This is a genomic window from uncultured Jannaschia sp. (genome assembly GCF_947494055.1).
GTDB lineage: Bacteria > Pseudomonadota > Alphaproteobacteria > Rhodobacterales > Rhodobacteraceae > Jannaschia.
Genome location: NZ_CANLTR010000004.1, coordinates 221,687 through 277,188 on the forward strand (window position 1 = coordinate 221,687; position 55,502 = coordinate 277,188).

49 protein-coding genes and 1 tRNA gene (2 of these 50 running past the window's edge) are annotated in these 55,502 nt (G+C 68.8%); 17 read left to right on the plus strand and 33 right to left on the minus strand.

The window, feature by feature from the left end; translation table 11 throughout:
- The 4 genes in view from glgX to Q1A87_RS06140 are tightly spaced (at most 29 nt apart) and all read right to left on the minus strand, a layout consistent with a single transcriptional unit that may run on beyond the window.
- Positions 1 to 2,191 carry the 5' portion of a glycogen debranching protein GlgX gene (gene glgX / locus Q1A87_RS06125; protein WP_299648275.1) on the minus strand. Its footprint begins 35 nt before the window's first position, so 2,191 of the gene's 2,226 nt are visible here — the first part of the coding sequence; the start codon lies at positions 2,189 to 2,191; its stop codon lies beyond the left edge, outside the window.
- 29 nt (positions 2,192 to 2,220) lie between these two features.
- Positions 2,221 to 4,386 carry a 1,4-alpha-glucan branching protein GlgB gene (gene glgB, locus Q1A87_RS06130; protein WP_299648277.1) on the minus strand — a complete coding sequence of 722 codons (2,166 nt, stop codon included), beginning with the start codon at positions 4,384 to 4,386 and terminating at the stop codon, positions 2,221 to 2,223.
- Positions 4,383 to 7,655: a maltose alpha-D-glucosyltransferase gene (gene treS, locus Q1A87_RS06135; protein WP_299648280.1), complete on the minus strand. Its 3,273-nt coding sequence runs from the start codon at positions 7,653 to 7,655 to the stop codon at positions 4,383 to 4,385. Before treS ends, glgB begins: the two co-directional genes overlap by 4 nt.
- The gene (locus tag Q1A87_RS06140) at positions 7,652 to 9,631 is read right to left on the minus strand and encodes an alpha-1,4-glucan--maltose-1-phosphate maltosyltransferase (protein WP_299648283.1); all 1,980 of its coding nucleotides are present in this window, start codon (positions 9,629 to 9,631) and stop codon (positions 7,652 to 7,654) included. The genes treS and Q1A87_RS06140 overlap by 4 nt, the downstream gene beginning before the upstream one ends.
- A 285-nt stretch (positions 9,632 to 9,916) precedes the next feature.
- Here Q1A87_RS06140 and Q1A87_RS06145 point away from each other — a divergent pair, with 285 nt between their 5' ends.
- Positions 9,917 to 10,183, plus strand: coding sequence for a GlsB/YeaQ/YmgE family stress response membrane protein (locus tag Q1A87_RS06145; protein ID WP_299648286.1), 267 nt, complete (start codon positions 9,917 to 9,919; stop codon positions 10,181 to 10,183).
- A gap of 13 nt (positions 10,184 to 10,196) precedes the next feature.
- On the opposite strand, the gene Q1A87_RS06150 is transcribed toward Q1A87_RS06145, so the two are convergent.
- The 3 genes from Q1A87_RS06150 to uvrB all read right to left on the minus strand — a co-directional run bounded on the left by Q1A87_RS06150 (position 10,197) and on the right by uvrB (position 13,434).
- Positions 10,197 to 10,892 (minus strand): hypothetical protein, encoded by a 696-nt coding sequence (locus Q1A87_RS06150; protein WP_299648289.1) that lies wholly within the window; start codon positions 10,890 to 10,892, stop codon positions 10,197 to 10,199.
- Between the two features lie 53 nt (positions 10,893 to 10,945).
- Positions 10,946 to 11,191 (minus strand): hypothetical protein, encoded by a 246-nt coding sequence (locus Q1A87_RS06155; RefSeq protein ID WP_299648292.1) that lies wholly within the window; start codon positions 11,189 to 11,191, stop codon positions 10,946 to 10,948.
- Positions 11,192 to 11,274: 83 nt separating this feature from the next.
- Positions 11,275 to 13,434, minus strand: a complete 2,160-nt coding sequence (uvrB, locus tag Q1A87_RS06160; protein ID WP_299648473.1) for an excinuclease ABC subunit UvrB — start codon at positions 13,432 to 13,434, stop codon at positions 11,275 to 11,277.
- A 219-nt stretch (positions 13,435 to 13,653) separates the two neighbouring features.
- Between uvrB and Q1A87_RS06165 the strand changes: the two genes are divergently transcribed.
- Positions 13,654 to 13,965: an ETC complex I subunit gene (locus tag Q1A87_RS06165; RefSeq protein WP_299648295.1), complete on the plus strand. Its 312-nt coding sequence runs from the start codon at positions 13,654 to 13,656 to the stop codon at positions 13,963 to 13,965.
- 126 nt (positions 13,966 to 14,091) lie between these two features.
- On the opposite strand, the gene Q1A87_RS06170 is transcribed toward Q1A87_RS06165, so the two are convergent.
- The 10 genes from Q1A87_RS06170 to Q1A87_RS06215 all read right to left on the minus strand — a co-directional run bounded on the left by Q1A87_RS06170 (position 14,092) and on the right by Q1A87_RS06215 (position 21,556).
- Complete coding sequence (locus Q1A87_RS06170; protein WP_299648298.1) at positions 14,092 to 15,144, minus strand: YihY/virulence factor BrkB family protein; 1,053 nt, start codon at positions 15,142 to 15,144, stop codon at positions 14,092 to 14,094.
- A gap of 152 nt (positions 15,145 to 15,296) precedes the next feature.
- Entirely contained in the window at positions 15,297 to 16,418 is a 1,122-nt protein-coding gene (gene pqqE, locus Q1A87_RS06175) for a pyrroloquinoline quinone biosynthesis protein PqqE (protein WP_299648301.1), read from the minus strand.
- Entirely contained in the window at positions 16,415 to 16,690 is a 276-nt protein-coding gene (pqqD, locus tag Q1A87_RS06180; RefSeq protein WP_299648304.1) for a pyrroloquinoline quinone biosynthesis peptide chaperone PqqD, read from the minus strand. Before pqqD ends, pqqE begins: the two co-directional genes overlap by 4 nt.
- A complete protein-coding gene (pqqC, locus tag Q1A87_RS06185) occupies positions 16,690 to 17,439 on the minus strand; it encodes a pyrroloquinoline-quinone synthase PqqC (protein WP_299648307.1) in 750 nt (249 codons plus the stop codon). Before pqqC ends, pqqD begins: the two co-directional genes overlap by 1 nt.
- Complete coding sequence (gene pqqB, locus Q1A87_RS06190; protein WP_299648310.1) at positions 17,436 to 18,332, minus strand: pyrroloquinoline quinone biosynthesis protein PqqB; 897 nt, start codon at positions 18,330 to 18,332, stop codon at positions 17,436 to 17,438. Before pqqB ends, pqqC begins: the two co-directional genes overlap by 4 nt.
- Positions 18,333 to 18,353: 21 nt before the next feature.
- Positions 18,354 to 18,449: a pyrroloquinoline quinone precursor peptide PqqA gene (gene pqqA, locus Q1A87_RS06195; protein ID WP_299648313.1), complete on the minus strand. Its 96-nt coding sequence runs from the start codon at positions 18,447 to 18,449 to the stop codon at positions 18,354 to 18,356.
- 254 nt (positions 18,450 to 18,703) lie between these two features.
- Positions 18,704 to 19,762, minus strand: coding sequence for an endonuclease/exonuclease/phosphatase family protein (locus tag Q1A87_RS06200; RefSeq protein ID WP_299648317.1), 1,059 nt, complete (start codon positions 19,760 to 19,762; stop codon positions 18,704 to 18,706).
- Between the two features lie 32 nt (positions 19,763 to 19,794).
- On the minus strand, positions 19,795 to 20,691 hold the full coding sequence (locus Q1A87_RS06205; RefSeq protein ID WP_299648320.1) for an MBL fold metallo-hydrolase: 897 nt from the start codon (positions 20,689 to 20,691) through the stop codon (positions 19,795 to 19,797).
- A 2-nt stretch (positions 20,692 to 20,693) separates the two neighbouring features.
- Positions 20,694 to 21,122 carry a DUF6691 family protein gene (locus Q1A87_RS06210; RefSeq protein ID WP_299648323.1) on the minus strand — a complete coding sequence of 143 codons (429 nt, stop codon included), beginning with the start codon at positions 21,120 to 21,122 and terminating at the stop codon, positions 20,694 to 20,696.
- Entirely contained in the window at positions 21,122 to 21,556 is a 435-nt protein-coding gene (locus Q1A87_RS06215) for a YeeE/YedE family protein (RefSeq protein WP_299648326.1), read from the minus strand. Before Q1A87_RS06215 ends, Q1A87_RS06210 begins: the two co-directional genes overlap by 1 nt.
- A 101-nt stretch (positions 21,557 to 21,657) precedes the next feature.
- Between Q1A87_RS06215 and Q1A87_RS06220 the strand changes: the two genes are divergently transcribed.
- Positions 21,658 to 21,731 (plus strand) — tRNA-Arg (locus tag Q1A87_RS06220).
- Positions 21,732 to 21,735: 4 nt separating this feature from the next.
- Here the strand turns inward: Q1A87_RS06220 and Q1A87_RS06225 are convergent.
- The 4 genes from Q1A87_RS06225 to Q1A87_RS06240 form a co-directional block, all read right to left on the minus strand.
- On the minus strand, positions 21,736 to 22,683 hold the full coding sequence (locus Q1A87_RS06225; RefSeq protein WP_299648329.1) for a carbohydrate ABC transporter permease: 948 nt from the start codon (positions 22,681 to 22,683) through the stop codon (positions 21,736 to 21,738).
- Positions 22,680 to 23,573, minus strand: coding sequence for a sugar ABC transporter permease (locus Q1A87_RS06230; RefSeq protein ID WP_299648332.1), 894 nt, complete (start codon positions 23,571 to 23,573; stop codon positions 22,680 to 22,682). The genes Q1A87_RS06225 and Q1A87_RS06230 overlap by 4 nt, the downstream gene beginning before the upstream one ends.
- A 4-nt stretch (positions 23,574 to 23,577) precedes the next feature.
- Positions 23,578 to 24,831: an extracellular solute-binding protein gene (locus Q1A87_RS06235; RefSeq protein ID WP_299648335.1), complete on the minus strand. Its 1,254-nt coding sequence runs from the start codon at positions 24,829 to 24,831 to the stop codon at positions 23,578 to 23,580.
- 148 nt (positions 24,832 to 24,979) lie between these two features.
- A complete protein-coding gene (locus tag Q1A87_RS06240) occupies positions 24,980 to 25,495 on the minus strand; it encodes a TetR/AcrR family transcriptional regulator (RefSeq protein WP_299648338.1) in 516 nt (171 codons plus the stop codon).
- 205 nt (positions 25,496 to 25,700) lie between these two features.
- On the opposite strand from Q1A87_RS06240, the gene Q1A87_RS06245 reads away from it, so the two are divergent.
- From Q1A87_RS06245 to Q1A87_RS06255, 3 genes are read left to right on the plus strand one after another with little or no spacing between them, the layout of a single operon-like run.
- Positions 25,701 to 26,198, plus strand: a complete 498-nt coding sequence (locus Q1A87_RS06245; RefSeq protein ID WP_299648341.1) for a (2Fe-2S)-binding protein — start codon at positions 25,701 to 25,703, stop codon at positions 26,196 to 26,198.
- Positions 26,195 to 27,250, plus strand: coding sequence for a xanthine dehydrogenase family protein subunit M (locus Q1A87_RS06250; protein ID WP_299648344.1), 1,056 nt, complete (start codon positions 26,195 to 26,197; stop codon positions 27,248 to 27,250). The genes Q1A87_RS06245 and Q1A87_RS06250 overlap by 4 nt, the downstream gene beginning before the upstream one ends.
- Positions 27,243 to 29,504, plus strand: a complete 2,262-nt coding sequence (locus Q1A87_RS06255) for a xanthine dehydrogenase family protein molybdopterin-binding subunit (protein WP_299648347.1) — start codon at positions 27,243 to 27,245, stop codon at positions 29,502 to 29,504. Before Q1A87_RS06250 ends, Q1A87_RS06255 begins: the two co-directional genes overlap by 8 nt.
- Before the next feature lie 146 nt (positions 29,505 to 29,650).
- Here Q1A87_RS06255 and Q1A87_RS06260 read toward each other — a convergent pair whose 3' ends face one another.
- The 5 genes from Q1A87_RS06260 to typA all read right to left on the minus strand — a co-directional run bounded on the left by Q1A87_RS06260 (position 29,651) and on the right by typA (position 35,375).
- Positions 29,651 to 30,490: an ABC transporter permease gene (locus Q1A87_RS06260; protein ID WP_299648350.1), complete on the minus strand. Its 840-nt coding sequence runs from the start codon at positions 30,488 to 30,490 to the stop codon at positions 29,651 to 29,653.
- Positions 30,491 to 30,704: 214 nt separating this feature from the next.
- Positions 30,705 to 31,451 carry an ABC transporter ATP-binding protein gene (locus Q1A87_RS06265; protein WP_299648353.1) on the minus strand — a complete coding sequence of 249 codons (747 nt, stop codon included), beginning with the start codon at positions 31,449 to 31,451 and terminating at the stop codon, positions 30,705 to 30,707.
- Positions 31,451 to 32,464, minus strand: coding sequence for an ABC transporter substrate-binding protein (locus Q1A87_RS06270; RefSeq protein WP_299648356.1), 1,014 nt, complete (start codon positions 32,462 to 32,464; stop codon positions 31,451 to 31,453). The genes Q1A87_RS06265 and Q1A87_RS06270 overlap by 1 nt, the downstream gene beginning before the upstream one ends.
- A 161-nt stretch (positions 32,465 to 32,625) precedes the next feature.
- Positions 32,626 to 33,312 carry a VPLPA-CTERM sorting domain-containing protein gene (locus Q1A87_RS06275; protein WP_299648359.1) on the minus strand — a complete coding sequence of 229 codons (687 nt, stop codon included), beginning with the start codon at positions 33,310 to 33,312 and terminating at the stop codon, positions 32,626 to 32,628.
- A 242-nt stretch (positions 33,313 to 33,554) separates the two neighbouring features.
- Positions 33,555 to 35,375 carry a translational GTPase TypA gene (gene typA / locus Q1A87_RS06280; protein WP_299648362.1) on the minus strand — a complete coding sequence of 607 codons (1,821 nt, stop codon included), beginning with the start codon at positions 35,373 to 35,375 and terminating at the stop codon, positions 33,555 to 33,557.
- A 117-nt stretch (positions 35,376 to 35,492) separates the two neighbouring features.
- Here typA and Q1A87_RS06285 point away from each other — a divergent pair, with 117 nt between their 5' ends.
- A complete protein-coding gene (locus Q1A87_RS06285; RefSeq protein WP_299648365.1) occupies positions 35,493 to 36,785 on the plus strand; it encodes a cytochrome c peroxidase in 1,293 nt (430 codons plus the stop codon).
- A gap of 118 nt (positions 36,786 to 36,903) precedes the next feature.
- Here Q1A87_RS06285 and Q1A87_RS06290 read toward each other — a convergent pair whose 3' ends face one another.
- Positions 36,904 to 37,485: a transglycosylase SLT domain-containing protein gene (locus Q1A87_RS06290; RefSeq protein WP_299648368.1), complete on the minus strand. Its 582-nt coding sequence runs from the start codon at positions 37,483 to 37,485 to the stop codon at positions 36,904 to 36,906.
- 286 nt (positions 37,486 to 37,771) lie between these two features.
- Between Q1A87_RS06290 and hspQ the strand changes: the two genes are divergently transcribed.
- Positions 37,772 to 38,098: a heat shock protein HspQ gene (gene hspQ, locus Q1A87_RS06295; RefSeq protein WP_299648371.1), complete on the plus strand. Its 327-nt coding sequence runs from the start codon at positions 37,772 to 37,774 to the stop codon at positions 38,096 to 38,098.
- Between the two features lie 133 nt (positions 38,099 to 38,231).
- Entirely contained in the window at positions 38,232 to 40,289 is a 2,058-nt protein-coding gene (locus tag Q1A87_RS06300) for an ATP-binding protein (protein ID WP_299648374.1), read from the plus strand.
- On the opposite strand, the gene Q1A87_RS06305 is transcribed toward Q1A87_RS06300, so the two are convergent.
- Positions 40,268 to 41,263: an asparaginase gene (locus Q1A87_RS06305; protein WP_299648377.1), complete on the minus strand. Its 996-nt coding sequence runs from the start codon at positions 41,261 to 41,263 to the stop codon at positions 40,268 to 40,270. The genes Q1A87_RS06300 and Q1A87_RS06305 overlap by 22 nt on opposite strands.
- Before the next feature lie 160 nt (positions 41,264 to 41,423).
- On the opposite strand from Q1A87_RS06305, the gene Q1A87_RS06310 reads away from it, so the two are divergent.
- Together Q1A87_RS06310 and rlmN are read left to right on the plus strand one after the other, a co-directional pair.
- Positions 41,424 to 41,963, plus strand: coding sequence for an invasion associated locus B family protein (locus Q1A87_RS06310; protein WP_299648476.1), 540 nt, complete (start codon positions 41,424 to 41,426; stop codon positions 41,961 to 41,963).
- Between the two features lie 83 nt (positions 41,964 to 42,046).
- A complete protein-coding gene (gene rlmN / locus Q1A87_RS06315) occupies positions 42,047 to 43,222 on the plus strand; it encodes a 23S rRNA (adenine(2503)-C(2))-methyltransferase RlmN (protein ID WP_299648380.1) in 1,176 nt (391 codons plus the stop codon).
- Positions 43,223 to 43,391: 169 nt separating this feature from the next.
- Here rlmN and serB read toward each other — a convergent pair whose 3' ends face one another.
- On the minus strand, positions 43,392 to 44,267 hold the full coding sequence (serB, locus tag Q1A87_RS06320) for a phosphoserine phosphatase SerB (protein WP_299648383.1): 876 nt from the start codon (positions 44,265 to 44,267) through the stop codon (positions 43,392 to 43,394).
- 127 nt (positions 44,268 to 44,394) lie between these two features.
- Here serB and Q1A87_RS06325 point away from each other — a divergent pair, with 127 nt between their 5' ends.
- Both Q1A87_RS06325 and serA read left to right on the plus strand, forming a co-directional pair.
- Entirely contained in the window at positions 44,395 to 45,546 is a 1,152-nt protein-coding gene (locus tag Q1A87_RS06325; protein WP_299648386.1) for a phosphoserine transaminase, read from the plus strand.
- Between the two features lie 58 nt (positions 45,547 to 45,604).
- Positions 45,605 to 47,197 (plus strand): phosphoglycerate dehydrogenase, encoded by a 1,593-nt coding sequence (gene serA, locus Q1A87_RS06330; protein WP_299648389.1) that lies wholly within the window; start codon positions 45,605 to 45,607, stop codon positions 47,195 to 47,197.
- 139 nt (positions 47,198 to 47,336) lie between these two features.
- On the opposite strand, the gene Q1A87_RS06335 is transcribed toward serA, so the two are convergent.
- The 3 genes from Q1A87_RS06335 to Q1A87_RS06345 all read right to left on the minus strand — a co-directional run bounded on the left by Q1A87_RS06335 (position 47,337) and on the right by Q1A87_RS06345 (position 49,789).
- A complete protein-coding gene (locus tag Q1A87_RS06335; RefSeq protein ID WP_299648392.1) occupies positions 47,337 to 48,914 on the minus strand; it encodes a gamma-glutamyltransferase family protein in 1,578 nt (525 codons plus the stop codon).
- A gap of 75 nt (positions 48,915 to 48,989) precedes the next feature.
- A complete protein-coding gene (locus tag Q1A87_RS06340; RefSeq protein ID WP_299648395.1) occupies positions 48,990 to 49,448 on the minus strand; it encodes an ATP-binding protein in 459 nt (152 codons plus the stop codon).
- A complete protein-coding gene (locus Q1A87_RS06345; RefSeq protein WP_299648397.1) occupies positions 49,448 to 49,789 on the minus strand; it encodes an STAS domain-containing protein in 342 nt (113 codons plus the stop codon). The genes Q1A87_RS06340 and Q1A87_RS06345 overlap by 1 nt, the downstream gene beginning before the upstream one ends.
- Before the next feature lie 95 nt (positions 49,790 to 49,884).
- On the opposite strand from Q1A87_RS06345, the gene Q1A87_RS06350 reads away from it, so the two are divergent.
- From Q1A87_RS06350 to pheT, 4 genes are all read left to right on the plus strand, one after another.
- Positions 49,885 to 50,376 carry a GAF domain-containing protein gene (locus Q1A87_RS06350; RefSeq protein WP_299648400.1) on the plus strand — a complete coding sequence of 164 codons (492 nt, stop codon included), beginning with the start codon at positions 49,885 to 49,887 and terminating at the stop codon, positions 50,374 to 50,376.
- Positions 50,377 to 50,393: 17 nt separating this feature from the next.
- Entirely contained in the window at positions 50,394 to 50,837 is a 444-nt protein-coding gene (locus tag Q1A87_RS06355) for an MOSC domain-containing protein (protein WP_299648403.1), read from the plus strand.
- Positions 50,834 to 51,316 carry a GNAT family N-acetyltransferase gene (locus Q1A87_RS06360; RefSeq protein ID WP_299648406.1) on the plus strand — a complete coding sequence of 161 codons (483 nt, stop codon included), beginning with the start codon at positions 50,834 to 50,836 and terminating at the stop codon, positions 51,314 to 51,316. Before Q1A87_RS06355 ends, Q1A87_RS06360 begins: the two co-directional genes overlap by 4 nt.
- Positions 51,317 to 51,380: 64 nt before the next feature.
- Positions 51,381 to 53,774 carry a phenylalanine--tRNA ligase subunit beta gene (gene pheT / locus Q1A87_RS06365; protein ID WP_299648410.1) on the plus strand — a complete coding sequence of 798 codons (2,394 nt, stop codon included), beginning with the start codon at positions 51,381 to 51,383 and terminating at the stop codon, positions 53,772 to 53,774.
- Between the two features lie 798 nt (positions 53,775 to 54,572).
- Here pheT and Q1A87_RS06370 read toward each other — a convergent pair.
- Positions 54,573 to 55,502 carry the 3' portion of a phosphatase domain-containing protein gene (locus tag Q1A87_RS06370; RefSeq protein ID WP_299648413.1) on the minus strand. The gene runs 84 nt beyond the window's last position, so 930 of the gene's 1,014 nt are visible here — the last part of the coding sequence; the start codon falls outside the window, past its right edge; its stop codon occupies positions 54,573 to 54,575.

The following is a 55,502-nucleotide window of genomic DNA, read 5'->3' on the forward strand; positions in this document are numbered from 1 at the left end:
TGTCCCCCTGCTCTTCGGTCTGCGGAATGTCGTATTGCGCGTCGGAGAGGCCGCTGCCACGTTCGTCGCTGGCGTTCTCCGTCATTTCGGGCTCGGTTTCCTGACCCTCGGGTTCGATCGGTCCGGTTCCGACGGCCTCGAGCAGCATGAGCGCGCGTTCCTTCAGCGTGATCTCCCCCGACACGGTCGGGCCGCCATCCTGCGTGACGAGGCCCGTGTCGGTGTCGATCCGTGTCTCCCATTCCCCCGGCGGCAACCGGTAGGTGATCGCGTCCGGGTTTGCGTTCATCGCGAGCAGAAGGGACCGATCCTCGCCCCCCGCGATCACCAGCGACAGGACGCGCCGTTCCGGATCGTGCCAGTCGTCCGGCTGCATCGCCGCGCCGGTCCTGCGGTGCCAGGTGACGAAACGCCCTTCGGGGTTGCCGTCGGTTCCGTGCAGGAACCGCTGGGAGGTCAGCAGGTCGCGCGACTTGCGCAGCTGGATGAGGTCGGCGGTGAACTTGGCGAAGGGATCGTCGGCCTTCGACCAGTCGAACCAGTTCATCTCGCCCGGCTGGCAATAGGTGTTGTTGTTGCCGTCCTGGGAGCGGCCGTGCTCGTCGCCCATCAGGATCATCGGCGTGCCCTGACTGAGCAGCAGCGTCGCCATCATGTTGCGGCGCTGACGGTCGCGGAGGGCGAGGATGTCGGGATCGTCGGTCGGACCCTCGACACCGTGGTTCCAGCTCACGTTGTGCGAATGGCCGTCGTTGTTGTCCTCGCCGTTCGCCTCGTTGTGCTTGTCGTTGTAGGAGACGAGGTCGGCCAGCGTGAAGCCGTCATGCGCGGTGATGAAGTTGATCGATGTCCAGGGCCGACGGCCGCGATGCTCGAACTTCGAGGCCGAACCCAGAAGGCGGTCGGCCATGTCGGGAGCCTTGCCGCCGTCACCCTTCCAGAAGGCCCGGACGGTGTCGCGATAGGTGTCGTTCCATTCGGCCCATCCCGGAGGGAAGTTGCCGACCTGATAGCCGTTGTTGCCGGTGTCCCAAGGCTCGGCGATCATCTTGACGCCGGACAGGACGGGGTCCTGCAGCACCGCGTCGAAGAACGGGGCATGCGGGTCGAAATTGTCGCGCCGCCGTCCGAGCGTGGAGGCGAGGTCGAAGCGGAACCCGTCGATATGACATTTCTCGACCCAGTATCGAAGCGAATCCATGACCATCTGCAACACCCGCCGGTTGTCGAGGTCGAGCGAGTTCCCGGTGCCGGTCGTGTCGTAGTAGTACCGCCGGTCGTCGCCCAGAATGTAGTAGCTGGCGTTGTCGATCCCGCGGAAGGACAGGGTCGGGCCCATCTGGTTGCCTTCGGCGGTGTGGTTGTAGACCACGTCGAGGATCACCTCGATACCGGCGTCGTGCAGGCGGCGGACCATCACGCGGAACTCGTCGAGCGCGCCATGCTGCATCAGGTAGCGCATCGTCGGCGCGAAGAACCCGATCGTGTTGTAGCCCCACCAGTTCACCAGCCCGCGCTCGAGCAGGTGGCGGTCGTTCGGGAAGGCATGGACCGGCAGCAATTCGATCGCGGTCACGCCGAGTTTCTGGAGGTGGCGGATCGTGTCCGGGTGGGCCAACCCCTCGAACGTGCCGCGCAGCGGCTCATCCACGTGGCCGGCGCCCTTGGTCATGCCGCCGACATGCGCCTCGTAGATTACCGTCTTGGACCATTCGGTGTTGGGACGACGATCGTTGCCCCAGGCCGAGGCATCCGCGGTGACGACGCATTTCGGCATGACGAAAGCGCTGTCGCGACGATCGAAGCTCAGATCACCCCGTCGCGAGCCGAGCCGGTAGCCGAACAGGCTGTCGTGCCAGCGCAGGTCGCCCTTGTGGGCGCGGGCGTAGGGATCGGCGAGGAGCTTGTTCGGGTTGAAGCGGTGACCGACCTCGGGGGCGTAGGGCCCGTGGACCCGGTAGCCGTAGAGCTGCCCGGGACGGACCTCCGGCAGATAGCCGTGGAACACCTGATGGGTGTATTCCGGCAGCGGGATGCGGGCGATCTCGCGGCGGCCGCTTTCGTTGAACAGGCAAAGCTCGACCTTTTCGGCATGGGCGGAGAACAGGGCGAAATTGGTGCCTGCCCCGTCCCAGGTCGCGCCGAGGCGCGACCCGGTGCCGGCTTCGAGGGCGTAGGGTGTGGAGGACATCTCGGTCGAACCTTCCGGAGTGCGTGTAATCAGGTCTCCGGCGTCAGGACCAACGTGGAGAGGGGTGGCAGCGTCAGACTTGTCGATACGGGGCGACCATGCCAACCCTCCCCGTCGGCAGTGACGAACCCGCCATTGCCGGATCCGGTTCCGCCATACTGGCTTGCGTCGGAATTGAACACTTCGCGCCACCGCCCGCCCTGCGGCATCCCGACACGGAAGCCCTCGCGGAGCACGGGGGCCATGTTGCAGATGACGACGACCGGCAGGTCGCCCTCCGCGCCGAGGCGCAGGAAGCTGAAGACGTTATTCTCCGCATCGCCGCCGTCGATCCACTGGAAACCGGCCGGGTCGCAGTCGCGGGCATGCAGCGCGGGATGGGACTTGTAGACGCCGTTCAGGTCGCGGACCAGCGATTGCAAACCCTTGTGGTTCGGATCGTCGAGCAGGTGCCAGTCGAGCGAGCGGTCGTGCGACCATTCGCGCTCCTGTCCGAACTCGCCGCCCATGAACAGCAGCTTCTTGCCCGGATGCGTCCACATCCAGCCGAAATAGGCGCGTAGGTTGGCGAAGCGCTGCCAGTGATCCCCCGGCATCTTGCCGATCAGGCTGCCCTTGCCGTGCACGACCTCGTCGTGGCTCAGCGGCAGGACGAAGTTCTCGGAATAGGCGTAGTGCAACCCGAAGGTCATCTTGTCGTGGTGGTATTTCCGGTTGATCGGGTCCTGCGCCATGTAGGTCAGGGTGTCGTGCATCCACCCCATGTTCCACTTGAAGTCGAAGCCCAGCCCGTCCTGATCGACCGGGCGGGAGACGTTCGGGAAAGCGGTGGATTCCTCGGCGATGGTCATGCCGCGCGTCCGGTCCGCCACGCGCGCATTCACTCCGTGCAGGAAGTCGATCGCGTCGAGGTTCTCGCGCCCGCCGAAGCGGTTCGGAATCCACTCGCCGTCGTTCCGCGAATAGTCGAGGTAGAGCATCGAGGCGACGGCATCGACGCGCAATGCATCGACGTGGAACTCGTTGAGCCAGTAGAGCGCCGAGGCGCGCAGGAAGTTCGCCACCTCGTTGCGGCCGAAATTGTAGATCAGCGTGTTCCAGTCCTTGTGGAACCCCAGCCGCGGATCCTCGTGCTCGTAGAGCGCGGTGCCGTCGAACCGCGCGAGCCCGTGCTCGTCGGACGGGAAGTGCGCCGGGACCCAGTCGATGATGACGCCGATGCCGCGCCCGTGGAGGTAATCCACCAGCATCGCGAACTCCTCGGGCGTGCCGAAGCGGTAGGTCGGCGCGAAGAGGCCGATCGGCTGGTAGCCCCAGGAGGGGGTGTAGGGGTGTTCGGACAGCGGCAGGAACTCGACATGGGTGAAGCCCATCTCGGCCACGTAGTCGGCGAGCAACGGGCCGACCTCGGCGTAGCTCAGGATGGTATCCCCGTCGCCGCGCCGCCAGGATCCCAGATGCACCTCGTAGATCGAGATCGGCTCTTCGGTTGCGGTCTGTCGCGGACGGTCGGTCCAGGCGTCGTCCTGCCAGTCATGCTTCACGGGCCCCTCGACGATGGAGCCGGTCGCGGGCGCCGATTCCTGCCGGAAGGATAGGGGGTCGGCCTTGAGCGGCAGCACCTCGCCGTGGACACCGACGATCTCGTACTTGTAGAGTTCGCCGCGCGCGATGCCGGGGATGAACAACTCCCACAGGCCACCGCCCAGACGACGGCGCATCGGGTGACGGCGACCGTCCCAGGCGTTGAAATGCCCGACGACGCTGACGCGACGCGCGTTCGGCGCCCAGACGGCGAAGGCCGTGCCCTCGACGCCCTCGTGCGTCGTCGGATGCGCCCCGAGGCGGGTCCAGAGCTCCTCGTGGCGTCCTTCTGCCAGAAGATACTCGTCCATTTCGCCCAGGAGCGCTCCGAAACGGTAGGGGTCTTCCCGCGTCCATTCGTGTTCGCCCGCGCGACACAGCAGGCGGTAGTCGGCGGGCGCCTTCTTGCGCCCGAACTCGCCGTGGAAGACGCCCTCGGGATGAATCCGCTCGAGTTCGAGCAGGGGTTTGCCCTTGGCGTTCACCGCCGTGACCTCGCCCGCATCGGGAGCGAAGACGGTCAGGGCGCCGTCGTGGATTCCGAGCGCCCGGAAGGGATCGCTGAGGCGCCCGCGGACGATGGCCTCACAGGTCTGATCGTCGGGTTTCATTCGCTATCTTCCATGACTTGGAGAAGGCCGCGGAGCGGCACGTCGATCCAGGTGGGCCGGAAATCGCGCTCGTAGTCGATCTCGTAGGCGCTCTTGCGGATCAGGTAGAGGTCGAGCAGCGCATCCTCGAACGCGCCGTCGGCGGGGCGGACGGGAGAGTTCCCCATCGTTTCCCGCCATGCGTCGAGGAACGCGCCGGAGGTGGCGCTGCGCCAGTCGCGGACCTGCGCCATCGTCCGTTCGGGGTCGGCGCCGGCCTCGATCCGGCGGCCGAGCGCGGACCAGAGCGCGTAGTCGAAGCTGCGCAGCATGCCGGCCACGTCGCGCAGGGGCGAGGACTTCTCCTGCCGCTCCGCGAGGCTGCGCGACGGCTCGCCCTCGAAGTCGATGATGGCGAGGTCGCCCTGCGCCACCAGCACCTGACCGAGGTGGTAATCGCCGTGGACCCGACAGGCGGCGCCCGAGGGCGTCATCGTGCCCACGCGGTCGATCCGCTCGAGGATGGCGTCGCGCCGTGCTGTCACCTGTTCGGCAAGCTCGGCGGCCTCGCCCTCGAGCCGGGCCTTCGCCAAGCGGTCGAGAGTGTCGGCGACCTCGGAACGCGTCTCCGCAACGAGCGCCTGCAAGCCGTCCGCGTCGAGCGGCTCGGTCCCGAAGGCCCCTTCGCCGGAAGCCAGCGCAAGGTGCAACTCCGCCGTGCGTTGGCCGAGGAGGGTGCCCAGGTCGAGGGCGCCGATCATCAGCGGGCGTTCGTCCCCGTCATGGCCGTGCTCGCGCGCTTCCATCTCACGGTCCAGCCCCTCGGTCACGAAGGACCACGCGTCGCCCTGGTTGGCCACGTAGGCGGAGGCGGCAGCGAGGATCGTCTCGGTCCCCGCATCGTCGACCCAGCGGATCGTGCCCAGCAGCGCGGGCGTGGCCGCGTAGTCGGTCTCCCGCGTCAGGAACCGGGCCACCTCGATGTCCGGCTGCACGCCCTCGCGGACGCGCCGGTAGAGCTTGAGGACCAGCTTGTCACCGAAGGCGACCGAGGCATTCGACTGCTCGGCTCCGAGAAGCCGCGGCTCCGCGTCGCCGGTCTCGAGGTCGATCCCCTCGAACACGAGTTTGCCGCCGTCGCCCTCGACCTCCGCCCCCGCGCGCATCGCGTCGAGCAGGGCACGGGCCATCTCCTCGTCCGAGGCGCCGTCCATCAGCGCGCCGACGCGGTTCTGTCGGCGCAGCTTGCCGAGCGTCGCGGGCAGGCGGGGAGACAGCGAAAGCGCGTTCTCGTCCCAGACGGCGGAAAGCGGCAGGAAGTAGCTCTGCGTCTCGCCGCCGGTCTCCACCTCGGCGATGGACAGGAGGTGGCGGCCCTGGGCCAGTTCGCCGAGCTGGCGCAGCGAGGCGCGCGACACGCCCTGCGTCTTGCCGGCGAACCAGCGCTGGAGCGCGACGTAGCGGGGCAGGGTCTCGGCCTCGAACTGGCGGCCCTCACGACCCTTCAGCGCAGTGGAAAGATACCCGTCGCGCGTGGTCAGCGTCAGGAAGTCCGGCAGGACCGGGTTCACCGGCGTGTGCCAAGACGGCGCGTCCTCCTCGTCGGCGAGCAGGAACCAGAAGAACCCGTAGGCCGGCAACGTCAGCATGTAGGGCAGCTCGCCCACCGGCGGGAAGGGCGACTGGCCGACAAGCTCGACCGGCACCCGACCCTTGAAGCGGCTCAGGTCGATCTCCACCGCCTGCGGCGCGCGACTCAGGTTGGCGACGCACAGGATCGCCTCGTTGCCGGTCGTGGCGCCATCGACGCCCTTTGTGCGGCGGATATAGGCGAGGACCTTGCGGTTGTTCGGATAGAGCAGGTCGATCTCGCCGCGTCCGAACACGTCGTGCTTCTTGCGCACGGCCACCATGCGCCGCATCCAGTTCAGGTAGCTGGACGGCGAGGAGGATTGCGCCTCCACGTTGAGCCCGTCGTAGCCGTAGACCGCGTCCTGGATCGTCGGCAGGTAGAGCCGCTGCGGATCGGCCCGGCTGAAGCCCGCGTTGCGGTCAGCGGACCATTGCATCGGAGTGCGGACGCCGTCGCGGTCGCCGAGATAGATGTTGTCGCCCATCCCGATCTCGTCGCCGTAATACATGATTGGCGTACCGGGCATCGACAGCAGCATGGAGTTCAGAAGCTCCATCTTGCGCCGGTCGTTCTGCATCAGCGGCGCCAGACGGCGGCGGATGCCCATGTTGATCCGTGCGCGCTTGTCGGAGGCGTAGGTCTCCCACAGGTAGTCCCGCTCCCGGTCGGTCACCATCTCGAGCGTCAGTTCGTCATGGTTCCGCAGGAAGATGCCCCATTGGCAATCCTCGGGGATCTCGGGCGTCTGGCGGATGATGTCGGTGATCGCGTGGCGGTCCTCCTGCGCGACGGCCATGTACATCCGCGGCATCAGCGGGAAGTGGAAGCCCATGTGGCACTCGTCGCCCTCGCCGAAATAGGGGCGGGTGTCCTCGGGCCACTGGTTCGCCTCGGCGAGCAGCATCCGGCCGTCGTAATGTGCGTCAAGGTCGCGGCGCATCGCCTTCAGGATCTCGTGCGTCTCGGGCAGGTTCTCGTTGTTCGTCCCATCCCGCTCCACGAGGTAGGGGATCGCGTCGAGCCGGAGCCCGTCCACCCCCTTGTCGAGCCAGAAGTGCATGACGTCGAGCACCGCCTCCATGACCTTCGGGTTGTCGAAGTTCAGGTCGGGCTGGTGGTCGAAGAAGCGGTGCCAGTAGAACTGCTCGGCGACCGGGTCCCAGGACCAGTTGCTGTCATGCGTGTCGTTGAAGATCACGCGGGTCGTGTCCATCCAGCGGCTCGGGTCATCGCTCCAGACGTAGAAGTCGCGCTCCGGGCTGCCCTTCGGGGCACGGCGGGCGGTCTGGAACCACTCGTGCTGGTCGGAGGTGTGGTTGATGACGAGCTCAGTGATGACTTTCAGGCCGCGGCGGTGCGCCTCGTCCACGAAGTTCTGGAAGTCGTCCATGTCGCCGTATTGCGGGTTCACTTCCTTGAACTCGGCGATGTCGTAGCCGTCGTCGCGGAGCGGCGAGGGATAGAACGGCAGCAGCCACACGGCGGTCGCGCCGAGCGACTGGATATGGTCCAGACGCTGCATCAGGCCCTTGAAGTCGCCGATCCCGTCGCCGTTCGAATCCTGGTAGGCCTTCACGTGACACTGGTAGATGACCGCGTCCTTGAACCAGTCCTCCCGGTCGGTGTCGGCGACGATCGTCGGGGAAGGGGCGTTCATCGCGCGACTCCGGGCGGTGTGAGTTTCCAGATGGCATAGGGACGCTCGTGCGGGTCGAGCGTCAGGCGGTGGTCGCGCCCGTGCCAGGTGAAGGAATTGCCTTGAATGAGGTCGGTGACCTCGACCGACGCCTCGGAGGGCAGGTCGAACTCCCAGAGCGGGACCTCGAACCCGAACTCGGCGCCGGCGTAGGGGTCGAGGAGAACGTGGAACAGCACAGCGTCGTTCGTTGCCGGGTCGTGGCGCAGCCAGCTCAGCACGCGATCGTCGTGGGCCGGCACGAAGCGCAGGTTGCGCATGTCGCGCATCGCGGGATGCTCGCGCCGGATGCGGTTGATCAGGCGCACGTCGTCCTTGATGTTGCCCGGCGCGTCGAAGTCGCGGGGGCGAAGCTCGTACTTTTCGGAATCGAGATACTCCTCCTTCCCGGGCATCGGCGCGCCCTCGCAGAACTCGAACCCGGAATAGAGCCCCCAATTGCCGGCGAGCCCGGCGGCGAGGATGGCGCGTGTGCGGAAGCCCGGTCGGCCGCTCGTCTGCAGCGGGACCGGGTTGATGTCGGGCGTGTTGACGAAGAAGTTGACGCGCATGTAGTTCGCGCAGTTCTCCGTGGTCAGCTCGGTCAGGTACTCGGTCAGCTCGGCCTTCGTGTTGCGCCAGGTGAAGTAGCTGTAGCTCTGGTTGTAGCCGAGCTTGGCGAGCCGCTTCATCACCTTGGGCCTGGTGAACGCCTCCGACAGGAAGATCGTCTCGGGGTATTCCGCGCGCACTTCCGCGATCAGCCATTCCCAGAACGGAAAGGGCTTGGTGTGCGGGTTATCGACGCGGAAGCAGGTGACGCCGCGCGCCGCCCAGAACAGGAACATGTCCACGACCGCATGCCAGAACGGCAGGTTCGGGCTGCCGTCGTCGAGGTAGTAGCGGAAGTTGACGATGTCCTCGTACTTCTTCGGCGGGTTCTCGGCGTATTTGATCGTCCCGTCCGGGCGCCACTCGAACCAGTCGGGATGTTCCTTCAGCCACGGATGGTCCGGCGAGGAATTGAGCGCGATGTCGAGCGCGATGTCGAGCCCGTGCTCCCGGGCGGTAGCGACGAGATGGTCGAAATCGTCTAGCGTACCGAGCTCGGGGTGGACGTCCATGTTGCCGCCCTCGGGCGAACCGATCGCGTAGGGCGAGCCGACATCGTCCGGCTCGGCGCGCAGCGTGTTGTTCTTGCCCTTGCGGTTGGCCGTGCCGATCGGGTGGATCGGCGGGAAGTAGAGCGTGTCGAAGCCGAGGTCGGTGACGTAGGGCAGGTGCGCCTCGACGTCCCGGAACGTGCCGTGGACGGGCTTGCCCGCGTCGTCGCGTCCGCCGAGCGAGCGCGGGAAAAGCTCGTACCACGCCGAGAACGCCGCCGCCTCGCGGTCGACCCAGAGCGGATAGTCCGGCGATTGCGTCAGGTTCGCACGCGGCCCGATCCGGGCCATGAGCGCGCGGGTCTCCTCGGAGGTGAGGACGTGCTGCGCGTCCGGGCCCTCGGCCGCGCGCCGCAACTCCTTCAGGGCCTTCGCGTCGTCACCCCGGGCCTTGGTCCGCCCGAGGATGTCGCGGGCCTCCATCATCTCGACCTCAACCGACTGGCCGGCGGCGACCTTCTTGCCGGTGTCGCGGGCCCATGTGCCGTAGAGATCGCGCCAGGCGATGACGCGGAAGCGGGCAGGCCCGACGGTGTCGAGGACGTGCTCGCCAAGCCAGATGTCGTTGACCTCGTGGGTGAGCGGCACCTCGGTCACGTCCTTCGAGCCGGACACGGTCACGAGAACCGCGGCGCCGAGAACCTCGTGCCCGTCTGCGAACAGGTCGGCGGAGAAGCGCGTCGGCCATCCGGCGACGGTCTTTGCGGCGAAGCGCCCCTGCTCGACGGTCGGGGAGACGGATTCGATGGCGAGGCGCGCGCGCGCGAGCGCCTTGGGCGGGTCTGCACGGTTCATGAGCGGCGGCCCCGTTCGATCTCGATATGGGTCATTCTGCCCCTTCCTGACGGACGGCATGGGCACCGTCCCGTTCTGTCGTGTTCTGCGATCTCGCCTAGTCCCGGAACACGTCGAACGAAAGAGGGGTTCCAAGAAAGTCCCGATCCGCAGGTCCGTACGGGGCCGGAACGGGTACTCGGCGAGCCCGATCGTACAATAAACGCGCGCTTGCACGTCGCGGGCCTTCGTCTCCTGCATCGACCGTGCTAGCCGGGTCGGGACACGCGCATTGGAGGCCGCATTATGGAAGGTTTGTTCGAGGGGCTGGGCGCTGCCGCCCTGATCATTCTCGCGATCGTGGGACTGGCGGTCGGCTGGGTCGCCGGCGCGATGACCGGGCGCAGCAAGGCGCTCTACGCGGTGATCGGCGCGGTTGCGGCGATGGCGACGCCGTTCCTCCTAGCGGCGCTCGGCGTCACGGCGCTCGCAGCAGGCGGGCTGCTCCTGATCCTCGTCGTCGGGGCGATCGGCGCGGCGATCGTGGTCGCGTTGATCCGGGCGATCAAGTGACCGCCCGTCCGGTCTAGAATTCCAGCGACCAGCCGACGCTGCCCTGCAGGTCGCCTTCGGAGCGGTAGGCGAGTCCGACGCGTGCCGCGCCGATCTGGCCGAACCCGTATTGTAGGGTCGGGCCGATCTGGTAGTCGAACTCGTCCGTTTGCTCGCCGAACGCGCCGAGCTCGACAGCCAGGCGGTCGATGGGCTTCACGCCGATCACGGCGGCATAGGTCGTCCGCCTGTCGTCCTCGGCGAAGGACATGCCGAGATCGAACGTCGTCCAGCCGTCGCCGAAGCGGCTGGAGAAACCGCGGCCGACCGTCCCGCCAACACCCACGCGGTCGATCTGCGTCCCGTCACTCTCGATGTCCTGCCCGACGCTGAACTCGACCGCGGCGAGCCAGGGATCGAGCCAGTCAGGCACGGTGTCGCCCGTCGGGAGGGGCAGGGGAAGGCGCACGAAGGACCGGATGCGGCCGTCCACATCCTGATCCGCGATGCCCGTCTGCATGAGTTGCGGCAAGCCGACGACATGGCCGCCGAGATCGAGGCCGTAAGTCCAGCCGAACGGCCCGCCATATTCGGCGTAGAACCCGGTCCAGCCGTCCGAGCCCCCGTAATGCGATACAAGCGCGTAGACGCTGCCCTGTTCACGCATCCACGGGCCGGCCGTCGTCATGGACGGCAGGAGCGTCAGCAGGAAAGCGAGCCGGGCCAGCATCGCCCGGTTCTGCGTCGTCGATGGTTAACTCATCGTAAAGGACGAACGATGTGTCACTCGCGCGTGACGGCGTTCGCCTTGCCGATGCCGCTGTCGCCGGCACTGGTGAAGTCGATCGTCACCCGCTCGCCGGCTTCGAGATCGTCGGGCACCTCGAGATCGCCCAGCTCCCAGACGGACCGGTCGTTGAACACGATCACGTTCGCCTCGCGGTCGTAGGCGAGGATCGTCCCGGTGGTCTGGTCGGCGAGCACCGGGGTGGCGGCGAGGAGGGCGGTAAAAGCGAGCGGCAAGCGCATGAGCGTGATCCGAACAGGTGCCGGTCGGCGGGCATGCCGCCGGTCGCCGCAAAGGATAGCGGAGCCGGCGGATGCCGCAAGCCTCAGCGCTTCTTGCGCCGCTTCACGTTCCCGCCCCGCTGACCCGGCCGCCCGGCGGTCGAGCGTCCCTCGGCCTTCCGCGCGTCCTCGACTGCTTGCGCGACCGCCGATTGCCGCGCGAGCGGATCGTCGGAGACGACCAGATCGACCTGTTCCAGCCGCTTGACCTCGTCGCGCAGCCGCGCCGCCTCCTCGAATTCGAGGTTCTCGGCCGCCTTGCGCATCTGCTCGCGCAACCCGTCGAGATGCGCCTGCAGGTTCGCCCCGGCCATCGGCTTGTCGATCTTCGCGGTGACGCGGTTCATGTCCACGTCGCCCTGATACAGACCCGCGAGCACGTCCTCGACGTTCTTGCGCACCGTCGCGGGCGTGATGCCGTGCTCGACGTTGTAGGCATGCTGCTTGGCGCGGCGCCGCTCCGTCTCGCCCATCGCCCGCTCCATCGAGCCGGTGATGCGGTCGGCATACATGATGACGCGCCCGTCGGCGTTCCGTGCCGCGCGCCCGATCGTCTGCACCAGCGACGTCTCCGAACGCAGGAACCCCTCCTTGTCGGCGTCAAGGATCGCGACCAGGCCGCATTCGGGGATGTCGAGCCCCTCGCGCAGCAGGTTGATGCCCACCAGCACGTCGAAGGCGCCGAGCCGCAGGTCGCGCAGGATCTCGATCCGTTCGATCGTGTCGATGTCGGAATGCATGTAGCGGACCTTGATCCCCTGCTCGTGCAGGTACTCGGTCAGGTCCTCCGCCATGCGCTTGGTCAGGACGGTCGCCAGCGTGCGGTAGCCCGCCTTCGACACGCGCCGGATCTCGTCGAGCAGGTCGTCGACCTGCATCTCCACCGGCCGGATTTCCACCGGCGGGTCCAGAAGCCCGGTCGGACGGATCACCTGCTCGGTGAACACGCCGCCCGTCTGCTCCAGTTCCCACGCGGCCGGGGTGGCCGAGACGAAGACCGATTGCGGCCGCATCGCGTCCCATTCCTCGAACTTGAGCGGCCTGTTGTCCATGCACGACGGCAGGCGGAACCCGTGTTCGGCCAGCGTCATCTTGCGCCGGAAGTCGCCCTTGTACATGCCGCCGATCTGCGGGACTGAGACGTGGCTCTCGTCGGCGAAGACGATGGCGTTGTCGGGGATGTACTCAAACAGCGTCGGCGGCGGCTCGCCGGGCGCGCGGCCCGTCAGGTAGCGCGAATAGTTCTCGATCCCGTTGCAGACGCCCGTGGCCTCCAGCATCTCGAGATCGAAGTTCGTCCGTTGCTCCAGTCGCTGCGCCTCCAGCAGCTTGCCTTCGCCGACGAGCTGGTCCAGCCGGGTCTTCAGTTCCGACTTGATGCCGAGGATCGCCTGCCGCATCGTCGGGCGCGGCGTGACGTAGTGGCTGTTCGCGTAGATGCGGATCTTGTCGTAGGTATCCGTCTTCGATCCGGTCAGAGGGTCGAACTCGGTGATCGCCTCCAGCTCCTCGCCGAAGAAGGACAGCCGCCACGCCCGGTCGTCGAGGTGGGCGGGCCAGACTTCCAGCGAGTCGCCCCTGACCCGGAAGGAGCCGCGCGAGAAGGCCGCGTCGTTGCGCCGGTATTGCTGAGCCACGAGGTCGGCCATGACCTTACGCTGGTCGTACTCGTTCCCCGCGATCAGGTCCTGCGTCATCGCTCCGTAGGTCTCGACCGACCCGATGCCGTAGATGCAGGAGACGGAGGCCACGATGATCACATCGTCGCGTTCGAGCAGCGCCCGGGTCGCGGAGTGCCGCATCCGGTCGATCTGCTCGTTGATCTGGGATTCCTTCTCGATGAAGGTGTCGGACCGCGGGACGTAGGCTTCGGGCTGGTAATAGTCGTAGTAGCTGACGAAGTACTCGACGGCGTTGTCGGGAAAGAAGCCCTTGAACTCGCCATAGAGCTGCGCGGCCAGTGTCTTGTTCGGCGCGAGGATGATCGCGGGGCGCTGCGTCTCCTCGATGACCTTGGCCATCGTGTAGGTCTTGCCGGTACCGGTCGCGCCGAGAAGGACCTGATCGCGCTCGCCCTCGTTCACGCCCGCCGACAATTCGCGGATCGCATAGGGCTGATCGCCCGCCGGCTTGAACGTCGTGTCCATGCGGAACCGGATGCCGCCCTCCAGCTTGTCGCGGGCCGCCGCCGGGCGCTGCATCATCGGCAGGTGCCCCGTCGTGTCCTCGCGCGGGGGAAGGGTCAGCGTCTCGCCCTTCGGACGGTTGTCGTTGTTATGCGCCATCGGGGGCCTCGTCGTGCCGGGGTCGTCCTCAATCTATGCCGTTCGACGCCTCCCACAAGACGGCATGACGGATGCGTCTTGCCGGATTTCGATGCGCCGGCTATCTCCGGTGGAAATCGCCCCATTCGGAGTCCGATCATGCGCGCCCGCATCTACAAGCCCGCCCGGACCGCCATGTCGTCCGGAAGTGCCAAGACCCGCGACTGGGTGCTCGACTTCGTGCAGGAGACCCCGCGCGAAATCGATCCGCTTACCGGCTGGACGAGCTCGTACGATACGCAGGCGCAGGTGCGTCTGACCTTCGAATCCCAGAAGGAGGCGGAGGACTACGCGCGCGACAACGGGATCGACTACATCGTACTGCGTCCCCAAAGCCGGAAGGCGAACCTCCGCGCGGGTGGCTACGGCGAGAACTTCGCGACCAATCGCCGGGGTTCGTGGACGCATTGACGTAACGGCCTCACCGCGTCCGTGAAGGGCGGCGATCGAACGCAGTGCGATCGGTCGAACCCTTGGAGGGACGCGGCCCGCAGGCACGCCAGCCCGGCCGAGCAGCCGGTGATCCTCGCCCGGACGTCAGAGACCGTCGCCGCGACGTTTCGCCCGCTTCGGGCCGCCGACGGCGCGGTCAGCCATGACGGCGCCCCGGGCGCCCAAAGGTCGCTCCGGGCCGGTCGTCGTGTCGGCCATGGTCTGATGCTCCAGCTCGGAATTCAGTTCCGCCCCCGTCACGACGACGATCGTGCTGATCCAGATCCATGTCATGAAGCCGATCGCCGCGCCGAGCGAGCCGTAGGTCGCGTCGTAGGAACCGAAGTTCGACGCGTACCACGAGAACAGCCCGGAAAAGACGAGCCACAGGACCGCCGCGATGGCGCTTCCCCAGCTGACCCAACGCCACTCGGGAGGTTCCCGGGCCGGGCCGTAGCGATAGAGGAGCGCGATCAGACCGGCGACGACGATGAGGATAAGCGGCCAGCGCAACCAGTTCACTGCCGTTTCCAGCTGCGCACCGAGGGCCATGTTCTGCAGCACCGCGGGCACAGCGAGCACCGCGCCGAGGGCGAGGATCACGAAGAGGAGCCCGCCCAGCGTGAAGGCGAGCGAGGTCAGCGTCAGCCGTATGAAGCCGCGCGTCTCGCGCTCCTCGTAGGCGATGTTGAGCGCTTCGAAGATCGACTTGACCCCGGCATTGGCCGACCAGAGCGACGTGCCGAGCCCCGCGGCGAAGGCCAGCCCGAGACCGGCGGAACCTTGCGAGATGAGGGAGTCGAGCTGTCCGCCGATGATCTCCATCGCGCCGCCGGGCAGGACGCCCCCGAGCGCGTCGAGATGCTCCTGGATCGTCGTCGGATCGGCGAACAGGCCGTAGATCGAGACCAGCGCGGCAAGCGCCGGGAACAGCGCCAGAAGGGCGTAGAAGGTCACGCCGGCGGCCACCAGCATGACATGGTCGTTGGTGATTTCCGCGTAAGTCCGCTTGAGCACGTCCATCCAGCCCCGGCGTGGCAACTCCGAGGGCGTATCGGCGTGATGCGGGGCGCGCGGGTCACCCTGCGCATCGCCGTCATGTTCATTTTCGCGGCGACGTTGGCGGACGGCGTTGAGGCCGCCGGCGACCGCGAGCATGGTGAGGGCCCGCAGGCCACGAGGTCTGGATGTTCTGCGCATGATCTTCGGAACGCCTCTCGAATTCAGCCGTTCCGTCCATATCGCGGTTTTTCGACACGAGGGGCAAGATCGCCACAATGCCTGCGTGGTTCGGCCCCGTCCGGGATGGTTCAGTCGGCCGGCTCGGAGACCTTGTCTCGCGGCATGACGCGATAGACGAGGTCGCTCCCGGCGACGGCATGGGCATCGGCCTGCGCCGTCAGCTCGGCGCGGTGGGGCGACTTGATGCAGACCGGATCGGTCGCGGCGGGGTCCCCGAGGAGCGCCATCGCCTGACAGCGGCAGCCGCCGAAATCGACGGTCTTGCGCTCGCAGGAAGCGCACGGCTCCTGCATCCAGTCGGTGCCGCGATAGGCCTGAAATGCGCCGCCGCGATACCACGTCTCCGCGAGGGAGGTGTCGCGCATGTTGTCGAAGGTCAGGTGCGGGATCGTCGACGCGGCGTGGCACGGCATGACCTGCCCGTCGGGCGCGACGACGAGGCCGGTGGAGCCCCAGCCGCCCATGCAGCGCTTCGGGTAGTCGGAATGGTAGTCGGCGGGCACGTAATCGATGACGAGAACGCCCTTCAGCCGGGCGCGGGCCTCGGCGACGATGGCGTCGGCCTCGCGCGCCTGTTCCCGCGTGGGCATCATGGCGTCGCGGTTCCTGAGCGCCCAACCGTGGAACTGGACGGTGGCGACCTCGATCCGGCGGGCGCCCATCTCCACCGCCATCTCGATGGCGCGGGGAAGCTGGTGGAGGTTCTGGCGGTGGAGGACGGCGTTGAGCGTGAGCGGGAAGCCCACGGCGCCGATCCACTCGGCGACCTTCATCTTGCGGTCGAACCCACCACGATAGCCGCCGATCATGTCGGCCATCTGCGCCGTGGTGCCCTGGAGCGAGAGCTGGATGTGGTCGAGGCCGGCGGCGTCGAGGGCGCGGAGGCGGCGTTCGGTCAGGCCGATGCCGGAGGTGATGAGATTGGTATAGAGCCCGGCGTCGCGCGCCGCCGTGACCAGCGGTTCGAGGTCCCGGCGGGAGGCAGGCTCGCCGCCAGAGAGATGGAGTTGCAGCACGCCGAGATCGGCGGCCTGCCGGAAGACGTCGGCCCACGTCTCGGTGTCGAGCTCCGTTTCCTGCCGCGCCAGTTCCAGCGGGTTGGAGCAATAGGGACAGGAGAGGGGGCAACGGTGGGTCAGCTCCGCCAGCATGGCGATGGGCGGGCGGACATTCGCGGGATCGGCTTTCATGCCTGAACCTCCAGGAAACGTCTGTCGCGGAGCGCGCGGAGGAAGCCCGAAGCGTCCGCGGCGATCTGGTCGGGGCTGGCATCGTACCTGGCAGCCAGCGCTCGGGTGATCTCGCCGAAGGAACGTGCGCCGTCGATTTCGCTGAGGACGGCATGTCCCACCATGTCGAGGGAAACGGCGCGTTCGGGCGCGAGGAGGACCCAGGTGTCGCGGACCCGGTCGTGATGAAGCCGCACGCCGCGAGGGAGATAGGGGATTTCGCCCGGTTCCATCACGCGGCCCGCCGGTCCAGGAGACCCTCGCCCGGTTGCCAGCCGCCCGGCGGAATGCGGGCGGGCTCCACATAGGCGGCGTGGAGGGCATCGAGCTGGGACCAGAGCACGTCAGTCTTGAAGACGAGCGCTGCGGCGGCGGCGTCCTGCTTTTCCTGCGTGTCGGCATGGTCGAGGACCCAGCCGAGGCCGAAGGCCACGTCCTTCGGGGCTTCCTTCAGCCGGTTCTGGAAGTAGGAAAGCGAGCTGTCGTCGGCGAAGTCGTAGTTCTGCAGGAGCCCGGCAATCCGGTCCTTGTGGATCTTGTGCGCGAAGAGCTCGGTGAGAGAGGCGGCGACGGCTTCCAGCAGCGTCTTCTCGCGCACGAACCGGACATAAGCGTCTACGGCGAACTTCGTCGCAGGGAGGACGCCGCGGGTCGAGGCGACGTAGTCGGGGTCGAGGCCCACCGCCTCGGCCAGGCGCAGCCAGCGGCGGATGCCGCCCTCGTTGGTGTCGGTGCCGTCGTGGTCCTCGATCCGGGAGCGCCAGCGGCGACGCAGCTCGGGGTCCTCCACCCGAGACATGAAGGCGGCGTCCTTCATCGGGATCGAATGCTGGTAGTAATAGCGGTTGATGACCCAGGCGCGCACCTGATCCGGCGTGCAGTCGCCACCATGTAGGAGCGCGTGGAACGGGTGGCGATCGTGGTAGCGCTCGGCGCCGATCTGACGGAGCCGAGCCTCGAACGCCTCGCGGGACTGGGTCATGCGCTGATCTCCATGCCGTCCTGCCCGATGGTCCAGCCGGCGGCCTCGGCCACGCGACGCTCGTCGCTGTCGGGACGCAGAACGGGGTTCGTATTGTTCATGTGGACGAAGATGCGGCGGGCGACATCCAGTCCCTCGAAGGCAGCAATCGAGCCGTCCGGCCCGGACATCGACATGTGGCCCATGCGCTTCCCCGTCTTCGGCCCGAGCCCGGCCCGCACCATTTCGTCGTCGCGCCAGAGCGTGCCGTCGAAGAAGACCAGATCGGCCCCGCGAAGCCGGTCGCGCAGATCGGCGCTCATTGTGGCGCAGCCAGGGATGTAGAAGGCATCGCGTTCGCCGGCGCGCAGATGCACGCCCACGGTCTGCTCACCGATAAGGTCCGTCTCCACCGTCTCGCCCTCCATGTAGAGCGGCACCTTGCCCGGTACCGGAAACAGCGTTGCCTCGAGCCCGGACGCCAACTCGAACGGCGTCTCAGCGGTGATCTCCATCCGCATCACAACTTTCGGGTTCAGCGCGTCGAAGACCGGGTTGGCCTGCAGGACGCCATGGATTTCGGGCGTGGCGAACAGGGTGAAGTCCTGCATCTCCCGCAGCACCAACAGCCCCGCGATATGGTCGATGTCCCCGTTCGTGACGAGAACCGACCGAAGCGGTACGTCGCGAAGGCCGGTCGGGTGCAGGTCCGGAGTATCCGCCATCTGCTGGCGAATGTCGGGCGAGGCATTCAGGATCGCCCAGTCCGACCCGTTCCCGCTGACGGCCAGCGATGACTGCGTCTGTGCCGGAATGCGCCCGTCGCGGACCAGACGGCAATTCTCGCAGCCGCAATTCCATTGCGGCAGGCCGCCCCCGGCGGCCGCCCCCAATATGCGCGCGCGGAGCGTCATGTCCCTCCGCGCGCCGACAGTTCAGAACAGGACGGGATCTTCGTCGCCGTCCGGGCCGTACATGTTTATTTCCATGCCGCACTCGATTTCGCGGATGATGGGCTTCGTCCATGCCATAGTCGCTTCCTCCACTGATGCCCCGCCGAATGCGACGGGTCGTGATAATATGACGTTCGATGAAGCCGGGTTCAAAGGGTATCGGGTTCGCCGGACTAAGTCTTTTGTATCGGTCGGGCGGTCTGCTGCGCATTCGAAGGCAGGGTCTGCGCCTCGTGACCCCACCTTGACCCGATATAACTGGGGCAAGCCGTGTCTTGGGTGGCAAGCCATCCGCCTCGGGGCGGCATGCGACAATAGGTCGTCGCCCTGTCCTAGCGATCGTCCGCCGGGCCCTCGAGGGCGGCTGCGATCGTGGTGCGGGCCTCGGCGATGTCGTCGTCCCGCATCGCGGGCGCGTCGAACGGGGTCGGCGTGTGGCAGAGATCGACCTCCACGGGGTAATGGTCCGAGCCGAACCCGGGCAGCACCTCCATCGACAGGACACTGAGCCCCCGCTGGTGCAGGACCTGGTCGAGCGGCCAGGCCATCCACCACGAATGCGCGTCATAGGTCGGCATGAACCCGAGCGATTCGCGCGGGTCGATGAACCCGCCGATCCGCTGCATCCGCTCGATCGTCCGCTCCCACGGCACCGCGTTCAGATCGCCCGCCAGCATGACGGGGCGAGTCGCGTCGCGGGCCTCGAGCGCGGCCCACATGAGTTCCGCATCCCGCCCGGTCGAGGATTGGTCGGGATGCGGTGGACGGGGATGGATGCCGAACAGGCGGATTTCGGCGCCTGACGGCAACTGGACCGTCGCGAAGATGGCCGGGGCGTCCTGCTCCACCGGGTAGATCGCCTCCGGTTCCGACAGTGGCAGGCGGGAGCGTAGATGCATCCCGAAGTAGCTGCCCGTGATCTCGGAGACTTCGTTCGGCAAGGTGTCGGCCAATCCTTCTAGCTTCGCCTCCCACCATTCGTTGGTCTCGAGCGCGAGCAGAAGGTCGGGCTCCCGCGACCGCACCATCTCGAGAAGCCGGCCGGACTCGCGGTTCCCCAGCTTGACGTTGGCGACGATGATCGAGACGCGGCTCTCCGCCGGGCAGGCCTCGGCCACGCCGTCACGCAGCGGCAGGTAGGGCGCGAGCTTGACCGCATTGTACGCGATCGCCGCCAGCACTGCGGCGCCGAGGCCGAGCCGCAGCGTCCGGCCGACGGGGAAGGAGAGGGCGACCGCCCCGAGAAGGAGGATCAGCGCAACGAGATATTGCAGACGCGGGAAGTCCGTCATCCGGACCCACCACGCATTCGTCTCGATCAGCGCGAGGAAGCTCGCTCCGACGAGAATGAGCGTCGCGGCGCAGAGCGCGATTGTCAGGATCGTTCGCATGGTCGGCTTCCCACTCTGGATCGATTGCCGGCTCAGAACCGGCCGACGGGGATCTTCAGGTAATGATGCCCGTCCGCCTCCGCCTCCGGCAGCCGGCCGCCGCGCAGGTTGATCTGCAGCGCCGCGAGCATCCGGTTGGGCAGCGGCAGAGTCGCGTCCCGCGCTTCGCGGGTGGCGATGAACTCGGCCCGCGTCGTCCCCGCGCGGACATGCCGGTTCCGTTCGAGATGCTCGGCGACGGTGGCCTCCCAGGCGGGTTCGTCCCGCCCCTCGGCGCCGTAATCGTGCCCGACGAAAAGGCGGGTTCCGGGCGGGCGGGACAGAATGGATTGCAACGAATCCCAGAGCTCCGCCGCCGAGCCGCCGGGGAAGTCGGCACGGGTCGAGCCCATGTCCGGCATCATCAGCGTGTCGTGCACGAAGGAGGCATCGCCTGCATGGAAGGTGATCGAGCCCAGCGTGTGCCCGGGGGTGAGCTCGACCTCGACGGTGAGATCGCCCAGTTCGAACGTCTCCCCATCCGCGAACAGGCGGTCGAAGTCCCGCTCCGAGTCCAACGCGTTCGTCAGGTGGTAGATCTCGCGCCAGAGCCCGGCGATGTCGCGAACCCGCTCGCCGATCGCGTTCGGCGCCCCGGTGAGCTCCTTCAGCCGCGCCGAGGCCATGACGTGGTCGGCATGTGGATGCGTGTCGAGGATCCAGACCACCTCAAGCCCCTCGCGCGTGCAAAGGTCGAGCACTTGATCCATCGCCGCCGTGTCGGTCGCGTAGCTCTTGGGGTCGAGCCCCCAGACCACGTCGATCAACGCGGCCTTCTTCGTCGCGGGGCAGGCGCAGACATACTGGATCGAGCCCGTAACCGGCTCGTAGCAGCCCCAGACATCGGGGCTTTCCGGTCCGGACGAGGGTGAGTGGCGGATGTCGGGCATCGTCAGGCCCCCTGCATCAGCGGTGCGGCCTTCGCGCGGCGGCCGAGCCAGATCCCTGCGAGCATCGCCGGCAAGAAGACGAGCGTGCCCGGCGCCACCATCGGCAGCGCCGTCCAGGCCGGGCCGGGACAGAACCCGCCGATGCCCCAGCCGATCCCGAAGAGCGCGGCCCCGGCGAGGAGCGGGCGGTCGATGTCGCGGCGCGTGGGCAGGTCGAACGACGGCATCAGGATCGGACGCGCCCGCCGCCAGGCGAGGCGATAGCCCACGAACGCCGTCACCGTCGCGCCCCCCATGACGAAGGCGAGGCTCGGGTCCCACGCGCCCGCCACGTCGAGGAAGTTCAGAACCTTCGCGGGATTGGCCATGCCGGAGAGCAGGAGCCCGAGCCCGAAGACGAGCCCGGCAAGGAACCCCGCCGCCGCCCGCATCAGACGCCCCCCGAATGGCGCAGCACGAACACCGTGAGCGCGGCGAAGGCCATGAACGTCACCACCGCCGCGAGCGAGCGCCCCGAGAGCCGCGCGAGGCCGCAGACGCCGTGCCCCGAGGTGCAGCCCGAACCGAGCGAGGTGCCGATCCCGACGAGCAGTCCCGACACCGCCATCCAGGGAAGGTTTCCGCCGACCACCTGCGCCGGGAAGCCGCCGGTGACGAGGGCCCACAGGAGCGGCGCGGCGAGGAGCCCGCCGACGAAGGCGATCCGCCAGTCCCGGTCCGGCCCCGTCGCCGCGCCGGCGGTTATGCCCAGAATACCGGCGATCCTTCCGAGCGCGGCCATGACCATCACGGCGGACAGCCCGATCAGGATGCCTCCGGCGAGGGAGGCCCAGGGCGTGAAATCGGTCGGCACGATCGGTAGCATCTGATCCTCGGAGCTTGCGTCATGGTGGCAAGGCCGACAGTCCGCCGTCAACCTCCCGACGCTTTACTCCGCGACCCGGGCCGCCTAGTCAAACGCATCGGGGGCCCATAGCTCAGCTGGATAGAGCAGCCGACTTCTAATCGGCAGGTCGAGGGTTCGAATCCTTCTGGGCCCGCGCCCTACTTCACGCCGCTGGCGAAGTCCGACGCGACGAACAGGCGTTGCAGCGCGAGGAACACGACGATCACCGGCAGGATCGAGACCGCCAGCGCCGCCTGTTGCAGCGATTTCTGGTCGAGGCTCTCGAATGCGCCCGACAGCAGGTAGATGCCCACGGGCAGCGTCTGCAACTCCGGCGCGGAGCGGGTGACGGTCATCGTCCAGATGAACTCGTTCCAGTGGTAGACGAAGGAGAACAGCGTCAGCGTCGCGATGGCGGGCTTGACCAGCGGCAGCATGATCGAACGGAAGATGCGGTACTCGTTCGCCCCGTCGAGCCGCGCAGCCTCCATCAGGTCGTCGGGGATGGCGAGGAAGAACTGCCGCATCAGGAACACGCCGTACCACGTCACGAGGAAGGGCAGGCAGAGCGCGGCGTATGTTCCGAGCAAGCCCGAGCCCCCCTGTCCCGCGATGTCATTGCCCCCCATGAGTGGGACGAACCGCAGGATGAAGAAGATCGGGATGATGAACAGGAAGAACGGGAACATCTGCGCGCCGACGACCAGCCGGAAGATCGCGGCCCGCCCGCGGAACTCGTACTTGGCGAGCGCGTAGCCCGCGGTGACCGAGGTCGCGACCTGCGCCGCGGTGATGAGGAAGGTGACGATCACCGAATTGGCGAACCACCGGCCCATCGGAAGCTCGGCGAAGACGCGGGCGTAGACGCCCCATTGCGGCTCCGCCGGCAGGTAGCGCGGCGGGTTCGCATAGACGTCGGCCGGCCCGCGCAGCGCGCCGATGAACATGTCCGCGAAGGGCAGGATCATCAGGCCCGCGCCGAGCGTCAGCAGGACGTATTTCAGCACGCCCCCCGCCTGCCGCCGCAATGTGCCGCCGGACAGCAGGCGCCGGTTGGCGGCGATCTCCGCCGTCTCGCCGGCCACGACGGGGTCCGAGACCGTCATCGCGCCCGCTCCCGCAGGGCCCGGAACTGCAGGAGCGACAGCAGGCCAATGATGACGAAGAGGATCAGCGCTCCGGCCGAGGCCCGGCCCATGCGCAGGTCCTCGAACGCCATCCGGTAGGTGTAGAGCGCCGTCACCTCCGTCGCTCCGCGCGGCCCGCCGCCCGTCATCGCGAGGATTAGCGAGAAGAACCCCATCCCGGTAATGAAGCTGGTGATCGTCGCGAAGGTGAAGGCCGGGCGGATGATCGGCAGGGTGACGCTTCGCAGCGTCCGCCACGCGCCCGCCCCGTCGAGCGTCGCCGCGTCGTAGATCTCCTGGTCCACCGCCTCGAGCGCCGCCGAGAAGATCAGCATGTTCTTGCCCGCATCGTACCAGATCATCACCAGGACGACCGAGATCATCGCCATCGTCGGATCGGTCAGCCAGTCCGGCCCGCGCAGTCCGATCGCGGCCAGACCGCGATTGATCAGCCCGTCGCGGTCGTCGAGGACGAACTGCCAGAGGTAGGCGATCGCCACGATGTTGGTGAGCTGCGGCAGGTAGTAGACCTGCCGCCAGATCGCCTTGCCCTTCGCCCGGCTAAACGCGAAGGCGAGGACCAGTGCGAGCGGCACGCCGATGGCGACGAAGCCGAAGGCGAAGACGAAGGTGTTGAGGATCGTCCGCCAGAACGCGTCGTCGCGCGTCAGCAGGTATTCGAATTGCCTGAGCCCGACCCAGGACGGGGTGCCGAGCGGGTTCCACCGCGTGAAGGACAGCCAGACCGAGAAGCCGAGCGGCAGGACGAAGAAGACGAATGCGAAGATCAGGAGCGGCGCGAGGAATACCCACGGCGCCGCGCCGCCCGCGGCCGGGCCGTCGTCGCCCACCGGCGCGCGAGGTCGCATCGGCTCAGTAGAACTCGAAGAGGATGTCCTCGACCTTGCCGTCCAGCGTCTCCAGCGCCGGACCGGGCTCGGCGTCGCCGGCGAGCGCGCGCTCGAAGGTCTGGGCCATCATGCCTTCGATCTCGGCGGCCTGCATGACATTGGGCTGGCTGATCGCGCGGTCCTCCTCCAGCGCGGCGAGATACGGCGCGGTGAAGGCGTCGGGCGCGTCCATCGCCGCGTTGTCGGCCGTGTTCGCCGTCAGCGCGCCGAGGCCTGCGAGCATCTCGCCGATGCAGGACGGCCCGCCGTCGCGCGGCGCGTTCAGGTAGCGCACCAGCTCCCAAGCCTCCTCCTTGCGGTCGGACGCGCTGTCCACCCCCATGAAGAAGGCGTATTGCAGCGTGCGCCAATCCTCGCCCGCGGGGATCTGGCTCACCACCACGTCGTCCTCGAAGCTGTCGCCGAAACCCGCGCGGATCTCGCTCTCGAGCCAGTTCGCCATGATCATCATGCCGATGCCGCCGGCCGGAAAGTCGTAGGCGTCGACCGACAGGTCGGTGATCCCGTCCTGCACGAGACCCGCCATCTGGCCCAGTGCGGTCTCCGCTTCCGGCGTATCGAGGTTCGCCTCCGAGAAATCGTCGGCATAGGGGCGCGCGCCCTCGGAATAGAGAAGCGCGTAGAAGGGATGGACGAAGCCCGCGCCGGAGGAGCTGTCGGCGAAGGCGAAGCCCGCGGTCTCGATCCGGCCCTGGTCGTTGCGCGTGGTCACGGCCTCGGCCACCTCGCGCAGACCGTCCCATGTCGTCGGCGGCGACTCGTAGCCCGCCTCGCGCAGCAGCGCCATGTTGGAGACCAGCATGTAGGCGCTGATCTCGGTGGGCACGCCCCAGGCGGTGCCGTCGATGGTCACAGCGTCGACGGTGCCGGCGCTGTACGTCTCCGACACGAACTCGGACACCGTGTCGGGCGGCGTGTCGAGTACGCCGTTGTCGACCATCTGTGCCGCCCAGATCGAATAGACGTTGTAGATATCAGGCGATTGCCCGCCCAGCCGCCCGGTCAGGACGGTCTGCAGGTAATCGCGGTAGCTGATCTGCTGGTACGTCGCCGTCACGCCGTCCGCGTCGTAGGCGTCGAGACAGGCGAGAAGGGGCGCGGCCTGCTCCTGCGTGTAGTGCATGGCGACCGTCAGCGGCGCGTCCTGCGCGATTGCGGCCATTGGCGTTCCGACCGCGAGGCCGAGGGCCAGCGCGGCCGTCCGTTGATGCAGCATGTCCATTCCCCCGAATGATGATCCCAGAGACCCCGTCAACGGCCCCTTGCGTTGAAGGGAGGGTAGGGGTCGGCGGCGAGGCGGTCGAGAAGATCGGGTGTGCGCGATCGTCGCAGGCGGTGCCGTGCCGGCGGCGACCGCCTGCCTTCTATCGCTTCAGCCCGTCCACGAAGATGTCGAGGAGGCGAAGCACCTGCTGTCGCCAGTCCGGGCCGGGCTCGCGGGCGTAGCAGAGCGCGTACATCGTCTGCAGGAGGTCGTCCGCCGTGACGCCCTCCCGGATCTGGCCGTTCGCGGCGGCGCGGGCGAGCAGGCGGTTCACTGCGGCGCTGATCCGGTCCGAGTCCTCCGCGTAGGCCTGCTTCGACTCCTCGGTCATGACGAGCGAGAGCGCGCCGAGCATGCCGCGCTTCGTCTCGATCAGAGCCACATTCGCGTGCAGCCAGCCGCGCAGCGCGGCGAGCGGGTCGCCCGACGGGTCGAGCCCCTCCGCCATCTCCACGAGATCCTGCAGATCGCGCCGGAACACCGCATGGAACAACGCTTCGCGGTTCGGGAAATGCCGGTAGAGCGTGCCGATCCCGACATTCGCCTGCCGCGCGACCGCTTCGAGACTGGCGTCGGGTCCGCCGCGACCCAGCACGTCCTTCGCGGCCTCGACCAACCGATCGCGGTTCCGCTGCGCGTCGGCACGCGGCTTGCGCTTGCGGGTTTCGGCCGACAGACGCCGTCTCCTCTTGTTAAGCGGAGGATGCCTCCGTATAAGGTTGTCACGGGGCCCGCACGGGGCCGCCGATCAACCTTACGGAACTCCTTGTCCGGGCGCGAGTGCCCCGAGGGTCCCCCATCTCGATAGGAAAGGAGGTCGCATGGCATCCTCCATCGCCCTCACCCTGAACGGCGTCGCGCGGCAGGTCGCGCTCGACGATCTGCGCGTGACGCTGCTCGACCTCTTGCGAGAGCGTTTGGCCCTGCCCGGAACCAAGAAAGGTTGCGACCGCGGCCAGTGCGGCGCCTGCACCGTCCTCGTGGACGGCCGGCGGGTGAATGCCTGCCTGACGCTGGCGGTGACGCTCGACGGGGTCGAGGTGACCACGATCGAGGGGCTGTCCGACGGCGAGACGCTGCATCCGGTACAGGCCGCCTTCATCGAGAACGATGCCTTTCAGTGCGGCTATTGCACGCCCGGCCAGATCATGAGCGCCGTGGGCCTCATCGCCGAGGGGCGGGCCGGCGACGACGCGGAGCGCATCCGCGAGGGCATGAGCGGCAATCTCTGCCGCTGCGCCGCCTATCACGGGATCACCCTCGCGGTGCAGGACGCGACGCGCCGGATGGCCGGGGCCGAAGCGGAGGACGCGGCATGAAGCGCTTCGATTACATCCGGCCCGCCAGCATCGACGAGGCGCTCGCCGCCTGGAACCCGGGCGCGGCCTGGCTCGGCGGGGGCACGAACCTCGTCGACCTGATGAAGACAGGGGCGGTGCAACCCGACACGGTGATCGACGTCACCCGCCTGCCGGGGCTCGACCGGATCGAGTGGGGCGCGGACGGTTCTCTCCGCATCGGGGCGATGGTGCGCAACGCCGACCTCGCCGACGATCCCGAAGTGGCGCGCCGGCTTCCGATGGTGGCCGAGGCGCTGCTCGCCGGGGCCTCCGGCCAGCTGCGCAACGCGGCGACCGTGGGCGGCAACCTGATGCAGCACACGCGGTGCAACTACTTCGAGACGCCGCAGGCCGCCTGCAACCGACGCGACCCCGGCACCGGCTGCGACGCGCGGGACGGGGAGAACGCCAACCTCGCCGTGCTGGGCTGGAGCGAGGCCTGCATCGCGACTAACCCGTCGGATTTCTGCGTCCCCCTCGCCGCGCTCGATGCAGTCGTCGAGGTGCAGGGACCGGAGGGCAAGCGCGAGATCGCGATCGCGGACTTCCATTCCCTGCCGGGCGACACCCCCGAACGGCGGACCGCGCTCGAACCGGGCGAGCTGATCCTCGCCGTCCGCCTGCCTGCCGCAGCCGCCGACTTCGCCGGTCACGCCCGTTACCTCAAGGTGCGGGAGCGGACCTCCTACGCCTTCGCGCTCGTCTCCGCCGCCGCTGCGCTGCGGATGGAGGGAGACCGGATCGCCGAGGCGCGTCTGGCGCTGGGCGCGGTCGCGGCGAAGCCCTGGCGCGTAGCCGAGGCCGAAGCGCTCCTGGCGGGACAGGCGCCCGATCCCCACCTCTTCGCCCGCGCCGCAGGGGCCGCGCTGACGGGCGCCGCGCCGTCGGGCGACAATTCCTGGAAAATCGACCTCGCCCGCCGCACCGCGGCCCGCGCCCTCGCCATGGCCGCCACCGGCGCGCCCGCGCGGATGCCCGCCTTGCCCGCCTCTCCCTTCGGAGAGCCAGCCGGAGACCACGTCCATGCCTGACACGCTCGTCCAACCCGTCCGCTTCGGCTCCAACTCGGGCCAGCCCGTCACCCGTCGCGACGGCATCGCCAAGGTGACCGGCGCCGCGACCTTCGCCGCCGACAACCAACCGGCCGGCCTGCTGCACGCGGTCTATTTGCCCGCGACGATCGCCCGCGGCCGCGTCACCCATCTCGACGTCGCGGCCGCCGAGGCGCATCCCGGTGTCGTCCAAATCATCACGCCCGCGGACCGACCGCCGCTGGACGGCGACCCCTCCGCCAAGCCCACGCCGTTCTCCTTCCGCATCGACGTGCTGCAGGACGACACGGTCCGCTACGCCGGCCAGCCAATCGCCCTCGTTCTGGGCGAGACGCTGGAAGCGGCGACCGAGGGCGCGCGCCTGCTCGCCCCGCGCTACGCGGCGGAGACGGCCCGAACCGCGCTCGACGACGAGACGCCTTTCGCGTTCGAGCCCGCGGGGTTCGGCCTGCCCGCGGGAGCGGAGCACGGCGACGTCGCCGGCGGGCACGCGGCCGCGACGCAGGCGGTCGACGTCACCTACGAGACGGCGGCGCAGTATCACAACGCGATGGAGACGCATGCCGTGGTCGCCGCGTGGGAGGGCGACCACCTGACGCTCGACATGCCGAGCCAGGCGCTGGCGATGTCCTGCGGGGCCTATGCCTACTTCTTCGGCATCCCGGCGGAGAACGTCACGCTGCGCAGCCCCTATCTCGGCGGCGGCTTCGGCTCCAAGGCGTTCACGACCGGGCCGCAGGTCCTCGCCATCCTGGCGGCGCGGATGACGGGGCGACCGGTCAAGCTGTCGCTCACCCGCCAGCAGATGTTCGGCCCCGTCGGCCATCGAGGCGCGACGCGGCAGCGCTTGCGCCTCGGGGCGGACGTTGCGGCAGCGCTCACGGTGATCGACCACGAGAGCATAGCCGCCACGTCGAGCTTCGACGACTTCGTCGAGCCGGCGGCGAACGCGTCGCAGGGTCTCTATTCCGCGCAGGCGCTTCGCGCCGCGCACCGAGCCGTCCGGCTCGACGTCGGCACGCCCGGGCCGATGCGCGCGCCCGGCGAGGCGTCGGGCTCCGCCGCGCTCGAATGCGCGATGGACGAGCTGGCGCAGGAAGCGGGGATCGATCCGCTCGAGTTTCGCCTGCGGAACTACGCGGAGACGGAGCCCGGCACCGGCAAGCCGTATTCCTCCAAGGCGCTCCGGCAATGCTACGATCAGGCCGCCGAGCGCTTCGGCTGGGCCGGGCGGCCGCTGGCGCCCCGGCAGATGCGCGACGAGGCCGGGCTCCTCGTCGGCTGGGGCATGGGCACCGCGCTCTTCCCCGCGCCGATGTTCGCCGCCGAGGCGCGCGCCACGCTCCGACCCGACGGCTCGGCGCTGGTCGAGACCTCGGCCGCCGATATGGGGCAGGGCGCCTGGACGGCGCTCGCGCAGATCGCGGCGGACAGCCTCGGCCTGCCGCTCGACCGGGTGGAGTTCCGCGCCGGCCATTCCGACCTGCCCGATGCCGGGGTCGCGGGCGGTTCGGGCCATACCGCGACCGCCGGCACCGCCCTGCATGCCGCAGGGGGCGACGTGATCCGGCAGTTGGGCGAGATCGCGGCCGCGGACGAGGCCTCGCCGCTTCACGGCGCGGGCAATGCCGGCTTCGTCGCGCGGGACGGTCGGCTCTGCGTTGCGGGCGACGAGGAACGCAGCGAGGCCTTCGCCGACATCCTCGCCCGCGCCGGCGGCGCCGCGCTGATCGGGAACGGCAGCGGTTCGCGCGCCCCCGAGGACGCGGAGCGGTGGGCGATGAACGCGCATGGCGCGGTCTTCGCGGAAGTGAAGGTGGACCCGGATCTCTGCCAGATGCGGGTGACGCGGCTGGTCGGCGCCTTCGCCGCGGGCCGGATCATCAACCCGAAGCTGGCCGAGAGCCAGCTTATGGGCGGGATGATCTGGGGGACGTCCTTCGCGCTTCACGAGGAGGCGAGGCACGATCGCCACACCGGCCGGATCGTCAATGCCGACTTCGCGGGCTACCACATCGCAGTCAACGCGGACGTGCAGGGGCTCGAGGTCATCACGGTGCACGAGGACGACCCGCATGTGAATGCACTGGGCATCAAGGGTGTGGGCGAGATCGGCGTGACCGGCACCGTGGGGGCGATCGCCAATGCGATCTGGCACGCCACGGGGACGCGGGTGAGGCGCTTTCCGATCCGTGTGCGGGACCTGCTGGAGGCCGGATCGCCGGTTGGCTGAAGAACGTCTCGTGCGGAAGGCGCCGGGGACAGCACAGAGAGGGGAAGAGGACTGTCCCCGACCGCGGGTGGGGGCAAAGCCCTCGCCCCGGAGGGGCGGTCGGGCGGTGTGCGGGCGAGAGCTTCTGGAGTCTCACAATAGTCGCGTCAGCTCCGCCAGCGGAGGACACGCCGCTCCACCCAGGCCACGACCGCGCTCGTCGCCACGCCCAGCACCGACAGGATCACCACGCCGGCGAAGAGCCGCTCCAGATCGTAGAGCGAGCCGGCCTCGAGGATGTAGGCGCCGATCCCGTATTGCGCACCCAGCATCTCGGCCGCGACGAGCAAGATGATCGCGATAGCGAGTCCGATGCGCAGCCCCGACAGGATGCCCGGCATCGCGCCGGGCAGGACGATCTTGCGCACGATCGAACCCCAGGAAAGCCCGAAGGACTGCCCCATCCGGATCAGGGTCCGGTCCACGTTGTCGACCGCGCCGTAGGTCGCCACTACCATCGGCGTGAAGGTCCCGAGCGCGATGAGCGCGTATTTCGAGCCCTCGCCGATCCCGAACCAGATCACGAAGAGCGGCAGGAGCGCGATCTTCGGCACTGGGAACAACGCGGCGACGAGGGGGACGAGCCCGGCTCGCGCCAGCCCGAAGAGCCCGATCAGCGTGCCCACCCCGATGCCCGCCAGCGCACCCAGCGTCGCGCCGACGACGAAACGGGTGAGCGAGGGGATCAGATGCTTCCAGAGCAGGCCGGATTCGTAGAGTTGGACGAAGGTCGCGAACACGTCGGAGGGCAGGGGCAGCGTCAGTTTGCTGATCCACCCCGCCCGGAGCCCGATCTCGACGAAGGCGACGATGAGCACGAAGACCAGCGCCCCGGCCCAGCGGTTCGTCGTTGGCCGGAAGCCGCCGCCACGGAACGGGACGGGGCGGGGGCCGGTGTGATCGGGAGGCCGGGAAACGGCTCGGCCCGTTTGAAGCGTGTCGGTCATCCGGCGAACCCCGCTCGCGGCTCTTGGCGGCGTTCGCGCGGTCCGGACCGGCTCCCGATGGCGGACCCGCACAAGCGGCGAAGCCTCGGCCTTGTCCGCTCGCCCGCGGGCCGGGCGGCGCCCTTCGCCTCATACGGGAGCTGTTGAGGAGAACAGTTCGGATACGGGTGTCTTCCCGGAACTCCGATCTTGCTCTCGGCGCCGGTCGCAAGGCTCATGTCAGTAACTCGGCATCCGCCGCACGTGCCTCGTCACGCATGAGCCCCCAGAGATGCGCCTGCACGTCCTCCATTGCGCCGCGTCCCTGGAGCGGCGCGTCGATCTCGACGATCTCCCGGACCCGACCCGGCCGTCGCGACAGGACCACGACCCGATGGCCGAGCCGCACCGCTTCCGCGAGGTTGTGGGTCACGTAGACCGCCGTGAAGCGCTCCCGTATCCACAGGCCGATCAGGTCGTCCATCAGAAGCTCCCGCGTCTGCGCGTCGAGCGCCGAGAGCGGCTCGTCCATCAGCATCACCGCGGGCCGCACCGCGAGCGCGCGGGCGATCGCCACGCGCTGCTTCATCCCGCCCGAGAGCTGCCGGGGCAGGGCGCGTGCGAATTCCGACAGACGGGTCCGCGCCAGCACGTCGTCGATGATCGCCTCGCGGTCGGGCAGGCGGTGATCCTCCAACGCGAGGCGCACGTTGCCCGCCACGTCCCGCCAGGGCAGGAGCGCGAAGTCCTGGAACACGTAGGTCAGCGGGTTCAGGCAGCCCTCGGGCGGCGCGCCGACCTGCAGCACCTGGCCCCGCTCCGGCCGCTCCAGCCCGCCGAGCATCCGCAAGAGCGTGGACTTGCCGCAGCCCGAGGGCCCGACGACGCAGACGATCCGCCCCGCCGGGATCTCTAGCGAGATGTCGTCGAGGACGCGGGTCTCGCCGTAGCGATGCGTCAGCCCCTCGACGCGCAGGTCCATCAGGCGCCGACGCTCTCCACGTAGGAGGTGTCGACGAGATCCTCGAAGGCGATGGAGGCGTCCACCAGCCCCTCGGACTGGAACCAGTCGAGCTGGTCGCGCACCGAGGCCACGTTCAACGCCGCCCCCTCGTTGATCCGCATCGTCCCCGCGACGATGGGTCCGGCGGCCTCCTCGGGGGTGCGGTCAGGATAGACGTAGGGCGCCAGCAGCGAGACCATGTCCTGAACGCCCGCCTCGCCCGAGGCGCGGTCGATCATCGTCGCGTTGTAATCCGTAATCGCCCGCGCCATCGCGTCGAGCCAGGCTTGCGTCAGCTCCCGATCCGCCACGTTCGCGGTGGAGCCGAACATCGTGGTGACCTGGTAGCCCGGCAGGTAATCGGCGATCCGGCCGATCTCGTGCACCTCGCCGCTGGCGACGAGTCCGCTCGCGATGTGGGGCACGATGGCCCAGGCATCGACCTGCCCCGTGCGAAGCGCGCCGATGACGGCGGGCACCTTCTGGAGCGGCACGAATTCGAGCCCGATCCCCTCGGCCTCGGCCACCTTCGCGCCCATGTAGTGGAAGGACGAACCCGCCGTCGTCATGCCCCATCGGCGGCCGTCGAGACCGGCGGGGCTCGTCACGCCCGCCTCCATCGCCGCGCCGGAGGTGAGGATCGACTGGCCGGGAATGCCTTGTTCCTCGGAGAGCGCGCCGCCGAAGACCTTGACCGCGCCCTTCTGCGCGAGGCTGATCAGGCCCCCGGTGATCGAGGTCATCGCGTAATCCACGTCGCCCGCCGCGATGGCCACGGCCATCGGCTGCGCCGCCTGGAAGAAGACCGGCTCCACCTCGAGCCCCGCCTCGGCGAAGTAGCCCCGTTCCATCGCGATGAAGGTCGGCGCGTGGCTGGTGAAACGCAGCGCGCCGACCTTGATCGCGCGGCCCTGGGCGATGGCCGGCGCGGCAAGCGCGGTGGCGGCGGTGGCGCCTATGAGGGCGAGCGTCTGGCGGCGCGTGGTATTCATGGTCGATCCCTCCCCGATGATCGGGTGCTTTCTATCACGGCAGGCCGGAGGCGAAAGATCTTCCGTCCGGATCGGGCCCCATGCGCCGGTCGCGTCGTCGTGTCTTCCGGAACGGAAAAAGGCGGGCCGAGGCCCGCCTTTCCAGTCTCGTGTCCTGTCGCTCAGTGCTTGCGGAGACGGCGCATGGCGCCGAGGCCTCCGAGACCGGCCAGCAACATGAAGCCCGCGGCCGGAAGCGGCACGGGGGCCGGCGCGTCGGGGTTGCCGGGGTTGTCCGGATTTTCGGGCGTGAGTTCGGTGTCGAAGAACGTCAGGTTCGACAGGCCGGCCCGATTGCCGCCGTTGTTGACCGGCGTGAGGAATGTCGCCGAGTAGACGTAGGTCTCGCCGTCGTAGCCGTCGTAGAGGTTGAAGCTGTTGCTTCCCTTCGCGGCGAAGGCCGTGATGAGCGGATCGTCGTCGTCCGGCGTGTAGGTGAACGAATAGCCGAACGTCGTACCGCCCATGCCGTCGTCGAGATTCGCGACCCGCATGAACGAGAAATCGTCGGCAGTGACGCCCTCGTAGAACGACTCGATGGAGAAGTTCGCGAGGTCGACGTCCTCGTCCTCGATGTCGTCGCCGCCGAACTCGACCCGCGCGATCACGGGCGAGCCGTTGTAGGCGCAGTCGCCGAGCCCGTTGCCGGTCGTGACGCCGGGCGTCGTGGTGTTGCCGGTGCAGATGTTGCCCGGGTAATTCGTGAAACCGAGATGCGCAGCACTGGCGCTCCCGGCGATTGCGAACGTGCCGGCCACGGCCATCGCCGCGATCACGCTGCTCTGTGCAAAATGCTTGCTGGAAATCATCGTTTGTCTCCCTCTCGAAAACGAAGGCCGAGGCGGCCCTCCCGATCCGGCGAATCCCTTTTCCGGATCACGCGAGACGTTAGCACGGACGACGTCCAAATTGAGAAGTGTTAACGCAACGGTAGGTGTTTCGCCGCGCGGATATACGCGGGCGGACCGGCAAGATATTGCCTCTTGCCGGCCCTAACTAAGGGAAGGGCACGGTCCCTGGACGGATCGCCGGGAGGGACCGCGCCCTGGTGTTAGCCCGCGGCCCTGGATTGCCGCTTGCGCTCGTGCGGGTCGAGGAACCGCTTGCGGAGGCGGATCGCGGCGGGCGTCACCTCGACCAGCTCGTCGTTGTCGATATAGGCGATCGCCTGTTCCAGCGTCAGCGTCACCGGCGTGGTCAGGCGCACCGCCTCGTCGGTGCCGGAGGCGCGCACGTTGGTGAGCTGCTTGCCCTTCAGCGGGTTCACCTCGAGATCGTTCTCGCGCGCATGCTCGCCGATGATCATCCCTTGATAGACCTGCTCCTGCGCGCCGATGAAGAACTTGCCGCGATCTTCCAGTTTCCAGAGCGCGTAGGCCACCGAGACGCCCGTTTCCATCGAGATCAGCACACCCGCGCGACGGCCCGGGATCGTGCCCTTGTAGGGGGCCCATTCGTGGAACACGCGGTTCATCACGCCGGTGCCGCGCGTGTCGGTGAGGAATTCGCCGTGATAGCCGATCAGCCCGCGCGAGGGGACATGCGCGATGATCCGCGTCTTGCCCGCTCCGGCCGGCTTCATTTCTACGAGATCGCCCTTCCGGGGGCCGGTGACCTTCTCGATGACGGCGCCGGAATACTCGTCGTCCACGTCGATGGTGACTTCCTCGACCGGCTCCATCCGCTGGCCGTCCACGTCGCGGAACAGGACCTGCGGGCGCGAGATCGAGAGCTCGAACCCCTCGCGGCGCATGTTCTCGATCAGGACTCCCATCTGCAATTCGCCGCGGCCCGCGACCTCGAAGGCCTCGCCGCCGGGCGTGTCCGAGACCTTGATGGCCACGTTCGTCTCCGCCTCGCGCATCAGGCGCTCGCGGATGACACGGGACTGCACCTTCTTGCCGTCGCGTCCGGCGAGCGGGCTGTCGTTGATGCCGAAGGTCACGGTGATCGTCGGCGGGTCGATGGGCTGCGCCGGCAGGGGCACGTCAATCGACGTGTCGCAGAGCGTGTCGGCCACGGTGGCCTTCGACATGCCGGCGATGGTCACGATGTCGCCGGCTTCGGCGGCCTCGATCGGCTGCTGCCCGAGGCCCCGGAAGGCGAGGATCTTGGTCGCGCGGAACTGCTCGATCCGGTCGCCCTTGCGCGACAGCGCATGCAGGGTCTGACCCGTCCTGAGCGTGCCCGACTCGACCCGGCCGGTCAGGATGCGGCCGATGAACGGGTCGGCGCCGAGCGTCGTGGCCAGCATCCGGAACGGGATGTCCCGGTCGGCCACCTGCTTGGGTGACGGGACGTGGCTCAGGATCAGGTCGAACAGAGCGTCGAGGCCGGAACGCGGCCCCTCGAGCTCCATATCGGCCCAGCCCGAGCGGCCCGAGGCGTACATCGCCGGGAAGTCGAGTTGCTGGTCGTCGGCGCCCAGATTGGCGAAGAGGTCGAACACCTCGTCGAGCGCGCGGTCGGGTTCCGCGTCGGGCTTGTCGACCTTGTTCAGCACGACGATCGGGCGCAGCCCGAGCGCCAGCGCCTTGGAGGTCACGAACTTGGTCTGCGGCATCGGTCCTTCGGCCGCGTCCACCAGGAGGACGACGCCGTCGACCATCGACAGGATGCGCTCCACCTCGCCGCCGAAATCGGCGTGGCCGGGCGTGTCGACGATGTTGATCCGCACGCCCTTCCATTCGACCGAGGTCGCCTTGGCGAGGATCGTGATTCCCCGCTCGCGCTCGAGATCGTTCGAATCCATCGCCCGTTCGGTCGTGGCCTCGTTCTCCCGGTAGGTGCCGGATTGCTTGAGTAGTTCGTCGACGAGCGTGGTCTTGCCGTGATCGACATGCGCGATGATCGCAATGTTGCGAAGGTCCATGAGAGACAGCCTTAGATCGGGGTTGCGGGCGCGTTAGCGCCATTTCGCCGTGATTGCCACCCTTGGGGCGCGACGTCGCACTACCGTCATGCGCATCGCTGTGCTTGGGTCCCGCCCATGCTGCGCTTCTTCCTGATTTTCTTTGCCCTGCCCGCCACCGCGATGGAGTTCCCCGCGCCGGTCGGCGACGACGCCTACCGCGCGACCGATCCCGCGCAGGTCGAGATGGGGCGGCTTCTGTTCTGGGACCCCGTCCTGTCGGGCAACCGGGAGCTGAGCTGCGGCACCTGCCACCACCCGCGCTTCGGCACGTCGGACGGGCTGTCGCTCGGCATGGGGGATGGCGGCAGGGGGCTCGGCCCCGAGCGGGCCGCCGATCCTGCGAACGCCCCGGAGGAGCGGCTGGCGCGCAACGCGCCGGGGCTGTGGAACCTCGGCGCGCACGAGTTCTCGGTCCTGTTCCACGACGGCCGGGTGGAGGAACTGGAGGACGGGTTCCGCACGCCGATGGGAACGGAGATGGTCGAGGGGTTCGATTCCGTCCTTTCCGCGCAGACGATGTTTCCGGTTCTGGCCGACGACGAGATGGCCGGCCACTACGCCGAGAACGAGGTCAGCCGTGCCGTCCGCAAGGGCGAGATCACGGGGCCGGGCGGGGCATGGGGCCTGATCGCCGCGCGGGTGCGGGCCATCCCGGACTACGTGGAGATGTGGCGTGCGGCCTTCCCCGGCGACGACGAACTCGACTTCACCGACATCTCCGACGCCATCGCCGCCTTCGTCGAACACGAATGGCGCTCGGACACGTCGCCGTTCGACGGCTGGCTCCGGGGCGAGGACTCCCTTCCGCCCGAGGCCCTGGCGGGCGTCGAGCTGTTCTACGGCGAGCTTGGCTGTGCCTCCTGCCATGCCGGCCCGTTCCAGACCGACCACGAGTTCCACGTCACCGGCCAGCCGCAGCTCGGCCCCGGCAAGCGGGCGCGGTTCGAGAGCCATGCGCGCGACGAGGGACGGCTGCGCGTGACAGGCGAGGCGGCCGACCGCTTTGCCTTTCGCACGCCATCTCTCCGGAACGTGACCGAGACCGGCCCCTGGGGCCATGCGGGCGCCTACGACGACCTGCGCGCCTTTTTGGTCGACCATGCCGCGCCGCGCCGGGCGCTCGCGGAGTACGCGCGGACGAGCGTGCTGCCGGACATGGGCGGCACGACGGAGGATTGGGTATTCATGGACGATCCCGCCGAGGTCGCCGCGCTTGCGGCCGCCGTCGAAGGGCCGGATCGCGTCCTGACGGAGGCCGAGATCGACACGCTCCTGGCCTTCCTCGCGGCCTTGCGCGACGAGGACGCGCTGGCCGGGCGGTTGGGCATTCCCGAGACTGTGCCCTCGGGCCTGCCGGTGGACCGCTGAGGCGGCACGGGATCACGCTGGCCAGGCCGTGTTCCGGTCGCGGCGAGGCTGGGTAATCGACGTCGCCCATCGCGCGAACCCCACCGGATCGCCGAGCCGTCCTCCGGGCGCCGATTCCTCAGCGGCAGCGCGGAAGCTGCTGTTGGTACATCAGGGCCCGGGCCTCGATCTGACCCGAAACCCGCATCAGCCACGGCTTCGCCCGGTAGGTGCCGCGGCGATAGCCGTTCCGCCCGTCATGATAGGCGAGGTACTGGTTGCGCGCGTCGCGGACCGAGATGCCGAGCGTCCGCTGCGTCTCGGCCATGTACCAGCCCATGAAGTCGGTCGCATGGCGGATGTTGTCACGCCGCGTCCGCCGTCCGCCCTGCGCCTCCTGATACTCCTCCCAGGTTCCGTCGAGCGCCTGTGAATAGCCGAACGCGCTCGATTGCCGCCCAACCGGGATCACACCTAGCGAGAAGCGGAGCGGCGTGCGCGCATCGGAGACGAACTTCGATTCCTGATAGATCGTCGCCATCTGGACATGCACCGGCACGCCCCACTTGCGCTCCGCCGCCTTGAACGCTCGCAGGTAGCCCGGCCGTTGCGCGAGGATGGCGCAGGCGTCGTCGAGATTGCTCGGCGCCCGCCCGGAGCCGCCGCCCCCGCCACAGGCCGCGAGGATCAGCACGCAGCCGATCTGGATTAGTCGCTTCATGATGTCACTGCCCGGCTTCTTACCGATTTTCGGGAAGTCTAACCCGAAAGGACCCCACCTGCCAACAGGCTCGCTTCCGGTCGCGCGCCCGGAATTGTCGGCGCGTGCGGGCCCGCGTGGCGCGCCTGCATCACGCCGTCGCAGTTTCGTCGGACCCGGAGACATCGGGCGCGATCCGCCGCACTGTCGGGATGTGCGTCACAATATGTTTCCGGCACCGGGTCGCGGTCCCGATTTACAAGCCGCGCCGGGCAGCGCTAGGAACTGGTCGGGAAAGGGCGAAGTGATGTTGAAGAACGAAGCGAAGTACGGGCTGGGCGAAATCGTGCGTCACAGGAAGCATCCCTTCCGCGGGGTGATCTTCGACGTGGACGCGGAATTCTCGAACACCGAGGAATGGTACGACGCCATTCCGAAGGATAGCCGGCCGAGCCGGAACCAGCCCTTCTACCACCTTCTGGCGGAGAACGACGACAGCTACTACGTGGCCTACGTCTCCGAGCAGAACCTCGTCCTGGATCGCACCGGAGAGCCGGTCACACATCCCGATCTCGGCGATCTCTTCGGAGCGTTCGACGGACGGCAGTATCCGCTGCATTTCGACTTGAACTGACGTCCCGGGCGTCGGGCCCCCGGATCGGGGGAACCTGAACATCCCGCCGTCGCAGGCGCATTAAGCCGCTCTTCATGCCCCGCATGCGAGATTCCCGTCGGGCCCGCGCGAGGGCCGCGACGAGCGGGAGCGCATGGACACGGTTCGCGACGATCTGTATCTCGAGGAGCGCCGCCGCCGGCTCGCGGCCGAGCGCAAGCTCGAGCATACGTGCCGCGAGCTTGCCCGGGCCCACGCCGCCCTCACCGTCAATGCGGATCGACTCTCGCGCAACTGTGTCGCGGAGCGCGAGCAGAGTCTGCGACTCGAAGAACGCCGGCGGGTCGCGATGGCCGCGCAGCGCCGGGCGGCGCTGCGGGCCGACCACGGGCGCCGCCGGCTCTGGCACGCAATCGAGACGATGCGCGACGGCTTCGCCCTGTTCGACTCCGGCGGCTTCCTCATCGCCGCGAATCGCGTCTATCTCGAATTGTTCGACGGCGTCGCCATCCTCGGCCCCGGCGACCATATCGGCGAGATCCTCGACCACGCCGCGGCGGAGGGCGTCTTCGACACGGAAGGGACGGATTCCGAAGACTGGATCGCCCGGCAACTCGCCCGGTGGAACGATCCGGACCCGTCGCCGCTGTCGCTGACCCGATACGACGGTCGGATCATCCGGATCGAGGATCGCCGCGTCCCCGACGGTGACGTCGTGTCGGTCGCCATCGACATCACCAAGCACCGCGACCGCGAGGCCTCGCTGGCGGCCGCCCGCGACGCCGCCGAAAGCGCGGCAAACGCAAAGGCACGGTTCCTCGCCCGGATGAGCCACGAGATCCATACGCCGATGAGCGGGATCCTGGGCATGGCGCAGATGCTCGCCGAGCAGGCCACGGATGCAGAGACGCGCCTCTCCGCCCGCACGATCTGCGACTCGGCGGAGGCGCTTCTCGGCATCGTGGACGACGCGCTCGACGTCTCGCGGCTCGCTGCGGGGCGCATGGCGCTCCAAGACGCGCCGTTCGACCTCGAAGCGCTGCTCTGCGACGGCGTGCGGCTGGCGATGTCCGAGGCCCGGCCCGGGGTCGCGGTCGGGCTGGCCTACCCGCTGGATGCGCCCCTGCGGTTCCAGGGCGACGAGGATCGGCTCCGCCAGGTCGTGGCGCACCTGCTCGCCAACGCGATCCGTGTCACAGAGCGCGGCCATGTGATCCTCCGGGCCTCCGTGACCGGGGACGACCCGGCGCGCGTCGTCATCGAGGTCGAGGATACCGGTCCCGGCATCGCGCCGGAAGCGCAGGCCACGATCTTCGAGGCCTTCGGGCAGATCCCGGATTCAGACCGGCCGGCAGGCGAGGGAACGGGTCTCGGTCTGACGATCTCGCGCGGGCTGGCCGAACAGATGGGCGGCACGCTCACGTTGCGGAGCGCACAGGGCGCGGGCGCGACCTTCACCCTTTCCCTGCCGCTTGCATCCGACGGCTCGGTTCGAGAAATCTCCGCTTTGCCGCAGGCGGTCGTGGTCGCCGACGGCGCGCTCGGCGATCTGCTCGCGGCGCAGCTCGGTGCCGGCGGTGTCTCGGTCGCGCGCGATGTGACGTCCGCGGCGGCGCAGGTGATCCTGCCGCTCGATCCGGATCGCGACCGCCAGATCGCCTTCCTCGGCGCGTTGGCGCCCGCGGTGCGGCTCGTGCTCGTCGGTCGGCGGGCGAACGCCTTGCCGGAGACTTTGGCGCGGGCCGACGCCCTGCTGCCGGCGCCGGCACGGGGCGCGGAGCTGGTCGCGGCGCTCGCGGAGGAACCCGACACCGTGGCTGCGCCGGTTCCCCGCATCCTCCTCGCCGACGACAACGCGACGAACCGCATCATCGCCGACCGCATGCTGCGAAGCGAAGGCTACGATGTCGACGTCGTGTGCGACGGGGCCGCGGCGATCGAGGCCTTCCGGGCGCGGGCGCCCGAGGCGGTCATCCTCGACATCTCGATGCCCGTCATCGACGGGTTCGAGGCCGCCGCGTCGATGCGCGCGACGGATGGTTCGATTCCGATCATCGCGCTGACCGCGCATGTCGGTCCCGAGATCGCGGAACGCCTGGCCGAGGCGGGCTTCGACGCCTACCTCACGAAGCCGCTCCGCAAGGGCGAGTTGATGGCGGAACTCGCCCGTCATCTCGATGCCCCGTCACCTCATGCCAGGGCGACCTCGTAACGGCCGGTGACGGTGCCGCGACAGTTCGCAATCGGGCCTTCCATCAGGCGCCGCGCCACCGGCGCCGCCGCGTCGAGCACGCCGAGCCGCACCAGAAGCGCCGCGATCGTGGCCTCCGCCGCACGGGTGCCGCCGTCGACGATCTTGAGCGCCACGCCCCGGTCGAGCCCGGGCACGATGGCGACGAACACCGCCTCCGCCCCGGTCTTGACCGCAACGCGGCCCCCCATCGCGCGCATCAGATCGGTACAGGCCCGGCCCTCGCCCGCGACGAGCTCGGGTGCCGCGCCCATCGCCTGCGTCAGCCGGGCCATCGCGTCCGCCCGCGTGCCGCCGCCCTCGCGCGCCGCCGCGAAGCGCCCCATCGCAGCGCCGAGCGCATCGAGCCGGGTGGCGAAGTTCGGCGCGGAACAGCCGTCGATGCCGTATCCCGGGCTGTCCATCCCCGTCACCTCCTCGAAAGCGCGCCGCACGGCGATCTGCACCGGATGGTCGATCTCCACGTAGTCCGGCCCGCCGCCGAGGTGCTTCGAGAGCGTGAGGAACCCCGCATGCTTGCCCGAGCAGTTGTTGTGCAGCTGACACGGCGCCTCGCCCGCGCGGATCAGCGCCGACTTCGCATCGTCCGCGTAGGGCATGTGCGTCCCGCAGCGCAGATCCGGCTCCGACAATCCGAGATCCGACAGCCAGGCCGAGACCGCTTCCGTATGGATCGCCGCGCCCTGGTGCGAGGCGCAGGCCAGCGCCACCTGCCGGTCCGTCAGGTCGCGCCCGGCCCCGGATTCCAGGAGCGGCAGCGCCTGGATCATCTTGCACGACGAGCGCGGGTAGATCACCGCCGCGGGGTCGCCCCAGGCCTCCACCACCGCGCCCGTGCCGTCGCAGATCACGGCGTGGCCGCGATGGACGGACTCGACACGGTCGCCCCGGATCACCCGCACCAGCTCGACTGCGCCGTCACTTACCTCTGTCATGCCGCTCTCCGGTCCGTGAAAATGTGCCGCATGGTCTTTCCGACCGGGCGCGGCTCGGGCTATCAGGGCGGCGATGGATTGGGAACCACGCGCGTCGCGGCCTACGACCGGACCGGTCTGGCCGTCCGCGCCGTTCAAAGGACAGAAGGCCGAACCCGTGATGATTCCGAAGACGATCACCGCCGTCCTGCTGGCCGGGACGATGGCCCTGCCGACCGCGACCTCGACGGCCTTCGCGCAGGAGGGCAGTACCAACCGCGTATCGACCGAGACCGACTGGTCCGTCTTCGTGGAGGACGATCCGACCCAGTGCTGGATCGTCTCGGCGCCCGTGGAGATCCGGAATGTCCGCAACGGGCAGGAGGTGGAGGCGCGGCGTGGCGAGATCCGCCTGTTCGTGAGCTACTGGCCCGGCGACGGCAAGCGGGGCGAGGTCTCGACGACCGGCGGTTATCCCTACGCCGACGGCTCGGCGGTCACGATCGAGATCGGCTCCGACAGCTTCGAATTGTTCACGGAAGGGGAGCTCGCCTGGGCCGCCTCGCCTGCCGAGGACGGCGAGATCATCGCCGCGATGAAGCGCGGCGCGCAGGCGGTCGTCATCGGCCAGTCGAGCCGTGGCACCCGGACCGAGGACACATTCAGCCTGCTGGGCTTCACCGCCGCTGTCGAGGATGCCGAGTCGCGCTGCACCTCCTGAACCTCGGGATGGTTTGAGTTCTGCCGCGGGCGTCCCTATATGGGGCGCCCGTTCCCGTTTTACGACCGACCCGGAGACCCGCCATGCACGCGCCCGTCACGCAGGACGTCCACACGATCCCGCGCCGCTTGCCGGAAGGCGGGCCGGTGAACCTCGTCGGCCTGACGCGGGACGCGCTGCGCGACGCGCTGGTCGGCATCGGCGTGTCCGAAAAGCAGGCCAAGATGCGCGTCAACCAGGTCTGGCAATGGGTCTACCATTGGGGCGTGCGCGACTTCGATGCGATGACGAACCTCGCGAAGGGGTTCCGCGCCGATCTGGCCGAACACTTCACCATCGAGCTGCCCGAGGTGGTGAGCCGGCAGGTCTCGTCCGACGGCACCCGCAAGTACCTCGTCCGCATCGCCGGCGGCCACGAGGTGGAGACGGTCTATATCCCGGAGGAGGGGCGCGGGACGCTCTGCGTCTCGTCCCAGGTCGGCTGCACGCTCACCTGCTCGTTCTGCCATACCGGCACGCAGCGGCTCGTCCGCAACCTGACGGCGGGGGAGATCGTGGGGCAGGTGATGCTCGCCCGCGACGACCTCGGCGAATGGCCCGAGCGAGGCGCGGCGAACGATCCCACGGGGCGGCTCCTGTCGAACATCGTGCTGATGGGCATGGGCGAGCCGCTCTACAATTTCGAGAACGTGCGCGATGCCATGCGGATCGTGATGGACGGCGAGGGGATCGCGCTCGGTCGCCGCCGCATCACGCTCTCCACCTCCGGCGTCGTCCCCGAGATCGTGCGCACGGCAGAGGAGATCGGCTGCCTGCTGGCCGTCAGCTTCCACGCCACCACGGACGAGGTGCGCGACCGGCTTGTGCCGATCAACAAGCGCTGGAACATCGCCACGCTCCTCGACGCGCTGCGCGAGTATCCCAAGGCCACGAACAGCGAGCGCATCACTTTCGAATACGTGATGCTCGACGGGGTGAACGACAGCGACGCCGACGCGCGCCGTCTGGTCGAGCTTCTCGACGGCATCCCGGCCAAGGTGAACCTGATCCCGTTCAACGAATGGCCCGGCGCGCCCTATCGGCGGTCGTCGAACAACCGCATCCGCGCCTTCGCGACGATCCTGATGCAGGCCGGCTATGCCTCGCCCATCCGCACGCCGCGCGGCGAGGACATCATGGCCGCCTGTGGGCAGCTCAAGTCGGCGACCGAGCGTGCCCGCAAGAGCCGCGCGCAGATCGCGGCGGAGGCAGGGCTCTAGCGCCGACGGCGCCAGGGCAGGAGGACGTCGAGGACGAATTGCAGCGGGTCGATCTCGGCCATGGTCGCGTCTCGGGATATGGGTTCGCGGGCGAACTAGCCGCACCATGTTGCATCCGTGTGACGTTCGGAAGATGCTTCGTGATCGGGCCGAAATACCCCGGCGGGCTTCAGCTCACGAAGTTGGCGCGCCGGTAGCCCTGCAGGTAGAGAAGCGCCGTCAGGTCCCCGTGATTGATCCGGTACCGTGCCTCCGCCTGCACCGCGGGTTTCGCGTGCAACGCCACGCCCATCCCGGCGCGCGTCAACATCCCCAGATCGTTCGCCCCGTCGCCCACGGCCAGCACGTCCGCCTCCGCGATCCCCATCTCCGCGGTCAGCTCCTCCAGCGCGGCGACCTTCGCCGCCCGCCCGAGGATCGGCTCGCCGGGCGCCCCCGTCAGCTTCCCGTCAGCCACGAGTAGCGTGTTCGCCCGGTTCCAGTCGAAGCCGAGCCGCGCCGAGACCGCCTCGGTGAAGGCCGTGAACCCCCCGGAGACCAGAGCCGCCCGCGTGCCATGCGCCTTCATCGTCGCCACCAGCGTGCCGCCCCCCGGCATCGGCGTGATCCGCTCGGCCAGCACCTTGTCGATCACGCCCGCATCCAGCCCGGCGAGCAGCGCGACCCGCTCCCGCAGCGCGCCCTCGAACCCGATCTCCCCGTTCATGGCCCGCGCGGTGATCGCCGCCACGCGCGGGCCGACCCCGGCCTCGGCGGCCAGCTCGTCCACGCATTCCTGCTGGATCATCGTCGAGTCCATATCTGCCAGAAGCAGCCGCTTCCGCCGCCCCGCCACCGGCACCACGTTCAGGTCGACCCCCAGCCTGTCCAGCTCCGTCCGGACCGTCGCCAGGTTGTCCGGCATCGCCGGAAGATCGAACTCCGCCGCCGCGCCCCGCGCAAGCCACCGCGCCGCGTCCCCGCCCCAACCGTTCCGAAGCGCCTCCACGAGGTGCGCCTCCAGGTTGGTGGCATTGGGCGAGGCAGTGAGGACGGTGACATACATGGTCGGACTCCGGGCGGCTTCGGGCGCCATAGCCGCAGAATGACCCTTGCGCGACCCCCGGACGGGGCATAGCGACACCCGCGGGACACCCCTCCCCAACGAGGGGCATATATCTGCAAGGATAGACATGACCGATCTCGAGATCCCGGGCACGCGGCCCGCGACGAAACCCGTCAATCCGAATTTCTCCTCCGGCCCCTGCGCCAAGCCCCCCGGCTACGACCTCGCGAAGCTCGCCGACGCGCCGCTGGGTCGCAGTCACCGCGCGGGCATCGGGAAGGCCAGGCTCGCGGAGGTCATCGACCGCACCCGCGTGCTCCTCGGCGTGCCCGACGATTACCGCGTCGGCATCGTCCCCGCCTCCGACACCGGTGCTTACGAGATGGCGATGTGGACCATGCTCGGCGCCCGCCCCGCCACCATGCTCGCCTGGGAGAGCTTCGGCTCAGGCTGGGTCACCGATGCGGTGAAGCAGCTCGACCTCGACGCCGAGGTGAGGACCACCGATTACGGCACGCTGCCCGATCTCGTCTGCGACAAGGCGCGCGACGTCTGCTTCACCTGGAACGGTACCACCTCCGGCGTCCGCGTCCCCGACGGCGACTGGATCGCCGCCGACCGCGAGGGACTGACCCTCTGCGACGCGACTTCCGCCGCCTTCGCGATGGCGCTGCCCTGGGACAAGCTCGACGTGACGACCTTCTCCTGGCAAAAGGTGCTGGGCGGGGAGGGGGCGCACGGCATCCTGATCCTGTCGCCTCGTGCCGTCGAACGACTGGAGAGCTACACGCCCCCCCGGCCGCTGCCGAAGATCTTCCGCCTCACCAAGGGCGGCAAGCTCATCGAGGGCATCTTTCGCGGCGAGACGATCAACACGCCGTCGATGCTCTGCGTCGAGGATTGCCGTGTCGCGCTCGACTGGGCCGAGAGCGTCGGCCGCGAGGGCCTCGTCGACCGTGCCACGGAGAGCGCCCGCCATGTCTGGGACTTCTGCGAGCGCCACGACTGGATCGCCAATCTCGCCCACGACCCGGCCACCCGCTCCACCACCTCGGTCTGCCTCCGCTTCACCGGCGACGTGCCCGACGACTTCGCCAAGCGCGTGTCCAAGCGACTGGAGGTCGAGGGCGTAGCCTATGACATCGCGAGCTACCGCGACGCCCCGGCCGGCCTGCGCATCTGGTGCGGCTCTACCGTGGAGCCGGACGACGTCGCTGCGCTGATGCCCTGGATCGAATGGGCCTACCACGCCGAGCGCGACACCGCGCCCGCCGCCTGAGCCCTCTTGGGTCCGGTCGCCCCGGAGCCGCCCCTCATTTTCAAGACAGGAGCCTCGAATGGCCCCCCGTGTTCTCATTTCCGACAAGCTGTCGGACGCCGCCGTGCAGATTTTCCGCGATCGCGGCATCGACGTCACCTTCGAGCCTAGTCTCGGCAAGGACAAGGATGCCCTTGCCGCCCGCATCGGCGAGTTCGACGGCCTCGCCATCCGGTCCGCCACCAGGGTCACCGGGAAGCTGCTCGAAGCCGCGCCGAACCTCAAGGTCGTCGGCCGCGCCGGCATCGGCACCGACAACGTCGACAAGGAGGCGGCCTCCCGGCGAGGCGTGATCGTGATGAACACGCCCTACGGCAACATGATCACCACCGCCGAGCATGCCATCGCGCTGATGTTCGCGGTCGCCCGCCAAATCCCGGAGGCCAACGCCTCCACCCATGCCGGCAAGTGGGAGAAGTCCCGCTTCATGGGCGTCGAGCTGACCGGCAAGACGCTCGGCGTGATCGGCGCCGGCAATATCGGCGGTATCGTCTGCCAGAAGGCCGTGGGCCTCGGCATGAAGGTCGTGGCCTACGATCCGTTCCTCTCGGAGGATCGCGCGGCAAAGCTCGGCGTGGAGAAGGTCGAGCTCGACACGCTGCTGGCCCGCGCCGACGTCATCACGCTGCACGTCCCGCTGACCGACCAGACTCGGAACATCCTCTCCGCCGAGAACATCGCCAAGACCAAGAAGGGCGTCCGCATCGTCAACTGCGCCCGTGGCGGGCTCGTCGACGAGGCTGCGCTCGCCGAAGCCCTCACTTCTGGCCACGTCGCCGGCGCCGCCTTCGATGTCTTCGCGGAGGAGCCGGCGACCGCCTCGCCGCTCTTCAACCTGCCCAACGTGGTCGTCACGCCGCATCTCGGCGCCGCCACGACCGAGGCGCAGGAGAACGTGGCCCTGCAGGTGGCCGAGCAGATGTCGGACTACCTCCTGACCGGCGCGGTGACGAACGCGCTCAACATGCCCTCGGTTACCGCCGAGGAGGCCAAGGTCATGGGTCCCTGGATCAAGGTGGCCGAGCATCTGGGCGCCTTCGTGGGCCAGATGACCGACGAACCGATCAAATCCATCGAGATCGTCTACAACGGCGTCGTCTCGAAGATGAACCTCGAGGCGCTGAACTGCTCGGTCATCGCCGGGGTGATGGCAGCCACCAACCCGGACGTGAACATGGTCTCCGCCCCCGTCCTCGCCCGCGAGCGTGGCGTGGAGATTTCGACCACGCGTCAGGACAAGACTGGCGCCTTCGAGGGCTATATCAAGCTCGTCGTGAAGACGGCCTCGCGCGAGCGCTCCGTCGCCGGCACCGCCTTCTCCGACGGCAAGCCGCGCTTCATCCAGATCAAGGGCATCAATATCGACGCCGAGGTCGGCGCGCATATGCTCTACACGACGAACGAGGACAAGCCGGGCGTGATCGGTACGCTGGGCGTCACGCTGGGCGAGAACGGGGTGAACATCGCGAACTTCACGCTGGGCCGCTCCGACCGGGGCCACGACGCGATCGCGCTCCTCTATCTCGACGAGCAGCCTCCGGCCGCCGTGCTCGACAAGCTGCGCGCAACGGGTCTGTTCCAGGCCGTCGCGCCGCTGAAGTTCAACGTCTGACGGGACGAGTCCGGTCGCCCCGTCTTTGCTTCGCAAGTATCCTCGGGGGTCCGGGGGGCGAGCCCCCCGGTCTCCGTCCCGACGCCTGTCGCATCAGGCATTCTGAACGCCAAACAACTCCTCACGGGGACGATACGCTTCAATAGCCGAGTGCGCAGCCATCCTTGCGCGGGTCGCTCGCCCCTTCGAGATACCCGCTCGCGTCGATCCGGATCGCCTGCGCCCCGCCGATCGGCTCGTCGGGCACGTGGACGTCGTGGCCCATCTCGGCGAGTTCGGCGCGGACCGCATCGGAATAGCCCCGCTCGACCTTCATCACGCCCATGTCCGAGAAGGCGCGGGGCGCGTCGATGGCGGTCTGCGGGTCCATGCCGAAATCGCGCAGGTTCGACACGAAGCGCGCGTGCCCGGCCGGCTGGTAGGCGCCGCCCATCACCCCGAACGGCATCGTCACCCGCCCGTCCTCGCGCAGCATGCCCGGAATGATCGTGTGCATCGGCCGCTTGCCCGGAGCCAGCTCGTTCGGATGCCCCTCGGCCAGCGTGAAGCCGGCACCGCGATTGTGCATCAGGATGCCGAACCGGTCCGAGGCGAGCCCCGAGCCGAACGCGTGGAAGATCGAGTAGATCAGCGACACCGCCATCCGGTCGCGGTCGACCACCGTGATGTAGATCGTGTCGCGGTGGACCGCCTCCGTCACCGCCGCGGCCGAGGGCATGGCACGGAGCGGGTCGATGAGGCCCGCGAGTTGGCCCGCGACGTCGAGGCTCAGCATCGCTTCGAGCCGTGTGGTATGGTCCGGATCGGCGAGGAAGCGGTTGCGCGCGTCGTAGGCGAGCTTCGCCGCTTCCGCCTCGAGATGCGCGCGCTCGGCGCCGAACGGGTCCATCCCGGCTACGTCGAAGTTCGACAGGATGTTGGCCATCAGGATCGCCGTCGCCCCCTGTCCGTTGGGCGGATGCTCCAGCAGATCGATGCCCTTGTAATGACCGCAGACCGGCGTGCCCCAGTCGCAGTTCACGCTGGCGAAGTCCTCCGCCGCATGCGTTCCGCCTGCGGCCCGCAGCGCCGCAATCATGTCCTCGGCCACCTCGCCGGTGTAGAACCCGTCGCGCCCCTGCGCCGCCACCCGGCGCAGCACCTCCGCCTGTCCCGGCAGGGCGAAGCGCGTGCCCGCTGCCGGCGCGCCGCCGTCCACGGCGAAGGTTTCCCGCGCGCCGCCCTGCAGCACGTCGAAGGAGGCCGCCCAGTCGTAGGCCACGCGGGAGGCGACAGGCACGCCGCGCTCGAAATAGGGGATCACCGGGCCGAGCGTGTCGCCAATGCCGAGCGTGCCGTAGCTTTCCGACAGGGCACAGAACGCGTCCACCGCGCCGGGCAGCGTCACCGAATGGGCCGAGCGGAGGGGGATCGCGTCCAGCCCCTCGTCGCGGAGCGTCGCCGCCGAGGCGCCTGCCGGTGCCCGGCCCGAGCCGTTCAGCGCCACCACGTCCTCGGAGCCGCCGGGCTTGAGGAGCGCGAAGCAATCCCCGCCGAGCCCCGTCATCTGCGGCTCGCAGAGCCCCAGCAGCACGGCACCCGCGATCGCCGCGTCCACCGCGTTGCCGCCCCGGGCCAACGTGTCGACCGCGACCTTCGCGGCCAGCGGGTGCGAGGTAGCGCACATGCCGTCGGTGGCGAAGACAGGCGAACGCCCGGGAATGTGGAAATCGCGCATACTCACCTCTCGCTTGGGAGAGGCGAGGCTAGGACGGGCGGCGGAAGAAGCCAATGACCTCCGCGCCCGGCACCCTCAGCGAGCGGGCTCGGTCAGCCGGCAGCTCAGGCGGTTCGTGCCGTTGGCGCGCTCGTAGACCATGTCGTCGGCCAGCGCGTGAATGATGAACCAGCCGAACCCGCTCTCGGGCAAATCCACGCGGTCCGCCGGCATCTCCGGCAGTCGCGCGGAGGTCAGGAGCTGCGGCGGAAGCGGCCGGCCGGAATCCTGCGTCTCCACGTGGAGACCGGCCTCTTCGCGCGTGATCACGAGGGTGATCCGGGCGTCGCGTTGGCCGGCCAGCGAATGTTCGACGATGTTGTTGAGGATCTCGCCCAGCAGGATGGCGACGTTCTCCTGAAGCGCCGCACTCGTGCAGGTCTGCGCCAGGCAGGCGCGCACGCGGGCGATCTGCGCGCGAACCGCGAGTTCGGTGGCCGGAAACCGGACCTGGATCAGGCTGTCCGCCACCGGACCGGCCGCGGCGCTGGGCATCAGGCGGCGTCCCGGGCGGCGAGCGCCGTCTCCACGTCGTCGTGCAGGACGAAAACCTGATCCATCCGTGTCAGGGTCAGCACCTTGCTGACGACCGGGCCGCATCCCGCCAGTTCGAGAGACCGGCCGCGGCCCAGCATTTTCATCACCGCGACCAGCGCGCCCAGCCCGCTCGAATCGAGGAACTCCACCCGGCCCATGTCGAGGACGACGCGGCCTTCGTGGTCCGCGATCAGGGTCCGGACCTTTTCCTTGAAAGCCATCGCGCCGGCGGCGTCGATCCGCGCTTCGCGCAGGATCAGCAACTTGGCGTTTCCGCGAAGTTCGCTGTCGATGTTCATCGCAACACCTCGTAGACATTGCCGCTGGATGGTCTGCGGCGCGTTCCGACGGGACGCTAGCCGCCATAGCTTACCGAATGGTGAAGGGGGTCGGAATGCGGGACCGGATCGACGAAGGCGGGCGAGAGGACGCGACGCGGGTCGACTACGCCGCGTTGAGAGAGGTCTGTGCCTCCCTGGCGGGCGGGGAGGAGGACGATGTCGCGCTCATGGCGACGCTCGCCTGCGAGATACACCATTCCGACGTGCGTTTCGACTGGACCGGCTTCTACCGTGTCGTCGCGCCGGGGCTGCTGAAGATCGGGCCGTATCAGGGCGGGCATGGTTGCCTCGTGATCCCGTTCGGGCGGGGCGTCTGCGGCGCGGCGGCGCGAACCGGGGCGGTGCAGATCGTCCCCGAGGTGGAGGCGTTTCCGGGGCACATCGCCTGCGCGGCCTCGACCCGGTCCGAGATCGTCCTGCCGGTCTTCGACGCGGCGGGCGCGGTGATCGGCGTGCTCGACATCGACAGCGACCGGCCCGACGCCTTCGACGCCGAGGATGCGCGCGAGCTGGCCGCGCTTCTGTCGGAAACCTTCGGGCGGTGAGCGCGCTGCGCGAGCTGATGGCGACCGTGACGCGGGACGGGCGGCTGGACTGGATCGGCCTGCGCCCCGCGCGTCGGGCGGCGCTGATCGCTGTGGAGGGCGCGCACGTCTCGGAACACGGCCTCGACGGCGACCACGCCGCCCCGGGCAAGCGCGCGGTGACGCTGATCCAGGCGGAGCATCTGCCGGTGATAGCGGCGCTCTGCGACGGGGTGGTCACGCCGGAAGCGCTGCGTCGCAACCTCGTCGTCTCGCGCATCAACCTCGCCGCGCTGAAAGGACGGGAGGTGCGGGTGGGCAAGGCGGTGCTGCGTTTCAGCGGTCCCTGTGCGCCGTGCTCGCGCATGGAGGAAACGCTCGGCCGTGGCGGCTATTCCGCCGTGCGCCATCACGGCGGCTGGTGCGCGGAAGTGGTGGCGCCGGGCCGAATCGCCCGGGGCGACACGGTGGCACCGGCGTGATCCGCCTTGCAACGCCCGACGACCGCGCGGCCATCCGCGACCTGCACCTCGCCTCGTGGCAGTCGAGTTACGGCGGCGTCCTGCCGGAGGGTTACTTGCGCGACGACCTGCCCGCCGACATGGCGGCCAAGTGGACCGCCCGGACCTTCGCGCCGCCGGAGCTCACCCTCGTCGACTACACCGACGACGAGCTGACCGGCTTCGCCTGCGCGCTCACCGACCGTGACCCGCCCCTGATCGACAACCTCCACGTCCGCCCCGACCTGCGCGGCGGCGGCACGGGAACGGAGCTTCTGGCGGCGATGAAGGTGGCGCTCCGCAAGGCGGGGTTCGATCGCGCATATCTGACGGTGCTGGCCGAGAACGACCGGGCGCACCGCTTCTACCTGTGCCATGGCGGCGTGGACGAGGGGGCGGTGGACGACAATCTGGTCGGCCATGCGGTCGAGGCACGGCGGATCGGGTTCCGCCTCGCCTGACCGGGGCCTTCAATCCGTCTGGCCGATGGGCTAGGCGGACGTCAAATCTGCCGAGGTCCGCCCGATGAAATTCACCCTCTCCTGGCTCAAGCGCCATCTCGACACGAACGCGACGCTGAACGAGATCGCCGATGCGCTCACCGATCTCGGGCTCGAGGTCGAGGGCGTCGAGGACCGGTCGGCGAAGCTGCGCGACTTCGTCCTCGGCCGCGTGGTGAGCGCGACCAAGCATCCCGACGCGGATCGCCTGAAGGTCTGCCAGGTGGAGACCGACGAGGGTCGCCAGCAGATCATCTGCGGTGCCCCCAACGCGCGCGAGGGGATCACCGTCGTGCTGGCCAAGCCTGGCGTCTACGTGCCCGGCATCGACACGACCATCGGCGTGGGCCGCATCCGCGGGATCGAGAGCTTCGGGATGATGGCCTCGGAGCGCGAGCTCGGCCTCTCCGACGAGCACGAGGGGATCATTGAGCTGCCCTCGGGCGAGGTGGGCGAACGCTTCATCGACTGGCTGGCCGCGAACGACCCGGCCAAGGTGGACCCGGTGATCGAGATCGCGATCACCCCGAACCGGCCCGACGCGCTCGGCGTGCGCGGCATCGCCCGCGATCTCGCCGCGCGCGGGCTGGGCACGCTCAGACCGCTCGAAAGCCAGGCGATCGACGGCGCCTTCGCCTGCCCTGTCGGCGTGGCCATCGACGACGACACGCGGGATGGCTGCCCCGTCTTCGCGCTGCGTCTGATCCGGGGGGTGCGGAACGGACCGTCGCCCGACTGGCTCCAGGACCAGCTCCGCGCCATCGGGCTGCGCCCCATCAGCTTCCTCGTCGACGTGACGAACTGGTTCACCCATGACCTGAACCGCCCGCTCCACGTCTTCGACGCCGACAAGGTCCGTGGCAACCTTCGCGTGCACCGTGCCGCGGGCGGCGAGACGATCGAGGCGCTCGACGAGCGGACCTATACGCTGCCGCAGGGCGCGATCGCCATCTCCGACGGTGCGGGCGTCGAGAGCATCGCCGGCATCATGGGTGGCGAGGCGTCGGGCGTCACGCCGGAGACGGTGAACGTGCTGGTCGAGAGCGCCTACTGGGACCCGGTGCAGATCGCGCTGAACGGGCGGGCGCTCAAGATCAACTCCGACGCGCGCTATCGCTTCGAGCGGGGCGTCGACCCGGCCTTCACGCCCGACGGGCTCGACCGGGCGACGGCGATGATCCTGGACGTCGCGGGCGGGGAGGCATCGGAGATGGTGGTCGCGGGCGCCGTGCCCGATACGTCGCGCAGCTACCGGCTCGACACGGACCGGGTCGAGAGCCTCGTCGGCATGTCGATCCCGGCGGAGACGCAGCGCGCGACGCTTCAGGCGCTGGGCTTCCGTCTCGAGGACGACGACGCCTGGGTGCCGTCGTGGCGGCCCGACGTGCAGGGCGAGGCCGATCTGGTGGAAGAGGTGGCGCGGATCGCGTCGCTGACGAAGCTCGAAGGCCGGCCGATGAGCCGCCCCGCGCAGGTGCTTCGCCCCGTGCTGACGCCCACGCAGATGCGCGAGCGGATGGCGCGTCGCACGGCGGCGGCACTGGGCTACGACGAATGCGTGACCTACTCCTTCATTGACGGCGATGCCGCCGCGCTGTTCGGCGGCGGGACGGAAGCGACGCGGCTTGAGAACCCGATTTCCGCGGACATGAGCCACATGCGGCCCTCGCTCCTCCCGGGCCTCCTGCAGGCCGCGTCGCGCAACCAGGCACGGGGCTTCGCCGATTTGGCGCTCTTCGAGGCGGGGCACGCCTTCACGGGCGGCGAGCCGGGGGAGCAGCATTTCGCGATCACGGGCCTTCTCACCGGCCATACGGGACCACGCTCCATGCATGGCGAAAGGCGGTCGGTCGATGTCTTCAATGCGCGGGCGGATGCCGAGGCGATCCTCGCCGCGATCGGCGCGCCGGCTTCGGCCCGGGTCCTGCGGGACGCCGAGGACTGGTGGCATCCGGGACGGTCGGGCCGCATCGGGCTCGGCCCGAAGAAGACGCTGGCGACCTTCGGGGAGATCCATCCGAAAGTGCTGCGCGCGATGGACGTGAAGGGCCCGGCCGTGGGCTTCACGATCTGGCCCGCCGAGGTGCCGTTCCCGAAGGCCACGGGTGCCGCACGTGGCGCGCTCGTCCTGTCGGACCTGCAGGCGGTCGATCGCGACTTCGCCTTCGTCGTCGGGGCCGACGTCGAGGCGCAGACGCTGGTGCAGGCCGCACAGGGCGCGGACAAGGCGCTCATCACGCAGGTTCGGGTCTTCGACGAGTTCGTCGGCGGCCCACTCGGCGAGGGCCGCAAGTCCCTCGCGCTGACCGTGCGGATGCAGCCCCGCGACCGGACCCTGACCGACAAGGAGATCGAGGCGGTCGCGCAGAAGGTCGTCGAAAAGGTGGAGCGCGCCTCGGGCGGCACGCTGCGCGCCTGACCCCCTTCTTCTTGGCGAAATACTCCGGGGAGCGCGAGGGGCCGGCCCCTCGCTCCGTCCTCGGCCGCGGTCGCGCCGGCCCTCGATGACGCGCCCGGCATTCGGCAGACGTGCCACCCGCTCGACGCGGATCTCCGCGTGCCGGGCGGCGAAGGCCGCGACCTGTTCGGTGCATAGGAAGATGTCCTTCACCCGTGTCACCTGATCGGCACGCCCCCGCGCGGATACGCAGATCAATGCGGCCGCACGGGGCCGCCCCCTCGTGCGCAGTCGACAATTCGCCGGTCGCGAAACGGATCAGCGGGTAATCCGGTCGAGCGAAGTCACGACGATCTCGCACACCTCGCAGGGCGGCAGCGGGTCGGCAGCCCGCCCACGGGCAGCGTGATGGCGCCGATAGCGCACGCGCCGCTCTCGATCGTCGCGTCGTCGGGCGCGGACGGGTTGGGGAAACAGGTCAGCACGGGGTCGGTCGTACCGATGCCGGCGGCATGCAGAGCGCGCCCGATCCGCCACCAGTCGGGCGTCGTGCCGCCGGGCGCGTAGACCGGTCCCGGGTCTGGAAGATCCGCGCGACGTTCGAGACGCGGAGGCCGCCGAAGGGCGGGTGCTCGCCCTGCCGTGCGACGAGCGCGGGTCGCCGCAGGATCGGTAGGCGCGCAAGATCGGCCAACGAAGCAATCTCCTCTGGATTCGTCAGGTCCGGGTCGGTGACGTGCCGAAGCTAATCACGCAGCGCGTCGAGCTGCGCAGCATAACGCGCCTCGGCGCTGCGCGTCTCGAGATCGCCGCAATGGGTCACGTCAAATCCTCGTCGAAGGCCCAATGCGCGAGCGCGCCGTCGAAATCCGACCCGTGCCAGCAGGGAACGCCCGCCGCCTCGATCGCGGCGATGGCCGCGGCGTCGTCGGCGCCCGCCCCGGGGGCGGGCTCGCGCAGCGCGACGCCGGCGATGCGGTCCGGATGACGGTGGATCGCGTCGCGGTAGATGAAGGCGTCCCGCTGTCCGGTATCGCCCATCAGATAGGCGGTCAGGCCAGGATTGGCCGCGAGGATCGTGTCGATCGCCGCGCCCTTGTGGCTGCCGTGGCTGGCGCCGACGCCCTCGGAGGTGATGCTCAGATCGCGCAGGAACATCGGCCCCCGCGGCACGCCGTTCCGCACGAAGAGGGAGTCGAGGAAGCGGTGCAGGTTCCAGGGCGAGGAGGAGACGTAGAAGACGGGATTGCGCCCCCCATTGGTCAGCCGCCGCATCAGCCGGATGGCATCGCCATGCACCTCGCGCGTGAAGAGCGAGCCGGTGAAGGTCGTCCAGAGGTTCCGCGCGAGGCTATGCGCCCCGGTCTCGATCATCGTGTCGTCGATGTCGGAGATGACGATATGGCGTGCGCCCGAGGCGGGCAGGCGGACAGGAAACGCGATCTCGGTGTCCGGGCGCCCCTCGATGCGGACCGGCACGCCGGCCCAGGCCGAGCCCGCGGCGACATCGGCCGCGTGCGGATCGACGGCAAGCGTGACGTAGCCTTCCGCGTCGCTCACGCCGCGCGCGCCGCCGCCCCGGACCGACACGCCCGCCACCTCGTCGGTCAGGAACAGCGACGCCATCTGCCGCAGGTTGACCCACCGCGATTGCCGGGGGTCGGGTTCGGCCTCGCGCAGGTGGCTGAGGACGCGACCCCGAAGGATCAGCGCGTCCGGCGTGGAATAGCCGCAATAGGCCTCCAGCAC

Bases quoted from the DNA above. Each gene is read 5' to 3' on its own strand.
- Q1A87_RS06350 (WP_299648400.1), top strand. From the start codon at position 49,885: ATGCGGGACCGGATCGACGAAGGCGGGCGAGAGGACGCGACGCGGGTC.
- pheT (WP_299648410.1), top strand. From the start codon at position 51,381: ATGAAATTCACCCTCTCCTGGCTCAAGCGCCATCTCGACACGAACGCG.
- Q1A87_RS06140 (WP_299648283.1), bottom strand. From the start codon at position 9,631: ATGAACCGTGCAGACCCGCCCAAGGCGCTCGCGCGCGCGCGCCTCGCC.
- Q1A87_RS06230 (WP_299648332.1), bottom strand. From the start codon at position 23,573: ATGCGACCTCGCGCGCCGGTGGGCGACGACGGCCCGGCCGCGGGCGGC.
- Q1A87_RS06235 (WP_299648335.1), bottom strand. From the start codon at position 24,831: ATGCTGCATCAACGGACGGCCGCGCTGGCCCTCGGCCTCGCGGTCGGA.
- serA (WP_299648389.1), top strand. From the start codon at position 45,605: ATGGCCCCCCGTGTTCTCATTTCCGACAAGCTGTCGGACGCCGCCGTG.
- Q1A87_RS06345 (WP_299648397.1), bottom strand. From the start codon at position 49,789: ATGAACATCGACAGCGAACTTCGCGGAAACGCCAAGTTGCTGATCCTG.
- pqqC (WP_299648307.1), bottom strand. From the start codon at position 17,439: ATGACCCAGTCCCGCGAGGCGTTCGAGGCTCGGCTCCGTCAGATCGGC.
- rlmN (WP_299648380.1), top strand. From the start codon at position 42,047: ATGCACGCGCCCGTCACGCAGGACGTCCACACGATCCCGCGCCGCTTG.
- pqqA (WP_299648313.1), bottom strand. From the start codon at position 18,449: ATGGCATGGACGAAGCCCATCATCCGCGAAATCGAGTGCGGCATGGAA.
- pqqE (WP_299648301.1), bottom strand. From the start codon at position 16,418: ATGAAAGCCGATCCCGCGAATGTCCGCCCGCCCATCGCCATGCTGGCG.
- Q1A87_RS06215 (WP_299648326.1), bottom strand. From the start codon at position 21,556: ATGCTACCGATCGTGCCGACCGATTTCACGCCCTGGGCCTCCCTCGCC.
- treS (WP_299648280.1), bottom strand. From the start codon at position 7,655: ATGAACGCCCCTTCCCCGACGATCGTCGCCGACACCGACCGGGAGGAC.
- uvrB (WP_299648473.1), bottom strand. From the start codon at position 13,434: ATGATGCAGCGCCCGGCGGCGGCCCGCGACAAGCTGGAGGGCGGCATC.
- Q1A87_RS06310 (WP_299648476.1), top strand. From the start codon at position 41,424: ATGATTCCGAAGACGATCACCGCCGTCCTGCTGGCCGGGACGATGGCC.
- Q1A87_RS06290 (WP_299648368.1), bottom strand. From the start codon at position 37,485: ATGAAGCGACTAATCCAGATCGGCTGCGTGCTGATCCTCGCGGCCTGT.
- Q1A87_RS06255 (WP_299648347.1), top strand. From the start codon at position 27,243: ATGCCTGACACGCTCGTCCAACCCGTCCGCTTCGGCTCCAACTCGGGC.
- Q1A87_RS06340 (WP_299648395.1), bottom strand. From the start codon at position 49,448: ATGCCCAGCGCCGCGGCCGGTCCGGTGGCGGACAGCCTGATCCAGGTC.
- Q1A87_RS06200 (WP_299648317.1), bottom strand. From the start codon at position 19,762: ATGCGAACGATCCTGACAATCGCGCTCTGCGCCGCGACGCTCATTCTC.
- Q1A87_RS06165 (WP_299648295.1), top strand. From the start codon at position 13,654: ATGCGCGCCCGCATCTACAAGCCCGCCCGGACCGCCATGTCGTCCGGA.
- Q1A87_RS06205 (WP_299648320.1), bottom strand. From the start codon at position 20,691: ATGCCCGACATCCGCCACTCACCCTCGTCCGGACCGGAAAGCCCCGAT.
- Q1A87_RS06300 (WP_299648374.1), top strand. From the start codon at position 38,232: ATGGACACGGTTCGCGACGATCTGTATCTCGAGGAGCGCCGCCGCCGG.
- Q1A87_RS06245 (WP_299648341.1), top strand. From the start codon at position 25,701: ATGGCATCCTCCATCGCCCTCACCCTGAACGGCGTCGCGCGGCAGGTC.
- Q1A87_RS06225 (WP_299648329.1), bottom strand. From the start codon at position 22,683: ATGACGGTCTCGGACCCCGTCGTGGCCGGCGAGACGGCGGAGATCGCC.
- pqqB (WP_299648310.1), bottom strand. From the start codon at position 18,332: ATGACGCTCCGCGCGCGCATATTGGGGGCGGCCGCCGGGGGCGGCCTG.
- pqqD (WP_299648304.1), bottom strand. From the start codon at position 16,690: ATGGAACCGGGCGAAATCCCCTATCTCCCTCGCGGCGTGCGGCTTCAT.
- Q1A87_RS06145 (WP_299648286.1), top strand. From the start codon at position 9,917: ATGGAAGGTTTGTTCGAGGGGCTGGGCGCTGCCGCCCTGATCATTCTC.
- Q1A87_RS06155 (WP_299648292.1), bottom strand. From the start codon at position 11,191: ATGCGCTTGCCGCTCGCTTTTACCGCCCTCCTCGCCGCCACCCCGGTG.
- Q1A87_RS06250 (WP_299648344.1), top strand. From the start codon at position 26,195: ATGAAGCGCTTCGATTACATCCGGCCCGCCAGCATCGACGAGGCGCTC.
- Q1A87_RS06325 (WP_299648386.1), top strand. From the start codon at position 44,395: ATGACCGATCTCGAGATCCCGGGCACGCGGCCCGCGACGAAACCCGTC.
- Q1A87_RS06170 (WP_299648298.1), bottom strand. From the start codon at position 15,144: ATGCTCGCGGTCGCCGGCGGCCTCAACGCCGTCCGCCAACGTCGCCGC.
- Q1A87_RS06150 (WP_299648289.1), bottom strand. From the start codon at position 10,892: ATGCTGGCCCGGCTCGCTTTCCTGCTGACGCTCCTGCCGTCCATGACG.
- hspQ (WP_299648371.1), top strand. From the start codon at position 37,772: ATGTTGAAGAACGAAGCGAAGTACGGGCTGGGCGAAATCGTGCGTCAC.
- Q1A87_RS06265 (WP_299648353.1), bottom strand. From the start codon at position 31,451: ATGGACCTGCGCGTCGAGGGGCTGACGCATCGCTACGGCGAGACCCGC.
- glgB (WP_299648277.1), bottom strand. From the start codon at position 4,386: ATGAAACCCGACGATCAGACCTGTGAGGCCATCGTCCGCGGGCGCCTC.
- Q1A87_RS06210 (WP_299648323.1), bottom strand. From the start codon at position 21,122: ATGCGGGCGGCGGCGGGGTTCCTTGCCGGGCTCGTCTTCGGGCTCGGG.
- Q1A87_RS06260 (WP_299648350.1), bottom strand. From the start codon at position 30,490: ATGACCGACACGCTTCAAACGGGCCGAGCCGTTTCCCGGCCTCCCGAT.
- Q1A87_RS06275 (WP_299648359.1), bottom strand. From the start codon at position 33,312: ATGATTTCCAGCAAGCATTTTGCACAGAGCAGCGTGATCGCGGCGATG.
- Q1A87_RS06355 (WP_299648403.1), top strand. From the start codon at position 50,394: ATGGCGACCGTGACGCGGGACGGGCGGCTGGACTGGATCGGCCTGCGC.
- serB (WP_299648383.1), bottom strand. From the start codon at position 44,267: ATGTATGTCACCGTCCTCACTGCCTCGCCCAATGCCACCAACCTGGAG.
- Q1A87_RS06285 (WP_299648365.1), top strand. From the start codon at position 35,493: ATGCTGCGCTTCTTCCTGATTTTCTTTGCCCTGCCCGCCACCGCGATG.
- Q1A87_RS06305 (WP_299648377.1), bottom strand. From the start codon at position 41,263: ATGACAGAGGTAAGTGACGGCGCAGTCGAGCTGGTGCGGGTGATCCGG.
- Q1A87_RS06335 (WP_299648392.1), bottom strand. From the start codon at position 48,914: ATGCGCGATTTCCACATTCCCGGGCGTTCGCCTGTCTTCGCCACCGAC.
- Q1A87_RS06270 (WP_299648356.1), bottom strand. From the start codon at position 32,464: ATGAATACCACGCGCCGCCAGACGCTCGCCCTCATAGGCGCCACCGCC.
- typA (WP_299648362.1), bottom strand. From the start codon at position 35,375: ATGGACCTTCGCAACATTGCGATCATCGCGCATGTCGATCACGGCAAG.